Genomic DNA, 57,671 nt, shown 5'->3' with positions numbered 1-57,671 from the left:
GCTGCCGTCCCGGCGGCAGCTCGTCGAGCACCGACAAGTCGAGGTCGCCATAGAGCGTGAGGGCAAGGGTGCGGGGAATGGGGGTTGCAGTCATCACCAGCATATGGGGATGACGCTGTCCGGAGACCCCCTTGTGACGCAGGGCAGCACGCTGCGCGACCCCAAAGCGGTGCTGCTCGTCTATTACGCCGAGGAGCAGCCGCTTGAAGGTTACCTGCTCTTGGATGACGGCGTGGGTCCCGACGAGGAGCGCGACCTCGCCAGCAGCGACGTCGTCGAGGAGGCGCTGACGCTTCTTGCCCTGAACGGCGCCGGTCAGCACCTCGACCCGCGCCTGCGGGAGGAGGAGGGAAAAGAGCCGGCCAAGCGAGGCGCGATGCTGGTTGGCGAGGATCTCGGTCGGCGCGAGAAGGGCACCCTGTCCGCCGGCGGTGACTGCGGCGGCGAGCGCGATCGCGGCGACCACCGTCTTGCCGCTGCCGACATCGCCTTGGAGTAAGCGGGCCATCGGGCGGTCCCGGGCGAGGTCGGCCAAGATCTCCTGCAGGGCGCGGCGTTGGGCAGTCGTTAGCGTGAACGGCAGACGGTTCGTCCACTGATCGATCTGGGCAGGCGGGACAATGATGGGCTCGGCGTAGCCGGCCTGCTGCCATTCGGCTTTGGCGCGCTGCAGCCCAAGCTGGAGGATAAACAGTTCATCGAAGGCAAGGCGCCGCTTGGCGTCCGCGAGTTCGGTCGGCGTTTCGGGGTAATGCATCGCGCGGACGGCGGGGATGCGATCCATCAGCCGCGCTTGGCGGCGGATCTCCGCCGGGAGCGGTTCGGGGAGCAGAGCGGCGTAGCGCTCGACGACGCTTTTGACGAGCCGCCGCACTGTGCGCTGGGCGATCCCTTCGGTGAGGGGATAGACAGGAACGAGGCGGCCGGCGTGGGTGCGATCTCCCTCTTCATCGAACGGCTCGTAATCGTCGACGGTCAGCTCCAGCCGCCCCTTGAACGACTCGACGCGCCCGGACAACAGCCAGCGCGAGCCTGGCCGTACCGTGCGCGCCACCCACGGTTGGTTGAACCAACGCGCGCGCAGCGTCCCGCTCGCGTCGCTCACGGTCGCCTCGACGAGCTGGCGGCCCGGCCCGATCACGCGCTCGGCAAGCTCCCAGATCGTCACGAGGATGGTCGCATCGGTGCCGAGGCTGAGGTCGCGGATAGGCACAACAGCGCGCCGGTCGAGATGACGGTGGGGGAAGAAGAGCAGCACATCGCGCACCGTCTCCACCCCAAGGCGGCGGAATGCCGGGATGACCCGCCGGTCGAACCCCCGCAGGGCGCTGATCGGCGTCTCGAGCGTAATGCTGTCTGAGGGCGGCGGCATCGCGCGAGCCGCGCGGGCTGCTCGAGGACGAGGAGGAGGGGCGGCGCGCGGCTGCGCCGTTTCGCGCAGCCAGGCGGCCACCTCAGTGAGCCACTGCGGCCGCTCCGCCGGCGGGGTTTCCGCATAGGCGCGGAAGGGAAACTCGGCGATATCCTCCTGCGCGCGTGGGGGAAGCGACCGCGCGAGCCGAGGGAGCCAGACGGCGAGGTAGCGGTCGAGGCCGCCGAGCACGAGGCGATTGCGGCAGCCCTCGCGCCGCTCGCGCTCGAGGATCTCGAGGATCTGGCGGAGCACATCGGTTGGGGAAGCGATTGTCACGCTTTCTATTGTGCCCGGTCGCGGCGGACAACCCAAGAGGATGGGGTCGATGCGAGGCCAGATTTGCGAGCGCCGTTCATCGGGAGCGGCTCCTCCTCCGAAGCGACATACCCGAAGGGGCGCGCTGCTCTCGACGTCTTCGGCATTGCAGCGCTAGTCGAACCGCGGCCCCGTATAGACGGCGACCCCAACAACCCCGGGACCGGCGTGCGTTCCGACAACTGGCCCAAGCACGCCTTCATAGAGGGGGACGTCGGCGAAGTGGGCGCGCAGCCGGCCGGCCAAGGTCTTGGCGTCATCGAGCGGCGGCGAGGCGAGAACGCAGAGCGCGGACACCCCCGTTTTGGCAGCTGCCCACTCGTACAGCCGGTCGATCCCGCGCTGGCGCGTGCGTGCCCGTTCAACGGCGGTGACTTCGCCATCCTTCAGCCCGAGGATCGGCTTGATATTGAGAAGCGTGCCGAGAAAGGCGCGCGCCCCGCCGATGCGGCCGCCGCGCCTCAGGTATTCGAGCGTGTCAACGAGGAACAGGATTTCCGTCTTCGCTGAGGTCTCTTTGGCGATCGCGACACACTCCTCGAGGCTCGCGCCGCTCTGCGCCGCTTTGGCGGCACGGATCGCGACCAGCCCAAGCGCCATCGAGACGAGCAGCGAGTCAACGACCTCCACCCGGAGATCGGGCTCGACCATCCCCTTAGCCGTGATCGCTGAACTGTACGTGCCGCTCAGCTTGCTCGAGATCGTGATAACGCAGATCGGGTCGCCGGAAGCGCCGAGCCGGCGATACACCTCTTCAAACTCGCCCGGTGTCGGCTGGGAGGTCGTCGGATTCGTTTTCGACGCGACGAGCCGACGATAAAAGCTCTGCTCGTCGATGTCGATCCCGTCGCGCAGGGTTTCCTCACCGAACAGCACCTTCAGCGGCACGACTTCAATCCCGAGTGACTGCGCGAGATCTTTGGGGAGGTCTGAGGTGCTATCGGTCACAATGCGGACAACCATGCGCTCCTCCCTGCTGCGCGTCTTACTCGCGCGCAATGATATAGTGATAAAAAGGCTGGCCGCCTTCGACGACTTCAACCTGGAGGTGGGGATAGCGCTCCCGGATTTGAGCAGCGAGCTTCTCCCCTGCCTCGGTCGAAACCTCCGCGCCGGTGTAGAGCGTTACGACTTCGGCGCTTTCGAGCCGCATCTTCTCAAGCAGCGACCAGAACGCTTCCTCAAGGGTCTCTCCGACGGCGGCGACGCGGCCGTTGAGGAGCCCAATCGCTTGGCCGTTCCGAATGGTGATGGTGTCAAAGGTGGCGTCACGGATGGCGACGGTGATTTCCCCCGTGTCGATCGCCTCGGCGGCGGCCGTCATCGCCTCGAGGTTCGTCTCGAACTGTTCGCCGACGCGGATCGCGAGCATTGCGCCGACCCCTTGGGCGAGCGTCCGCGTCGGGACGATGCCGACTCGCCGCTGTGTCATCGATGCCGCCTGTTTTGCCGTCAAGAAGATGTTCTCGTTATTCGGCAGGATGATGACGTCGGTCGTGGGGGTCGCCTCGATCGCCTCGAGCAGGTCTTGGGCGCTCGGGTTCATGGTCTGACCGCCCGTGATCACTTGGGCGGCGCCGAGGCTGCGGAACAGTTCGCGAAACCCCTCGCCGGCGGCGACGGCGACCACCGACAGCCCCGCCACGGGCGCCGGCTTGAGGGCAGCGAGGTGGGTCTGCTTCCAATCTTCGTGCTGGAGCTGCATGTTCTCGACCGAAACTTGGCGGAGGATGCCAGCCCGAGTTCCGATCTGGAGAGCAGCGCCGGGGTCGAACGTGTGGAGATGAACCCGCACCACCGTCTCATCCCCTACCACGATCAGGGAGTCGCCGAGCGCTTCGAGCTCGCGCTGCAGCTGCGCCATATCGAGGTTCTGGCCTTGGATGAGAAACTGCGTGCAGTAGCCGTAGGCCTGCTCGCCGCTCAGCGCCTCCACTGTCACTGTGGCGAGATCGCCGCTCACTTCGGGGACCTGCTCGCCGCGGAGCGTGCGGAGCGCGCCGTCAAGGAGGACATAGACGCCTTGTCCTCCCGCGTCGACAACCCCCGCTTCTTTCAGGACCGCCAGCTGATTCGGCGTCTCTGCAACGGCGATGCGGGCGGCCTCGGTCGCAGCGGCGAGCACCTGCTCAACGTCGGAGGTGCGCTCGGCGGCGCTTTGTGCCTCCTCGGCCGCGCGGCGGATGACGGTTAGCATTGTCCCTTCAACCGGCTTGGCAATGCCGGCGTAGGCAGTGCGCGTGGCGCCGGCGAGCGCCTTGGCGAGGACGGCGCCGTCCAGCATCGGTTCGTCTTCGACCGCTTTGGCGAAGCCGCGGATGATCTGCGAAAGGATCACTCCGCTGTTGCCACGGGCCCCCATGAGCGCGCCGCGGGCCATTGCAGCGGCGATCTGGCCGACGTGGTGCTCCGGCGAATTTGCCACCGCCCCGAGCGTCGAGCGCATAGTCAGGCTCATGTTCGTCCCGGTGTCGCCGTCCGGCACCGGAAAGACGTTGAGCGCGTTGATCACCGCTGCCTGCCGTTCAAGCCACGCCGCGCCGCCAGCCAGTATCGCTTTCAGCCCTTGGCCGTCGATGGAATGAACTGACCGGTTTCCGATGCGCTCCGCCACGTCCGCCATTCTCGCCCGGGATACCACATTTTCCCTGATGCAAAGAGCTTAGTGGTCTGCTGGCCGCCCGTCAATGCAGAGAGCGTGACACCCCCTCGCGTGGCTGCTACGATCCCAGCGGGAGGGCCCGTGAACACGGTGACGTGCTACAAGTGTTCGAATCCTGCGGGCGCTCGCTGCCCAGATTGTCGCCGCCTGTTCTGCCGGTTCCACGGCGCGACACGCTGCCACGAATGCGAGCCTCCTCCGCCGCTGTGGAAGACTATTTTGGGATTGTTCCGGCGCTAACTCGGCACTGCTGCCTTGCGTAACGAAGCGAGTGTGAGCGGCAAGGCGGCTTCCCTTGGGCGGCCGCCTGCGGGCGTGCTCTTATCGTACCCGCGAACACCGCGTCTCGACGAAGCAGGAGCGGCAGGCCATCGGAGCGAAGAGGAGTGGACCGTTTTACGGCGGGGGTGGTGGCTGTCGTGCTCGGGCTTGTCGTCCTGAGCGTTGCGGTGGTCGCCCTTGGGGGCGGGCGCGGCGAACCGGGAGACGACACCACCCCGCGCGGCGTGGTTGTGCTCTATCTCCGGTCGCTCCGCGAAGGCGATCAAGACCGCGCCTACGAACTGCTTTCCTCCGACCTGCGCGCCCGGGTCTCCCGTGACGAGTTCATCCGACTGGCCTCGTTCCTCCAGAACGACCGGCGCCGCTACGAAGTAGGCCAAGCGGCTGTCGACGGAATGGTCGCCCGGGTGCCGGTGGTCTATCTCTCGGAGGGCGGGCTCTTCGGGCCGCGGCAGGCGACGACTGAGACGGCAGGCCTGCTTCTAGAAGGCGGGCGGTGGCGCATCTCCGCGCCCCCCGAGCCGTTTTTCCCCGATCGTCCCGGGAGGTAGTTCGTGCAGACCGTTCGGCGCGTCTATCTCTACCTCGTGAGTGCCGTCAGTCTCGCGATGCTGGCGTGGGGGGTGGCGACGCTCCTCCAGAGCCTGCTCTTCCTCGTCAGCCAGACGGCGGCCGCCGTCGTTCGCGAGCAGGTCGCGCGCGCTGTCGGCGTCACCCTTGTCGCGCTCATTGTCTGGACCGTCCATTGGACGCTCGCGACGCGCCTTGCCGCTCGCGACCCGAGCGAGCGGGCTGCTGCCCTGCGCCGCCTCTTTCTCTACGGGACGCTCGCGCTTGCGATGATCGCGCTGGCGTACAACGCCAGCCACCTTGTCAGGGCGCTTGCCGCCGCGCTCGCCTCGCTCCCGGTTCCGGGGGCACCGCACGTGTTCGAGCTGCTGCCGGCGCTTGGGGTGGCCGCGGTCATCTGGGGATATCACTGGACCATTGCCGCTCGCGACCGAGAGGCGGTGGGCGAGACGGCCGCGGCGGCGACCCTCCGGCGCTGGTATAGCTACGGGACAGCGTTTTGGGCGCTGCTGCTCCTCCTCACTGCCTCGGCGACCCTCGTGCGCTTCTTCTTTGCGCTCGTCGTCGGGTCGCCGGCCGTTGGCGGACAGGCCGACGTGATCGACGCCGTCGGCCCGGCGCTTGTCGGTCTCCTCATCTGGGCAGGGCAGTGGAGCTGGACTTCTGCCGGTCCAATCGGCGACGACGACCGCCGCTCGGTGCTGCGCACCGTGTATCTCCTTGCCGTGATCGGCGTCGCTGTGGTCATGACGCTCGTGCAGGCGGGTCAGGTGCTGTTTGTTCTGATCAGCCGCCTTCTCGGGGTGGCTGCCCCGGGAGGGCTGCCGGGGTCGCTGCCCCAGCTGCTTGCGGGGCCTTTCGCTGTCGCCCTCGTCTACGGCACGGCGTGGGTGTTCCACCTCCGCGCTCTCCGCCACACTGTTGCGGGCGCCGAGGACTCCCCGCGGCGGCGCGGCGTTCGGCGGCTGTATCGCTATCTGGTCGCCCTCGTTGCCTTGGGGCTGCTTGCCGTCGGCCTCGCCGGCATGCTTTGGACGATAGGCGATCTCCTGACGTCGGCAACGTTGCGCGAGTCGGGAACGTGGCGCGAGCAGCTCAGCTTCTTTGTCACCCTCGGTATCGTGGCGTTCCCCGTCTGGCTGGTCGTCTGGCGGCCGAGGGTTGATCCCAGCGAAGCGAGTTCGCTCTCGCGCCGGCTCTACCTCTATCTCGGGCTGATTGGCGCGGTCCTTGCTGCTCTCATCGCCGGCGCAGCCGCCGTCTATCAGTTCGCGGCGCTAGCACTCGCCGTCCGCCTCCCCGTTGAGACGCTGCCCGACCTCGTCCGGGCGCTGGCGGTGCTCAGCGTGAGCGCCGGCGTGGCGGGCTATCAGTGGCGGATCCTCCGCATTGACGCTGAGCGCGCTCCGCGCGCGCCGCAGCCGGTCGTGCAGCAAGCCCGGCTTTGCCTCATCGCCCCGGACGGACAGCCAGTTCGCGAACTGACAGGCGACCTTGCCACGCTCCGTCGTCTCTTCGATCGGGTTGCGGCGGAGACGGCGAGGAGCGGGTCTGCCCCGCCGGGCGAGCCCTCTCCCCTCGCTGACGCTTCGCCGTAACTCGGCTATCTCGCGTCAGGGGCGGGGACTTGACTGTCGTCGGAGCGCGTCAGCGGCGTCAGGCCCGCCTCATCCTGAACAACAGCGTGCCGATGCTGGCTCCAGACATAGGTGAGCGTTGCGCCGAAGAAGAAGATCTGAGCGGAGAACTGGATCCAGATGAGAAGCACGACCAGCGCTCCGGCTGCGCCATAGGCGGAGCCGGGGGCGAAGTAGGTGAGGTATTGGGCGAGGAGAAACTTGCCGACCGAGAAGAGAGAGGCGGTGGCAATGGCCCCGACGATGGTGTCGCGCCAGGGGATGAGCCGGTCCGGCGTCACGCGGTAGATGAGCATGAAGAGACAGGTAGCGAGGAGAAAGGTGAGCGCGGTTTCGGACAGCCGCACAAACCACCCCTCGAACAGCCGCTCGAAGCCGAGCCAGGCATGAATCTGGCTGACAGAGGCGGAGGCGACGATCATCACCAGAAAGAGGGCGCCAGCTGCGAAGACAAGGAGCATCGAGAGACCATAGCGGCGGAGGAAGGCGAGAACGGCGAGCCCCTGCGGCGGAGGGATCCCCCAGATGTCGTTGATGGCGTCGCGGATCTGGACGAACATGTTCGTTGCGCCCCAGAGCAGCGCGCCGAGCCCGACTGCGGTTGCGAGGATGTTGTTTGTCGGGCGGCGCGTCGGCTCGAGCAGCCGGAGGACGAGATCCGCAACCTCGGTGTTGGTCGCCTGAGCGACCTGCGCGTAGATTTGGGCCTGGGCGGTCTCGGCGCCGACAAAGAAGCCGGCGACGCCGACGGCGATCACCAGCAGCGGCGCGAGGGAGAAGATCGCCGAATAGGCGACCGCTGCCGCCATCCGCGCGCCTCGCGCCCGGTTATAGGCGTCTATGGTCGCTCGCACGAGGTAGACGAGGTGCCGAACTCGGTTCATGGTGCCTCGTTTTCAGCGTAGCACGAGGCGGCAGACAAGTTCGAGCCGGCCATCCCCTTGGCGGCGCAGAGGAAGGGGGTACTTCCGGGTCTCAGGCTGCTGAGGTGCCGCGGGAGACGAGCGGGGGGCGCTTTGCCTCTTCCGACCGGGCGCCACCGCCGAGGTTCAGGACGGCCGCACCGCCTGCGGCCGTCCTGCCGGATGCGCGCCGGGTGCAGGGGGAGGGGGACGCTACTGGCGCACGACCTCGACAGTGCGTGTCACGCAGGCGCTCGCGCCGCCATCACGAACGAAGGTGTACTGCCACGTGCCTGCGGGGACAATGACCGCGAATTTCCAGACCGTGCCCTTGCCTCCGGCCACGACTTCACGGAGGCGGATGCTGCCCGGTCCCAGCAGTCCGACGCCGAGGGTGTACTTCGCCGAAGAGACTTCGACCGAGAATTCTCGGTCGGCGATCGCGGGATTGGGAACGAACTCGACCGTCTCATCCCCGGTGCACGATCCGCCAAACACAGGGAAGGGGAACGGGCCGAAGGGCGCTGCCGGTCCGAGGGCCGGAGGCGCAGCCGGGATCACGCCCGCCGGCGGAACGAGGGCGCTGGGAGGCGGTGTGGCGGGTAGGCTGGGCGGGGGCGGCGGCGCGGGCGGAAGCGCACTCGGGGGTGTCGTGGGGGCATCGACGGCCGGCACTCCGCCGGGAGGTACCGGCGAGCCGGGGGGGAACCCATACAAGATCCGACAGTTGGGGCGGAATGGCTGCACGGGGGCATAGGGCGGGCAGAGAGCGTCCGGCGGCGGCGCCGGCGCGCGAACGCCGGTCCCGCGCGGCTGGGGCTGGATGATCGCGACGGGCGGGAAGCCGGCGAGCGCGAGCGCCGGACCCGGCAGGAGCGGCGCTGCGGCGCTCGCCGGGATGACGCCGGCCTCTTTCAGGATCTCGCCGCCATCGATGACAAACACTGTCCCCGCGCGTGCCCACGGAGTGTCAACCCGCCACTCTTGGAAAATCGCTCGCTGCATCCGAACGACAAACGTCTGCCCATTGTCGACGGCCGACTGCGGAAGCCCGTAGTAGGTCACCGGGTCGGCGCCGATCCCGAAATAGGCCTCGCGGATCCGTGGGCTCCGATCGAGCAGCGCGAAATGGCGCGCTTTCACTACCTCCCAGTTGAACAGAACGTCATCCCGCCAGTCGAGCGAGGGGGCCGCACCGTACGTCGCGGCCAGCCAGTTGTCAAACCCATGCTGGCCGAGCCAGTCGATGACGTTGACGATCTGGACAACGCCGACATCAGCGCGCCAATGCAGTACGCCGCCCTCAAACGCTTGCGCGGGGAAGCCATCCCACAGGAAGCGGTGCGAGATCGGATAGCCCAGCCGGGTGACCCCGCCCAGCTCGCGGAAGGCAGTCCACATCGGAATGCCGGCGAGGTCCACCACAGCGTAGCCGTAGCCAGCAGGCTGTCCTCCTCGCGTTTGGGTATAGAACCATCCTCCTTCCACGGGAAAATCCTCGCGGCTCTGCGCAGCGAGAGGGGCGGTCATCGACGCCGCAAGCAGCGCGACAACCAGCGCCGTCGAAAGCAATCGAGCCGCGGCTGGACCTCGGGAGGCGAGGAATAGCGCGAGATGCCGTTTTGATGCCACAGCGACTCCTTTCGGCCAGTGGCCAACAACGATGGGCGCCAGCAGCGAGCCGACTCGGCAGCTTCGTTCTGCACTATGACGCTTGCTTGCCCGCAAGTCAAGACGGTGAATTTCCTCGAGCGAAGAGGCGGTCACCGCTGCTCGCGGCTGGCTGGCGGCTCGTGCCCGGGCTGCGCTTGGGGGAGACGGCGGGCAGTCAGGCGAACGGGCCGACGCTGGGTGAGGATTGCCCAGACAAAGGCGATGAGCGCTAGCTGCCGCCGCCATCGCCACGGCTGCCGGACCAAGCGGACAAGCCATTCCAAGCCGAGCCGGATCGCCCAGCGCGGTGCCCGTTTCACCCGGCCGGACAGATAGTCGAAGGTGCCGCCGACGCCGATAGAGAGAGGAATGCCGAGCTGGGCCGCATTCCGCGCGATCCAGAGGTCCTGGGCGGGCGCGCCGTAGGCGACGAGCAGCAGGTCGACAGGGGCGGCCGCGCGCACGGCGGCAGTCGTCTCCGCGTCACCCTCGGGTCCGGCGCGGCCGGCGAAAACGCCCGCGATCTGAAGCCCGGGATAGCGCTGCTGGAGGACTGCTGCTGCCTCAGCGGCCACCCCCTCGGCCGCGCCGAGCAGGAAAAGGCGCCATCCTGCCGTTGCGCCAACGGCGGCCAGCTTTTCGACGAGCTCGACGCCGCGCACTAAGCTCCGAAGCGGCCGCCCGGCGTACCAGCATGCCCAAGCAATGCCCGTGCCGTCGGGCACCGCGAGGTCGGCGGCGTTCAGCACCGCCGCGAACGCCGGGTTGCGGCGCGCCTCCATGACGAACTCAGGGTTGACCGTGACGATGTGGCGGGGGCGGCGTTCGGCGATGAACTGCTGGGCCAAAGCGATGGTCTCGTCCGGGGTGACGTCGTCGACGCGCACCCCGAGCACTCGACGCCCCCGAATCACGCTGGGTTCGGTCGGCCGATGGCAAAAATGCGCCGGTCTCCTCTCCCCATGCTGCCGGTCGCGTTCATCGAGTCGACGATCAGCCGCGCCTCGCGGAGGACCCGATCAATGTCGAAAGCAGAATGGGCGGTGACGATCACGATGCAGTCAGGCGCCGAGAGGTCGAACGTTGCCAAGTCGACCGCTTGGAGTACTGTGCGCTCCGGCCGGATCGCGCTGCCGCCGACAGCGAAGCGGGGAACATGGGGGTCACTGTAAGTGATCCGGGCGCCTGCGTTCAGCAGCAGTTCGATGATCCGCTCGGCGGGCGAATTGCGCGCGTCGTCGACATCGCGCTTGAACGCGACCCCGAGCACATGGATCCAAGCGCCGTTCAGGGATCGCCCGCGGCTGGCAAGAGCGTTGGCGGTCTTCTCCACGGTGTGGTAGGGCATCATCTGGTTGATTTCAGCGGCGAGCTCGACGAAGCGGGCGGAAAAATCGTACTCGCGCGCTTTTGCAGAGAGATAGAACGGGTCGACGGGAATGCAGTGCCCTCCCACGCCAGGGCCGGGATAGAACGGCATAAAGCCGAACGGCTTGGTCGACGCCGCCTCAATCACTTCCCAGAAGTCGATGCGCATTCGCTCCGCAAGCAGCGCCATCTCATTGACGAGGGAGATGTTGACCGACCGGAAGATGTTCTCCAGCAGTTTCGACATTTCAGCGACGCGGGGCGAAGAGACGCGCATCACCCTCGCGCCGAACTGCTCCATCACTATCGCAGCCAGCTCCGTGCAGGTCGGCGTGTAGCCGCCCACCACCTTGGGCGTGTTGGCGATGGAGTAGTGCTTGTCGCCGGGGTTGATCCGCTCCGGCACAAAGGCCAGATGGAAGTCGGTGCCCGCCTTGAGCCCGCTCTCTTCGAGAAGGGGCAGCACCTCCTCCTCGGTCGTTCCCGGGTGGGTGGTGCTCTGGAGGATGATCAGCTGCCCGCGGCGAAGCCGAGAGGCGATCTCGCGGGCGGCCGCCGTGACATAGGACAAGTCCGGCGACTTGTTTGGCTTGATCGGGGTCGGGACGCAGATGAAGATGACATCGGTGTCGACGAGACGGGCGTAGTTCGTCGTGGCGCGCAGCTTGCCTTCGCGGACTGGCGGACCGAGTTCGTCGGCGCTAACATCGGCGAGGTAGGGCATGCCGGCGTTCACGCACGCAACGCGCTCGGCGTCGATATCGATGCCGAGTGTCGGGAAACCGAGCCGCGCAAGGGCGGTGGCGAGGGGGAGCCCCACATAGCCTAAGCCGACTACCGCCATCACCGCTTCGCGAGCGCGAACCCGATCGGCGAACTCCATCTCCCATCCTTCGCCAAAGTGGCTCGATTATAGCGTTGGGTCGCTTCCAATCAGCAGGCGCATTGCTCAGCGCAGCACGACAGGTCGTCCAGATACATCCCGCGCTGGCGGTAGAGCTCCAAGATGGATGTGTCGACGCCGAGCCGCCGCGCGATTGCGTTCGCGATCACGGCAAAACGCTGCCGGAACTTATAGATAAAGCAGAAGATGACATCTCCATGGCGAACCATCGGCCCAGCGACAAAGAGCCCGGGCGTCCGCGTCGACTCATCTTCTGCCGTCAACACGGCTGTGCCCGCCTCGCTCCATTCGAAGAGGTCGGCGATCAGCGTCAGGCTTCCCTCAAAGCCCGTGGCGAGGATCGGACGGGTAGGGGAGGTCCAGACCCTGCCGTCGGCAGCGGAGACGGTCCAGCTGCGCCCTTGGCGCTCGACTGCGGTCACTTCGGCTCCCGTGACGATCTCGAGACGGCCGGCCGCCTGCGCGCGCGCTAAGCGCTCGGCGGTGTAAGGCGACAGCGTGACGCTCGGGTCGCTCGAGTCGGGGTCGATGGAGGGCTTCCGTTCGAGGACGGTGACCCGCTTGTTCAGCCGGCTCAGCTGAATGGCGGCGTCGACCCCGCTTTCGTAGCCGCCGATGACGATGAAGCTGTCGCCGGGCAGCTGCGACCAAGAGGAGACGAGCGCGTTATGAAGGCAGTGCTCCGCTCCGGGGAAGGGGTGGCGCCGCGGGTACTGGAACTCTCCCGCTGCCCAGATCACAAACCCAGCGTGCAGCGGGCCGCGGCTGGTGACCAGTTCGAAGCCGCCGCCCGACAAGGGGAGAACAGTTTTCACCTCGACCGCGCTTCGCACTGGGAGTGCGAACCGCTCCGCAAACGCCTCAAGGAAGGCGGCGTAGAGCGGGCCGCTAGGATGCTCTCGGCGCAGGGAGTAGGCGGGCGAGGTGTTGAGCGCAATCGCATTGAGGTCGAGAAGGCCGAATTGGTTGCTGGTGAACGATGGCGTAATGAAGCGCATCCCTTCAGGCCAGCGCCGGAATGATGCGCCGACGCCGTAGCGGTCGACAACCAGATGTTCAATGCCAAGGTCTGCCAGCACCTTCGCGCAGCCAAGCCCGGCCGCGCCCGCTCCTACGATGATGACGTCGTGCGTTTCGGGCATTGCTTCCCCCGATTTTGAGCACGAATGATACTCAGTATCAATCTCGCCCGTCATCCGCGAGCCTGGAAGAGGCGCGTCCCCGCGGCTCGGCAAGGATTGTCCCCGCCTTATCTCCGGGTCGATGGCGCGCCTCGCCCGAGGCTGGCCCTCAGCACCGTTCCGCGTTCTGCGCTCCCAGAGCTGCCCGCTCCGCCGGCCGGCCGAGTGTCGGGGCGCCGGCGCGGCAGGCGCCGAGCGGCCCTGCGCTGGGCTTCGACCTCGTCTTTCCCGCGGGAGGCGGCAGCAGCGCGCCGACAATCTCGGGCGCTGCGCTGACGCCGAGCGCGCAGCGGACCGGAGCGCAGCCGGCGCCTGTCTGGCTCCCCAATGCTCCCGCGTCGCGAGAGCGGTGCGATCCCTCTCTCACCCTCATCACGATCGACAATAGTCCGCCATCGGATAGTGCACCAGCCAACCCTTTCGGCGCCACGGGGCGGACGTCGCTCCTCGCGGTGCCGATGCCGCCCGCCGCAGTCGCGTTGGGAGAGCGATGTCTGGGGAGGACGCGGGTGCCCGCAGCCTCTGCCGGACCTCGAGGAGACGGGGCGCGTCCAGCAGCGGAGGAGAGAGCGCGCCGAAAGCTGGAACGTGAAGATCAGGCCGACGGCGGAAGGGGGGTCGGAAGGCAGCAGCGCTAGGCGAGGGCGGGTCTTGCGAACTCGCGGCGCGAGAGAGCGTCCACTAGCGCCAACGGAGGGAGGAGCCCTACGATCGGCCAAGGGAGAAGAGCACTCAATGTTCCGCTTCGGCATCGAGCATGAAGTCGCCTTGCTGCGCGCGGACGGCCGGTTCGTCGATTGGACGACGACCTCCTTCGAGGAGTTGGACGCCATCGTCCGCCAATTGCCGCGCTATGAAAGCGACTACCCGATGCTGCGGATCGGCGACCTCGGCATCAAAGAGAAGCGCTGGTATATCGAAGGCTACGAGCGCTACGACGACTGCGGACGGTATCTGGAGACAGTTCCCAAGGGGATTGAGATCCGGACGACTATCGGCTCGAGCATTGGGGCAACGATCGACGAGCTGTCGCAGAGCTTTGCGGCGCTGCGCGACCGTGCCGTTGCCGCCGGCTTTGAGCCGGTCTGGATCGCCCTCAACCCGGTGCAGGAACGGTTTGTGCCGAACCCGCCGCTGCGGCCGTGGGAAGAGGCGCGGCGCGCGAGCTCGCCTGAGAAGCGGACTGCCGAAATCCCGATGCTCACCTACGGGCCTGACCTGAATCTCTCCATCGACGGCATGAGCCCCGAGGCCAGCATCGATGCGGCGATGAAGCTGACCTACTACAGCCCCTATCTCATTCCGTTCAGCTTTTCCTCGCCGTTCTTCGGAGGCGAACGTTGGCGAGGCTACTCGAAGCGGACCGAGCTGCGGACAGGCATCCGGCCGGCGGCGCTCGTCTTCCTCGCCGACCGGAGCAAGCTGATCGCCAGTTCCCCTTCGCTGACCAAACCGGCGCGCCTTCCGGCAGAGGATGGCCGCATCGAGTTCAAGGCGTTTGACAGTCTTGCCGACTTTGCCCTCTACGGGAGTTTGCTGGCGCTGCTGAAGGGTCTCCTCCTCGACGATACCCTCGCTGGACGCGCACTGGTGCCTGACCGCGCCCTCCATCAGCGTGCGGCGCGCTATGGATTCGACGATGACGACATCTTTTTCGGCGCTCTGGCGGTGCTCACCGCAGCCGAGCGTGCGCTCGCGTTCGATCCCGACCAGCCGCGGCTCAACCGCCTCTTTGCGCTCATCGAACAGCGCCGAACCCCAGCGCATTGGCTGATCGACCTCTTTGAGCGCGCGGGCGCCCTCGAGCCGGTGCTGCGCGGCTCTTACCAGCGCTTTGGAGCGCTCGTCGAACCTCCAGTCTGAGGCGAATCCGTCATAATCTGGCGATGTCGTCTTGCGCGCTCGCCCGTCCGCTCCGGCCCGGCCGTCCGCTCGCTGTGGTACTGAGCGGGCTGCCGGGCAGCGGCAAGTCGACATGGGCGCGTCGCTTCGCCGCGCGCTTCGATGCTGACCATGTCGAAACCGACCGCATTCGCCGCGCCCTTTTCCCGGTTCGCACCTATAGTCCGGCGGAGCATGCTGCCGTCTACCGCGCAGCGGTTGCGGCGATCGCCGACGCCCTCCGGCGGGGACGGACCGTCGTCTTCGACGCGACGAATTTGACCGAGGAGAGCCGGGCGCCGGTCCGTCGTCTCTGCGACCATCTCGACGCCGGTCTCGCCATCGTTCGATTCGCCATCGATGAAGCAGAGGTCCGCCGCCGGCTTGCTGCCCGCGAGCGCGGCCAGGACCCAGCCGATTACTCGGAAGCGGGGCTTGCTGTCTACGAGAAGATGCGCGGAGAGGCGCGCCCCGTTGTCGGTCCCCACTGGCTCGTTCGTACCGAGGCAGAAGCCGACGCCGCGCTCGAAGCGATAGGAGCATGGGTCGTCCGGGCGAGAACGTGCGGGTCGTCGTGATCGTCAACCCCGCCTCTGGGTCGGCGCGGGGAGTTGATCTCCCGGCGGCGATGCGCGTGTTCGCCGCCGCCGGGTGGACCGTTGAGATGAGCTACACTGCCGCGCCAGGAGACGCGACCCAAGCGGCTGCGGCGGCGGCGACCGCCGGGGCGGATCTCGTCATTGTCAGCGGCGGAGACGGAACGGTGAACGAGGCGCTCCAGCCGCTTGTCGGGACAGGAACGGCGCTCGGCGTGCTGCCAGCCGGGACTGCCAACCTCCTAGCGCGCGAGCTGCGTCTTCCGCTGCGAGCGACTGAGGCAGCACAGGCGCTGGTCCACGGCAGTCGACGGGTTGTCGATGTCGGGCGGGCCGGCGGGCAGCGCTACTTTCTTCTCTTCGCTGGGGTCGGGTTTGATGCCGAGGTCGTCCATGCGGTCGATGTGGCGCTCAAGCGCGCGCTCGGCGCGCTCTCCTTCGTCGCCGCCGCCGCCCAAGTGATGCCGCGCTACCGCGGCGCGCCGGCTGACATTCTGCTCGACGGGCGCCGCCTCCGCCGCCATGCCTTGATGGTCGTGGTGGCGAACACGCGGCTCTTCGCCCTCTTCCCCCTCACTCCAGAGGCGCGAGCGCACGATGGTCGCTTGGACGTGGTCGTTTTCCACGGTGTCGGGTGGTGGGCCAAGGTTCGGCATCTGCTCAGCGTGGTCTTCCTGCGGACGGCGGCGGCGCCGAACGTTGACCGGGCGCGGGTGCGGTCGGTGGAGATCCGCAGCAGCGTGCCCCTGCCGGTTGAACTCGACGGCGAACCCTGGGGAGAGACGCCGATGCGGTTCGAGGTGGTTCCGGCAGCGGTCGCGATTTGGGCACCGCCGACTGCGCCGGAGGAGCTGTTCGGCCGCGCTGAACGCGCCGGCGCGCCTGCTGACTGACGTCGCCAGTCGCCTAGGGGAGATCGTCAAGCTGCGGATGGTAGCGCGGGGGCAGTTCGCGAAGTGCGCCGTGCTGCGGATGCCGGGCCCCGCGCACAGCGCCGCTTTCGTCTCGGGGGAGGGCTGTCACTCGGGCGCGAACGTGGGCGGTCACGCCGCGAGCGGGGTCCAGCAGAGATATTTCGGCGGTCTGCACCTCGGCGAACGACCGGCCGAGCCCGTTTTCCGCTCGCCGGGAGAGCCGAGCGGAACAACAGTGCGCGGGACGCTGGAGGCCTCGTGCGGGACAATCGACCGCGACGAGCCCCCGGTTTCATTGCATCCCGATCTCGGTAGCCGATCGACGCCCCTCGTAGGCATGCTCCGCCGCCAGCCGCAGGAGCACCGGGTCGCTTCGTTCGCGGCCGAGCCGTCATTCGAATGTGGGTCGACACTTAGGTAACGGATGCCCCCTAGTACGAGACGCCGGTGCTCTTCGCGCGCGCCGAGCTCGGGCTGCTGCCCCTGCGCGGAACGGTCAGCCGGAGCCCTGATGGGTCTGAACGCCGGCGAAGGCGCGGTTGCCTCGGTCCCGAAACCACCCCACGACCTCCGCGATGCTCAGGTCGAGGCGACGGTGCTCGCGCCGCCGCCGTTCGGCAAACGCCTCGCGGGCGCCCGGTGCGCGTTCGGGGATCAGCTCGACCGTCCCCTCGTCGGTGAAGACGAGAACTCCGCCTGCCTCTTCCTCGAGCGCGCGCCAGCCCCGTTCGTACGCCTCCTGCTCGGGTGTCAGCCGGTAAAGAACAAAGGTGCGGACGTCCGTGTTGTCGTCTTCGTGATAGAAGTCGTAATAGAGGGTCTCCCCGTTGACGACGGCCATGCCGGAGAGCGTACCGTCGTACCAGTCGTCCGACCAGAGGACGCGCACGGCCGCGCTGTCGATTTCGGGATAGCGCGTGAGATCGATTTGGCGCGTGAACTGGTAGTCGCCCATCCCAACCCCCGACGTTGCAACTGTGCTCAACCGAGAGTGGCCACCAACGGACGGTCTGCATTTTCGCAAGTAATCTATTGTCTGCGCTTGCGGCGCCAACGTCCAACTGCTTGGGCTCTTGTGTTGCGGAGGCCGACGGCGCGCTCCTGCGCTCTGCCGAGGGAGAAGAGAGCGGCTCGGAGCGGTCTCAGCGGCGGAGCGCGAGGCTGTTCAGGTCGGCGAGGGCATCTTCAACGGCTTGGACCATGCCGTGGTCGGTGTAGCCGGTCGCAACGCCGTAGAGCTGGAGCACGTGCTCGTTGAATGCCGACCACCCGGCCCGCCAAGCGGCAAGATGACGGAACGCCGCCTGGCGGTCGTTCTCGTGGACACGGCCGAGGTCGACCCAGCGGAAGTAGTAGAACATGCCGCTCACATAGTTAGTCATTGCGGTGAGCAGGGTGTCGCCGTAGCGCACCGTATTGATCGCTTCGTCGGCAAGTTCCGGGTCAGAGGAGAGGTCGGCGGCCCGCTCCATTTCAGCGACCATCTCCCGGAGGAGCCGACGAGCGATCTCTTTCTCGCGCAGCGCCTCCTCGAACGCAGCCGGCGTTTTCGCCTGCTGATAGAGCGCGCCCACGCGGTCGGCGCCGAAGATCACGTCATCGCGGGTCCAGGCGACGTTCGGCGCCCACGGCCCTTGCCAGCGGGCGAAGGGGGCGACGTAGAACGTGCGGAGCACGACCTCTTCGGACAGTTCGAGCACGCGCGCAACGTGCGGAGCGGCTTTCGGGCCGAACCGGAGGGTGGCCCACTGGAGCGCGAGCGTCTTCGGCGAGAGCGAAGGGTCCCACACGAGCTTGGCGAGCGCGTAGTTGTTCGCCTCGAGCCAGATATGGCTCCGCAGGTAGGGGCCGTTCCATCCTCCGCCCCGCGCCCAGACCCAGACTGCTGTCACTCCTTGGTCGACCAGCGCGCGCAGCCCTCCCTGTCGGCCGCTCTCCGGCGCGCCTCCGGCGACGATCCCGCCGAGGTAGTTTGGAAAGGCGCCCTTGCCCTCATACTCTCGCGCCGCTTGGTATTCCACCATGCGCGCTGCGGGAAAGCGATTAATGTTCGGATTGGCCGGGTTGTGCCGCCAGAAGTCGGTCTGCGTATGCTTGAACGAAACGAGCAAGCCCGGCTTTGCGCCTACACCCTCGAGGATGCGGCCGGCAACAGCGGGGTCGGCGTGAAAGCCGTCTGCGCCGATATCCCACGCGCGCTGGATATACCGGCGGCGTCCGATCTCGACGATCTCCTGATACGAGATCTCCATCACCAGCCGGAGCATCGTCGGCATGTCGGCGGCGCCGCATTCCTTCATGGCGGGCGGGTTTCCGCTGACCGGACCCGCAGGGTAATTCTCCCCCGTGCGGATCATGACGATGTCGATCTCGGGAAAGGTGCGCAGGAGCTCTCGCAGCCCTGCGCGGTACAGCTGCTGCGTCCTTGGGCGGTTCAGGCAGTAAATTGGCCGCTCCCCTCGGACGCCGACCTGCTCGCCGTACAGTTCGGCGACGCGGGCGGGGAAAGAAATGACATCGCCCGAGGTGAGCACATCGAGGTGAAGCGCTTTCGCGCGCGCGATCTCGGCGCGGGCGCGGGCGCGCTGCTGCTCCACCCAGGCACGATCCTCCGGCGCGGCATAGATCGCGGGGTCGACGCTGTCGAAGGTGAGCAGCCACGGCCATTGGGTGATGGCGACCGTGTTATATCCCCAGCGGAGCGCGTCCTCCGGCGAGGGGTAGTTCTCTCCCGTTGGGCTGGAGACGAGCCGCAGCGCGATCGCCGGTTCCACTTTGAGGTTGAGGGGCCGCGTGTAGCTGTCCGGGTTCAGCCGGATCATCTCGACGAACCGGAACGCGCCGTACGCCGTTCCGCGGATTGAGCCGCCGATAATCGCGATCATCGGCGTGCCGCGATAGTTCATGCGCAGCAGCCGATAGCCGTCCTTGCTCAGGGGGAGAGGCGAAAGCTGGCCCGCTGAGACCAGCTGCTCGTAGAAGGGGACCCCCGGCGCGAGCAAAAGGAGGCTGAAGGGGAGCGGCGAAGGCATATCGTCGGCGCGGAGGCGCGCAGGGAGCCCGAACACCTCAGCAAGCGCGCTGCGGAGGTCGGTGACGGCCAGTTCAATGGCCGCATCGTTCGCCCACGCCGTGGGGATAATGACGTCCGCGATCGCTGTGGGAGGGTGAGCGCGGACCGGCGTGGGGCGGCCCGAGGGGGGCCCAGCGGGGGCAAAGGCGGTGAACGCCACCATCCCGAGAGCCAGTCCGAGCAGGGGAAGACGCGCCAGCCGGCCAAACATTCGCATTCTGGGCCTCAATGGTGGCAGCCAGCTCATGACTGGACCGCGATCGGCCAGCGCCACAGGAAGGACCTGGCCATGCGGAGGAGCATTATACCACGCGGGCAGTCAGCCGCTCGCTCAGTCCCGCGCCGGCGGCGAGCGCAAATTCCGCCGCGGTCAAGACGAGCCGATGGCCGACAGCGAGCACCGCCGGGTCGCCAGCGCTCAGCCCAGCGGCAATCAGGCCGACAAGGGTCACTTCGCGGATGCCGAGCCCGCTCGGGGTGAAGAAGGAGAGGAAGCCGACTGCCCACGCGAACCCAAAAGCGCCGATCGCGCCAATCGGGTTTGGACCGCCCGGCCACCCGAGCGCGGCGAGCGCCAGCCCTGCCGGAATGTTGGGGAGCATATAAAGCGCGAGCAAGCGAACGAGGCGACGAACCGGGAGAGCGGGCGGCGGCGGCTGTCCGAGCAGCCGCGCTGCGCGGTGCACGACTGCGCGCTGCGCCGCTGGATGAAGCGCTGCCGCGCCGAGCGGCGCGGCGAGCGCGCCTGCCAAGTAGAGAGGGCTGCCGCCGGCGAGCGGCAGGAGGAGGCCGGCGGCGAGAAAGGCGCCGCCGAGCGTCAGCATCTGCTCATAAGCGCTCGCCGTCACCGTCACCATGGCGCTCTCGCCCGCTTCCTTCGCGAGCGCCGCGCGGCCCGCGATGTGCCAGAGATTGCCGGGCACGTAGCGTGCCACTGTCGAGAGCGTCCAGATCCGCACTGCCGGCCAGAACTCGAGCGTCCCCCCAAGCGCGCTCTGCACCTGCCACCACGCTGCGGCGAGCGCGAGCCAATAGAGCGCGCCGAAGGCGAGAGCGGCCGCGAGGGCCGGGGGCGAGAGGGCGGTCGCAGCGTGCAGAAACGCGTCGCGATGCTGGGCGAAGTAGAGCGCGGCGAAGAGAACGACAACTGCTGCCGCGCAGAGGCGGACCAGACGGCGCAGCGGGAAGGACATCGGAGAAGGATCATACTCGCCGCGGCCGCAAGCGCCGGTGCGGGAGATCGTCGGCCGTCGCGGCTCCCTCGCTCGCGGTATCAGGCTGGGGGGCGCCGCCATTGGGTGACGGCGGCAACAATGCCGACGGCCAAGACCAATCCTCCCGCGAAAAGGAACGGCGCGATTGGGCCTGCAAGGTCGGCCAGCACGCCCGCGATGCCGGGGGCGATGCCAGCGACTGCGGTCGCGATGCCGAAGACGAGGGCGACAGTGGTGGCTTGGACGCTCCCCTGAACGAGGTCGATTGCGGACGCCAGAAAGATCGCCATGAGGGAATACATGAAGGCACCCATCAGCGCGATGACGAGAAGGAAGGAGACGCCGGGAGAGACAACGGCAAGCGCGCTGTAGGCCGCGCCCAGAACCATGAGCGCGGGGACGAGCACGACCTTGCGACCCCATCGGTCGGAGAACCAGCCCATCAGCGGCTGGGAGCCGATCCCGACGACTTGGGCAAGCGCAAGGTACACCCCGATGGTCGCAGGCGAGACCCCGACGCTTTCGCGCAGGTAGACCGGAAGAAAGGTCTGGACGACGCTCTGCCCGCCCGCAAAGCCGCCCGCGAAAAGCAAGACCAGCATCAGCCGCCGATCAGCCACCAGCTGCCCGACGCCGGCAAGGTAGCGCCGGAGACCGAAAGGCGAGACTGCCGTTCCCGGCGCTGTTCGGAGCAGGAGCCAGATCAGGAGCCCGAACAGCGCTGCGGGAAGAAGACTGGCTTGGAGGAGCACCGCCCAGGAGAAGGCAGCAAGGAGCAGGCCGGTGATGAGGGGACCGAGTGCCTCGCCGATGCTTCCTCCCGTGCCGTGGAGGGCGATGGCGAGGCCGCGCTGCCGCGCGAACAGCGAGGAGATCGCGCCAATCGCGGCAGGATGCCAGAACGAGATCGCAGCGGCGAGGAACGCTGCGTTCGCGACCGCGGCGAGGTAGGTGTCGCTGCGGCCGAGCAGAAAAGCGAAAACGCCGATCGCGGCGAGGGAGACGCCGAGGGTTTCGGCGCGGCGCTCAGGCCAGCGGTCGGCAATGAACCCGGCTGGGAGATTAGCTAGCCCGCCAGCCAAGTTGCGGGCGGTCGACAGCGCTCCGACCTGCGCGTTCGAGAGGTCAAGCCCGGCTTTCAGTTCAGGGATGATGACGAACAGCCCGGCGGCGAAGAAGTGTTTGATCGCGTGGCCGAGCACTGTCGTGCTGAGAACCAGCCACCGCCGCGGTGCCGCCGTTTCGGAAGGCGCGAGGGTCGGCGAGAGCGAACGAGGAAGCGACATCAGTGGACGATCCTTCCGTGGATAACCGTCAGTCTAGCAGAGCGGGAAATAGCGCGGCCGAAGCGCGACGGGAGAGGGAATGGCTGGGCGCTCCGTCGCCGCGTAAGCCGAACGTCGCGCACGATCGTCCGGACGCGCCTACACTACCGACAATGGCGCAGGAAGTTCCTCGCCCTCGGCCGCCACGGCGCCCGGGGGATGTCTTCGTCCGCCGCGTTGTTCATCGCCCTGAGCGGGTGGTGGTCGCGCCGCTCCGTCGCCGCCGCCGGCCGCCCCCTCCCGCCGCGCTGCTCGCCGCCACCTTTCTTGCCGCCATCATCGTCGGGACGCTGCTGCTCAGCCTGCCGATCGCGTCGGCGGCAGGAGAGTGGTCGTCGCCGCTGATCGCCCTGTTCACTGCAACCTCAGCGGTCTGTCTGACTGGCCTCGTGCTTGTCGACACCGCCACCGCGTGGAGCCCCTTTGGGCAGGCGGTGATCTTGCTGCTCATCCAGCTGGGGGGGCTCGGCTTTATGACAGGCGCCTCTCTTGCCTTCCTCCTCCTCGGCCGGCGGCTGACTTTGCAGGAACGGCTGGTGGTGCGCGAGGCTGTCGGTGCCGTTGGCCTCGGCGAAGCCACTCAGCTGGCAAGAAATATCGCGGTGACCATGCTGCTGATCGAGGCGGCAGGCGCAGCTGTCCTTCTCGCCAGCTTTGCTGCCGAGCGGCCGCTTGGCGAAGCGATCTGGCTAGCGGTGTTTCACGCCGTCTCGGCGTTTAACAATGCCGGCTTTGACCTCATGGGAGATTTTCGGAGTTTTACCTCGTATTCCACCAATCCGGCCGTTCTGCTTCCGCTCGCCCTGCTGATCATGCTGGGCGGGATCAGCTATACCACCCTCGAGGAGATGGCGACGCGACGGCGCTTTCGTCGTCTCAGTGTCGACAGCAAAATCGTGCTGGTGACCGCAGTTCTTCTCTGGCTTGTTGGGACAGTGACGTTCCTGTTTGCCGAATGGCGCAACCCGGCGACGCTCGCACCGCTCGCTTGGCCGGAGAAGCTCCTGAACGCGTTCTTCCAGTCGGTGACGGTGCGCAGCGCCGGGTTTAGCGCGCTGGATACCGCCGCGCTCACGGCCGACTCCCAATTCTTCTCAGTTGCGCTGATGTTCATTGGCGGGGCGTCAGCGTCGACGGCCGGAGGGATCCGGATCAATACCTTCAGCCTCGTTTTCCTCGCCATCCTTGCTGCTGCGCGCGGGGCAACGGAGGTCATTGCCTTTGAACGGACCGTGCCGACCGTGTTGGTGTTTCGGGCGCTCTCGATCGCGCTGTTGAGCGTCGCCTTCGTCTTTACGGCGACGTTCGCTCTGGCCTTAGTGGAGGGCGCTGCCTTTCTCGCGGTACTCTTCGAGACGGTCTCGGCGTTTGGCAGCGTCGGCCAGACGATTGGCATCACGCCCTCGCTCTCGACGCCGGGAACGCTTATCGTGATCGGGACGATGTTGGTCGGCCGCCTCGGTCCCTTGACCCTTGCAGTGCTGCTGGCCGGGCGCGTCCGGCCGATGCGGGTCCGGCCAGCAGAAGAGCTGATCCGGGTCGGGTAGGGGAAGCGTGAAAAAACAGGTGCTTGTCGTCGGCTTGGGGCGCTTTGGTTCGGCGGTAGCGCGGACGCTCTACCGGATGGGGGACGAGGTCTTGGCAGTCGATATCGACCCGCATCTTGTGCAAAATGTGGCGGATGAAGTGAGCCACGCCGTCACCGCCGACGCAACGGACCCGGATGTGCTGCGGCAGCTGGGCGTGACCGACTTTGACACCGCCGTCGTCGCGATCGGCTCGAACCTCCAGGCGAGCATCCTCACCACGCTCAATCTGCGCGAGTGCGGCTGCCGCTACATCATCGCGAAAGCCGTCACGGCCCAGCACGCTAAGATCCTCGAGCGGGTGGGCGCCGATCGAGTGGTGTTTCCCGAAGTCGAAACCGGGGTTCGGGTGGCCCACACCCTGATGGCGCGCACCGTCCTCGACTATCTCGACCTCGGGCCCGGCTATGGGATCGCAGTTCTGCGCCTTCCCCCGTCTCTGACTGGCAGGACCGTGGACGAACTCGCGCTCAGCGAGCGCTATAAGCTGACGCTTATCGCCCTGGTTCGCGGCAATGAGGTCCAACTGCATCCGCGGCGAGACGTTCGCCTCGCTGCCGACACCATTCTCGTGGTGGCCGGCCGCGACGCCGATCTGGAAGCGTTTCGCGACTAACCGGACGCTACCAGTATTCGCCGCGCAGGCGCACCAGCCAGAGCCGCTCGCCGTCGCTGAGATCTTGGCGGCCGCCGGAGTGCAGCCGAACGGGAAGCCGCGCGCCGGGGCGGTTGTGTTCGAGCGGCTCGTGCAGGCTGAGGTAGACATCGACCCACGGCTGGCGCGCCAGGGCGACACGCGGGACCTCCACCATCACGATCTCGTCGCCCCAGCGGGTCATGGGATACCACAAGGTAGCGGGCCACCAATATCCCGCGCTCACTTGATGCTCGTTGGCGAACGCCGTCACCCCGACGAGGTAGTCGCGCGGGATCCGGCCGGTCGGGCGGAAGAACAGCTGCAGCCGCGCTCCCCCATCCCGCTGGTGAAGCACCTCCCCGGGGGAGAGGGAAAAGCCGAGGAACTGGACGACGTCGCCGAACGTGGCGAGAAACGGCCGCTCAATGCGGGGCGCTCTCTCCGGCCGCGCAAAGGTGAAGAACTCCGGCGGAAGCGGCCGGTTCGGCTCGCCGCGTTTGATGACGAGGTAGCCGTCGCGGGCCTCGATCCACCCCCATTCCCCGCCGTTCAGCAGCCCGGTCACGCGCCAGTGAAACGCCGCGTAGTCCAAGGGGTGCGGAGAGGCGGTAACGTCGACGACTACATAGTCGGCGTCGGCAACATCGGGGAAGAGGTAGAGGCGCCGCCGCTGGCTGAGATGGGGATTGAGCGTTGTGCTCGCCGAGACGGCAGCGTCTGGCGGAATGAGCTCCTTGATGCGGTTGAAGAGGCGGTGGTGGTCGGTCACTTGGGGAAAGTTGTCCGTCAGCGGCAGCACGACGGTGTGATAGTAGGCGAACACTGAGAGCACGAGCACCGACCCCGAGACGGTGTAGATGAACGGCTGAACCATGAGCACCGAGAGGCGAGCGAGCAGGCGAGCGAACAAGGCCAGTCCGTCGATGCTCGCGATGATGATGAACGGGACGATGACCGCCGAGTAATGCGAGCCGCCGCTATACATCGGCTCAAAGGAGCTCAGGAGATTAATAGCGAGATCAGGAAGCGCGGGCATGAGCGTCAAAGGAGAGAACCACGCGAGGAAGGCGACGGGCGCGAACAGCTGGCGAATGTACAGCAGTTTGTCCGGCAGCGACTCGGCCGGAAAAGCGCGGCCAGGGTCCGTGATCAGCGTCGCGATCACTTCGATCGGACTGGACCCTAGCTGGTCGTAGCGGCTGAGATACGGCGAGACCCGTTGCGGATTGTTCGCCGGGAGGATGACAAAGAAGGCGAGGAGGAACCAGAGCGCCGCGAAGCCGACCACCGGCCAGCCGACCCACGGCCGACGCTTGACAACGACGATGTACAGTCCCAGCAGGGCAACGCTGATCGGGACTTGCTCCTTGGTCATCATCGCGAGCGTGGCAAAGGTGAGAAAGAGGAGGTAGCGCTCACGGTGGAGGAACCAGAAGGCGAACAGGAGAAACGAGCTGGCAAGAGCAACGGGGTGGAAGTCGCTCAGATTGGCGGCTTCGAGCTCGGGAGCAAGGAGGTAGGCCGAGGCGAAGCTGATCGCGGCGAAGTCGTTGCGCAGCTTGTCGCGTGCCAGCCAGAAAGCGGGCAGTGCGCCCAGCGAGATGACGATCGCTTGGAGGACGAGCAGCGTCTCTGGCCCGCTGAAGAGCCGGTACAGCTGAGCGATGGGGATCAGGATCGGCTCGACATGGGCCGCGAGCCGTGTCCGACCGCCTTCCCAGTTTGTGAATTCAAAGGGGCGGCCGTTCGCCGTATTCCAGACCGCCTGGTCCATGTTGCCGAGGTCGAACGCGTGGGTGTTGTGGCTTTGGTGCTGCAGCACCGACAGGTGAGCGAAGGTAAAGGCGTAGATGGCGATCAGGAGGTACGTCAGCCGCTGAACGAGGCGGGTGTGCGAGAGGGCGAACAGCGCGCGGGGCACTGCCCGCGGGCCCGGACGGCGCGCGAGACCGCGGCTGCGGCGCCAGCCGAGCTGTCCGATCGCTTCAGGCATGGCGCGCCAAGACGATCGTCCACGGAAAGCGCAGGACCACCCGCTCGACCTGCAGGTAGGCGTCCACGAGCCGGGCAAAGGCGCCCGCGGTCCACCAGTGAAGATGCTCGGGGTCGTCGCCCCATGTGCGGAGGTTTTTCAGTCGGGCGAGATTTGCACCCGCGAAGAAGGGCTGGTTCGGCGTGCTGACGATGACCGGGCCGCGGCTGACACGCCGCAGTTCGCAAAGGGCCCATTCCGGCGAGGGCAGGTGCTCGAGAACCTCGAGCGCGATGACGAGGTCGACAGATCGGTCGGCGACGGGAAGCGCGGCCGCATCTCCCTGCAGGAAGCGTCGGAGCTGCGTTTGGTCGTTCGCGTAGCGCAGGGCGGCGGCGCTGGCATCGAGCCCCACAAGCCACAGCTGCTCCAAGCGCGCAGTGAGGTAGGCGGCGACGAACCCTTCCCCGCAGCCGACGTCGAGGACGGAGCCGCCCTGCGGAAGGGCTTCCGCGATAAGGTCAGCGACGGCGGCGTGGAATCTGCGGAGCAGCCACTGCTGGAGCGGGTTGCCGCTTGTGTGCTTCCGCAGATTGCGGCGAGAAGCACGCGCAGGAGAGGCGTTCACGTTCGCGGCACTGCTCGATGGGCGCGGGGTGGCGCGGCGCCGACGCGCCGGCGTGGGCGCGCCGGCCAAACAACTTCGTACCGGTGATCGTGAACCGGTCCCGGGCGGTCGCGGTTCGCGAGGTCCGCGAGGAGGCCGATGCCGAAGAATTGCAGCCCCATCACCATCAGCAGCACGCCAAGCAGAAGCAGGGGGCGCTCTCCGATCGACTGGCCTGCGAGCAGCTTGAGGCCGGTGAGATAGCCGTTGATGGCGAGGCCGCAGGCGAAGCCGATGAGGCCGATCGAGCCGAAAAGGTGCATCGGCTTCCGATTGAAGCGAGTGAGGAACAGGACGGTGATCAAATCGAGCAGGCCGGAGAGGAAGCGGCGCGCCCCAAACTTGGAGCGGCCATACTGCCGCGGGCGGTGGTTCACCGGCAGCTCGCCGATACGGAAGCCTTTCCAGTAAGCGAGGGCAGGGATGAAGCGGTGCAGCTCGCCGTAGAGGTCGAGCCGGGCGACCAGTTCGCGCCGGTAGGCTTTGAACCCGCAGTTGAAGTCGTGGGGCCGCGGCTGCACCCCTGTCGCCAGCACTGCGATGGCGTTGAACACCCGCGAGGGCAGCGTTTTGGTGATCGGGTCGCGGCGGACAACCTTCCAGCCGGAGACGAGGTCGCATCCCCGCTCGATAGCGGCGATAAACTCGGGGATATGCCGTGGGTCGTCCTGAAGGTCGGCGTCGAGGGTGATGACGATATCGCCCCGGCTTTCATGAAACCCCGCGGCGAGCGCGGCGGACTTGCCGAAGTTGCGTCCAAAGCGGACAAGGCGGACAGTTGGGTCGGTCTCGGCGAGCTGGAGAAGGACGCGCCAGCTGCCGTCGGTGCTGCCGTCGTCCACGAAGATGATCTCGTGCGGGTAGCCGGCGACAGCCTCAGCAACCTCCCGGTGCAGGATCGCGAGGCTCTCCTCTTCGTTGTACACCGGGATGACGATCGAGACGCGGGGATGTCGCTGGGTCATAGCCTGCTCTGCCGCAGGATGATAGGAGCGGCGGCGGCAGCCGTCAACGGGAACTCCCGTTGCGCTCCCACGGGGCAGCGCATGCGCCGCCGAGCGCCCGCGCCTCACCGGAGACGCGCTCCGCTGACCGCGGGCGCCTCGAGAGCGGCGCGGCGAAGGACCCCTCAGGCGGGAGCGGACCGCCTCAAGCCCGCTCCGCGCCCGCCCGCAGCGGCAGGGCGTTGCCGCGCATCTGCGCTCCGACTCCGGCATGTTGGCGCGCTGCAAGAGCGGCGGGGCACACTGCTCTCCGCGCGCGGTTGTCTCCGGACGCCAAGCTTCATTGCTGGCCGCAGGAAGCGCTCAAATCCCCCTGCTCTCGCTGACTGGGCAGGGAGGGGGACGCTGTCTGCGAAGGCGGCTGGTGTCCCGGCGAGCTTCTGGGGGCAAGAGCGCGGCGGAACGCGGTCGCCCCCTCTCTTCGGCGGGAGAGGACATCACGCGAGAAGCGCCGCGACGTCGCGGATGGAAGGCACCGTGAAGTCGGGAGCGATCTCCTCAGGCCGCGGGGCGGTCTGGGCGTGCCTGCCATAGGCAACGTGAATCGTCAGAAGGCGCGGACCTACCTCCCGCTTATACGCGCTCAGGATGTGGCGCTTATCGTCGACCATCCAGTAGCGCGAGGCGGGGAAGGCGGCGACGACCTCAGCGATGTGGGCCTCTTTCTGCCGGTAGATGCGCACCCGTCCGCCCACCGCCGCCGCGAGCCCTGACCGTTCGATCTTGAGGCGCTGAAACACTGGGTCGCCGTCGCTCACGATGACGGGCAGACCGATCGCGGCCGCCGCCGCCAGCGCCGCTGCCGCGCCGGGCAGCACATAGTCCTCGAAGCGAATAGTCGCGATGGCAGCAGTGACGGCGCTCTCGGCGCTGGGCAGTTCCTCAGCGAGGCGAGAGAGCGCTGCCTGAAGATCTGCCGCTCCGACGTCGGCGCGCACTTCCTCATAGGCGCGCCAGAATGCGGCGGCACCGGCGGGACCGACCGTGTCGACAATCGCCGCCGTGAGCGCGGAGCGGAACTGCTCGGTATCGAAGAGCGTATTATCGACATCGAAGAGGACGACCCGTGTCATCTCCCGGCTGCCCGAGTGACGACGGGGGCGACCACCGCGCGATAGACCGCAGCAATCTGCTCCGCGATGGCTGACCAGCGAAACCGCTCCACGCTGCGGCGCGCCGCCTCGCCAAAGTGGCGGCGCAGTGTTTCGTTGCCGAGGAGCAGTTCCATTCGCTCCAGGAACGCTTCCGGGCACCGCCACGGGATCAGATAGCCGGTCTCTCCATCTCGCACGGTTGATGTCAGCCCGCCCACCCGCGAGGCGATGACCGGGGTGCCGCACGCCATTGACTCGACGGCGACGAGCCCGAAGCTCTCGTAGTAGGACGGGACGACCGTGATATCTGCTGCGTTGTACCAGAGAACGAGACGGTCTTGCGGCTGCGGTCCGATGAAGCGGACCTGGTCGCCGATGCCGCACTCGGCGGCGAGAGCGCGAAGGCGACGAAGTTCGTCGCGGTGTCCATCGGACCCGCCGCCGGCGATGATCACCTCAACATCGTCGCGCTCTTCCAGCTCCGCTGCGGCACGAATGAGGATGTCGATCCCCTTGAGCGGCTCGATCCGGCCAACGAACAGCACGACGTATCTGCCTCGAGCGCCGACTGCAGCCCGCGCGCTCTCCTTAGGGAGTGGGCGGAAATGATCAAGGTCGACCCCGCAGGGGACGACCGAAATCTGTTCCTCAACGGCTTCGTAGAAGCGCAGCAGCTGCAGACGCTCATGCGCGCTCGCGACGATGATCTGATCGACGTCGCTGATCAGCAGCCGCTCCGAGCTGATCCGCTCGTCCGGCTCGCGCTCGCCGATCCGCGCTCGGTTCTTCACCTCCGCAAGCGTGTGAAACATCGTCACGTGCGGCACGTTCCAGCGCGAACGGAGCGCGCGGCCAACACGGCCTGAGAGCCAGTAGTGGCTGTGAATCAGATCGTACGACTGCCCTTCCGCTTCAGCGAAGCGGAGGACCTCGCGCGCGAACGAGCACAGATATAACGGCAGCTCGCTTTTTGCGACTGGCGCGAGAGGCCCCGCAATCAGGTTGATGACCCGGAACCCCGGCCGATCGACGACAACGGCCGGCTCAGTCGGGTCGCTCTTGCGGGTGAAAACATCCACCTGATGCCCCTGCGCCGCAAGCGCCCGCGACAACTCGCGAACGTACACCTGCATGCCGCCAGTCGAGGGAACGCCAGGGGGAGCAAGCGGGCTGCCGTGATAGCTGATCGTGGCAATGCGCATCCTGCCCCATTGTAACCGACAGCAGCAACTGAGAGCCTCGCAGGCATCGCCTACACTTAGAGGAGACGTTGATGAAGGCGAAGCTCCGTCGGCCCGACGGCCGCAAGCGGCATGATGCGCTGTTCCAGTCTGAGTGCTAATGCGCCTCCACGAGGTCGCGCCGCCGCGCTCGCTGGCGACTGCTCCCCGCGGTCAGTCGCCAGCCCCCTCGTTTCGCCTTCCTGACCTCTCGCTCTTCGGCGCGCTCTTTGTCGCCGCTGCGCTTCGTCTCGTCGCCCTTGGCAGCGCGCCGCTTGCTCCTGCGGAAGCGGCGACGTGGGCGGCGGCGAGCGAGGGGATCCCTGCCCTCGCGTCCGGCTCGTCGTTGAGCGTCTTCGCAGCCGCTGGTTTTGCTGCCGTCGCGGGCCTGAGCGAACTGTCGCTCCGCTGGCTCTCAGCGGCGGCAGGAGTTGTCGTCGTCGCCCTCTGTGCGCCGGTAGCCCGTCGGCTTGGCGGGCCAGCGCTCGCCCGCTGGGCGGTCTGGCTCGCCGCCACGTCGCCCTACCTCATCTTCTACGACCGGACGGCGACGCCTCTCGCCCTCACGACGCTCCTCGCGATGCTGGCAATCTGGTTCTACCTCTTTCTGCCCACAGGCCGGGCCCGCTACGTGGTCGGCTTTACCGGCGCGATGCTCCTGCTCAGCTGGACGAGTTGGGCCTTCGCCGTGGTGGCGCTGGCGCAAGGAGCGTTTCTCTGGGTGCGGCGCCCAAGCCGCCGCGCGTGGCGCCTGTGGCTCGGCGGCGCGGCACTCGCAGCGCTTGGCGCCGTGCTCTGGTGGCGTGCTCCTGCCTTCGTCCTCGCTCCGGATCAGTCGAGCGACCTCGCCGCGGAAGCCGCCGCGCTCGCATATAAGCTGATCGCGCCGATGGCGGCGTTCGCCCTCGGCGAAACATTGGCTGCCGGACAGCCGGTCGGGCTTGCGGGGCTTGTGCTGGTCAGCTGGCTGGCGGTCGTCGGCCTGCGGCGGCTTTCCAAGTCGGGCCGTCAGTTCGTCCTCATCTTCTGGCTGTTGCCCGTGCTTTGGACGGCGGCAGTGACCGCCCTCGTGCTCCCGCGAGCAGAAGCGCCAAGTATCAGCGCAGTCGTCGGCTATGCATGGCCGCCCTTCGGGCTCACCCTCGCTGCCGGCATGGTCGCGCTGTCGGCGAGCGTGCGGCGGCTGGCCTATACCGGCCTCGTCGCGATCGCGGCCTTCAGTCTGGGAAGTTATTTCCACGCCCGCACTATCGCCCAGCCCGACTTCTTTCTCCCGCTCGACCCCGCGCTCCGCTTCATCGAGGCGCGGGCCGAGGAAGGGGATGTCATTCTGGCGGAGCCGGAGACGATGATGGCCCGCCACGCTGCTCGGCTGACCGCTCCCCTTGCGGTGATCGACTGCGCCGATGAGGCGGCGCGCGAAGCACTGTTCGCCGAGCGTCCCCCGCCCCGGCTCTGGCATGTCGACGCGCCCACCGGCGGAGGCAGACCCTGGCAGGCGCGCCTCGACGCGTGGCTGGCCGCCCAGTATTGGGCCGTAGAAACCCGCCGCTATGCGGAGCCGGACCCGGTGATGGCGGCGCTGAAAACCCGCCTCCTCGGCCTCTCGCCTGAGGCGGGGCTCGTCCTTACGCTTTACCAGCGGCGCTAGGCAGCCCCGCCCTGGAGCGCGGGGACGAAAAAGACTTCGCTTTCGGGCGTGACTGGCTCGAGCAGGCCGAGGGTGCTGACGGCGCCATCGACAGAGACTGCAAGGTCAGGTGCGAGAGCGCCGCCCGGGGCGAGCCGCTCCTGGACTCCAGGACACTCGCGCTCAAGCGCTGCCAGAACCTCGCCGACAGTGCGGCCCGCCGCCGCAATCTGGCGGCGGCCGCCGCACAGCTCAAGAAGGTGGGCCGGGATCCAGACGATCGCCACGAGGCGCCTTACGGATAGAGGGTTTCCACAATCCGGCGCGGGGAGATCGGCAGGTCCGCGAAGCGGTGGCCAAGCGCGTGGCTGACAGCGTTGGCGACCGCGGCCAAGGGCGGGACGATCGGCGCCTCACCTACCCCGCGCACGCCGAAAGGATGCGGCGGGTGCGGCTCCTCGATCAGGATCGTCTCGATCAAGGGAAGGTCGAGCGCGGTCGGCATCCGGTAATCGAGGAGGCTGGCGTTCGCGAGCCGCCCTTCTTGGTCGTAGTAATACTCCTCATTGAGCGCCCAGCCGATCCCCTGTGCGACGCCGCCTTGGATCTGCCCTTCGACATACGAGGGATGGACTGCCTTGCCGACATCTTGCGCTGCCGTGTAGCGCAGGATATCGACCTTACCCGTTTCGATGTCGACGGCGACGTCGACGACATGGCAGGCGAAGGCAAAGCCGACGTGCTTGGGCGAGACGGAAGCCCGGCCGACGACGGGGCCGCCGGTCTTGAAGATCTGCGCTGCCAGCTGGTCGAAGGTGAAGCGCTGGCCCTCGTTTGGCCCCCGAATGATGCCGTCTTCATAGACGACCTCGTCCTCCGGCGAAAGCTGCCAGAGGAGACGCGCCCGCTCGATTAGCTGCCGCTTGATGTCTTGCCCCAGTTCATAGACGGCGATCCCGCCGGTGAACGTGGTGCGGCTGCCGCCGGTTGCGTCGTTGTAGCCGACGGTGTCGGTATCTGCGACTTGTGGGATCACTTTCTCGTAGGGAATGCCCAGCGTCTCAGCGAGCTGCATCGCGAGCGAGGCGCGCGTTCCGCCGATGTCGGGATTGCCCTCGACCAGCGTCACGCTCCCATCCGGGTTGACGGTCGCAAAGCAACTGGATTTGAGCGGCGCGTTCGGCCAGAAGCCCATCGCAAGGCCGCGCCCGACTTTGCGCGTTTCGCTCGACGGAGGGAGAGGAGCGCGCCAGTGATCGCTGTCGCGGATCGCCTCAAGGAGCTTGACAATCCCAACCGGATACTGGAAGGGGATGCCGTTTGCCATCCGCGTGCCGACCTTGGCGGCGTTTTTCAGCCGCAGTTCGATCGGGTCCATGCCCAGCTTTTCTGCCAGCTCGTCAAGCGCGGACTCTCCCGCGAACATCGCGGCCGGCGAGCCGGGCGCGCGATAGGCGGCAACCTTCGGTTTGTTGACGACGACGTCGTAGCAATCGAGCTGGATGTTCGGGATGTCGTAGGGCGCGAACATGCAGAGCGCGCCGAAGCGGACGCTTGAGCCGGGGAACGCCCCCGCTTCGTAGGCGAGGGTTGCCTCGGCGGCGACAATCGTCCCATCGCGCTTGGCGCCGATCTTGACGTGCGTTCGCGAGCCGCTCGTCGGACCGCTCGCTTGAAGCTCTTCCGCGCGGCTCATCGTCATCTTCACGGGTGCCCCGCTCTTCCGGGAAAGCACAGCGGCGACCGGCTCCAGATAGGGCGGAAGCTTGCCGCCGAACCCGCCGCCGATTTCAGTCGGGATGACCCGGATCCGCGAGACCGGGACCCCTAGCAGGACGGCGACATTGTCGCGAATGGCGAAGGGAGCCTGCGTGGTCGTCCAGATTGTGAGCTTCCCGTCGGCGTTCCAGTGAGCGACCGTCGCGTGCGGCTCGATATAGCCCTGATGCACCATCGTCGTGGTGTACGTTCGCTCGACGATCACCTCGGCCTCCGCGAAGCCGGCTGCCGGGTCGCCCTTCAGGAAGCGGGCATGGGAAGCAATGTTACTCGGCTTGTCGGAGAGGGTGCCGAGGTCGTTCGTCCGCAGGTGTTCATGGAGGAGGGGAGCATCCTCCCGCATCGCCTCTGCTAACGACAGAACCGGCGGAAGCGGCTCGTAGTCCACCTTGATCAGCGCAAGCGCCTGCTCGGCGATCGCGGCGCTCGTGGCGGCGACTGCGGCGACGGCGTGGCCGTGATAGAGCGCTTTCTCGCGCGCCATCACGTTGCGGGTCAGGTCGTGGAAGCTGGCGGTCGCCTCGCCGACATCGGCCATCCCCTTCTCAGGGTCCGGAAGGTCGGCGGCGGTCATCACGGCGCGAACGCCCGGCAGCTGCTCTGCGGCAGAGGTATCGATCTTCCGAATGCGGGCGTGCGCATAGGGGCTGCGCAGGATCTTGCCGACCAGCATCCCCGGAAGCGAGATGTCGGCGCCGTAGAGGGCTCGCCCGGTCACTTTGTCGACCCCATCGGGGCGGACCGGGCGGGTCCCGATCACTTTATGGGGCTTCACGGCAGGCGGCTGAGACGTGACAACCATTAGATACGCGCCTCCATCTGCCGCGCCGCAGCCTGAACGGCGCGGATGATTTTGTCGTAGCCGGTACAGCGGCAGAGGTTGCCTGCCAGCCAGAACCGGATCTCCTCCTCACTCGGGTCGGGAGTGCGGTCGAGCAGGGCTTTCGCTGCAACGATCAGTCCCGGCGTGCAGATCCCGCACTGGAGAGCAGCCTGTTCGAGGAACTGCTGCTGGAGCGGGTGCAGCCGCTCCCCTTCAGCGATCCCCTCGATCGTGACGACGTCGTGGCCGTCGATCTCCGGCGCGAGGACAAGGCACGCGTCGACGATCCGTCCATCAAGTATCACTGTGCATGCGCCGCAGTTGCCGTTATTGCACCCCTCCTTGGCGCCTGTGAGGCGGAGCTCATCGCGCAGCACCTCGAGGAGGCTCTGGCCAGGCTCGCAGAGAAAATCAACCTCCTGGCCGTTAATGCGCGCTTGGATATGAACGCGTTTGGTCATCGCTGATCCTCTCGCGCGCGCTCGACCGCGCGCTCGATTGCTCGCCGGGTCATGACGCCGATGAGGTGACGGCGCTGGTGCGCAGACCCGCGCATATCGGTAATCGGCGAGGCGGCTGCGCGCGCTTCGGCTGCGGCTGCTTCGAAGGTCTCTCGGGTTGCGGGGCGGCCGATCAGCGCTCGGCTTGCGGCGTCGACAAGCAGCGGTGTCGGGGCGACGGCGCCGATCCCGACGCGTGCGTCGACGATTGTCTCGCCTTCTACGCGGAGCCAGACGCCAGCACCCACCACGGCGATATCCATCTCGTTCCGCGGGATGAAGCGGAGGTAGGCCGAGCCGGCGCCCGGCAGCGGCGGGGGCAGTTCGAGAGCGATGAGAAGGTCGCTCTCGCCGAGGATGTTGCGCCGTGGGCCGACGAAGAAACGGTCGAGCGGCACGCGGCGCTCGCCGTCCGGCCCGGCAATGACGCACGTCGCGCCGAGCGCGAGCAGGATGGGGGCCGAGTCAGCCGCGGGCGAGGAGGTGCACAGGTTTCCGCCCAAGGTGGCGCGGTTCTGGATCTGGATGCCGCCGATCAGGGAGGCGGCGTCAATCAGCCCCGGATAGGCGCGCCGCAGCATCGCGTCTTCGGAGAGGCGGAAGCATGGCACCGCCGCCCCAATGCGCAGCCCCCGCGCCGGGTCGAAGTCGACCATCGTCAGTTCGGGGATCGCCTTCACGTCGACCAGGACATCGACGACGCGGCGTCCTTCGCGCACATCGACGATGATATCTGTGCCCCCCGCCAACGGTCGCCCGAGGCCGTTCGCCTCTTTCAGCGCCTGCACCGCCTCGGCGATCGTCGCCGGTCGGAGATACCTCTTCGCTTGTCCCACGATCATCCCTCGCGCCGCATGACCATGCTCTTCTATGGCCGGCGCCGCAAACTATAGATGATTTTGGCACACCTTCGGCGTGGAGCGCTGCGGCGCTGGGTGGGCGAGGCGAGCGGCTCACGGACGGGCGGTCCATCGGGCTCGATGACGCCTTCGCGTTGCCCCGCCGCAGAGCGGCCCACGGACGGGCAGTCCCTCGCGTGCGGCGAGTGAGGCGCCCTCTGCCGCCGGCCGCTCGGCCGGTCCGCGCGATCAGCGCTCGCGATAGAAGGCAGCGGTCGCCCCCGTGATATCCATGATGACGCCCTTGACTTCGGTGTAGGCGAGAATGCCTTCTTCGCCGACGCCGCTCCGCTTGTACGCTCCTGTCGGGATACCGCCGCCGGCCGCATAGGTGTTCACCCAGATCAGCCCGGTTCGGAGCGCGCGGATGACCCGGTGGGCGCGGTTCAGGTCGCGGGTCCAGAGCCCGCCGGCGAGGCCGTAGTCGCTATCGTTGGCGATACGGATGGCCTCCTCTTCATCCTCGAACGGGATTGTGCAGAGCACGGGGCCGAAGATCTCCTCGCGCGCCACCTTCATGTCATTGCGGACGTTTGCGAGAACGGTCGGCTCGTAAAAGTTCCCTTCTTCGAGCCCTTCTGGCTGGCGTCCCCCGGTGACAATCTCCGCGCCGTCTGCAAGAGCACTCTCGACATAGCTCTGGACGCGCCGAAGCTGGTCGCGCGAGATAAGCGATCCGAGCTGGGTGCGCTCGTCGAAGGGGTCGCCGATGCGCAGCCGCTTCGCGCGCGCTGCCACTTCCGCGACGACATAGTCGTAGATCGTCTTCTGCACCAGCAAGCGCGAGCCCGAGAAGCACCGCTGGCCGCAGTTGCGGAAGATGCCGGTCAGGGCGCCGTCGATCGCCAGATCAAGGTCGGCATCGTCGAAGATGATGTTGGCCGATTTCCCGCCGAGCTCGAACAGCGTCTTCTTGATGCCGTTCGCGGCAAGGCGCATCATGTTTTCGCCCGCGGCGACAGAGCCGACCAGGGTGATCATGTCGACATCGCGATGCCCGGCAAGGGCGACAGCGGTGGCGGTGCCACCGGTGACCGTCGACAGCACGCCGGGGGGCAACCCCGCCTCGATCCCAAGCTCGGCGAGCCGGAGCGAGATCAGCGACGAATAGGGCGACGGCTTGAGGACAATCGTATTTCCCGCTGCCAACGCTGGGGCCGCTTTCCCCGCGGCGAACACCATCGGCGCGTTGAAGGCGATCACCCCCGCGACGACCCCGACCGGCTCCCGGAGGGAGAAGCGGACGAGGTTCGGATCGTACGGGGCAGTCTCGCCGCGAAGCTCCTGCTCCGCAGCGTAGGCCATCGTTCGGAAGAGGTTCGCTCCCATCGCGATGTCGATCTCGCTCTCGCGGAGCGTCTTGCCGTTGTCCAGGGTGTTCAGGCGCACTAGTTCGTCTTTGTGCTGCTCGATCAAGTCTGCGAGCCGAAGGAGCACCTTTGCCCGGTCGGCGGTCGAGAGCCGGGGCCAAACCCCTTCGTCAAACTCGCGGCGGGCAGCCTTGATCGCACGCTCGACATCCTCGGGTGCCGCTTCGAACACCTCAGCAAGGACCTCGTTTGTGGGGGGATAGACTGTCGGAAACGTCTTTCCGGCCACCGACTCGACGTACTGCCCGTCGATGAACAAGCGCGAGTCGAAGGCGGGCTTGTCGGGGATCTCGGCGAGGCGGCGGACACGCGCAGTCGAAACCATGGAACTCCTCTCACTGCCGGGTGCTACTGCAAGGATAGATCGTCTGCGCGACCGGCGGGGTGCTGCCGCGGGCACGCCGCCGCTCGGCGGTTCGGGGCGCTTCAGAACCGCGCCGGCAAGACCGATATGGAAAACAAGGAGGCAACAGGTGGTGGTCGAGCAGCGAAGCGCTTCCGTCACGTCTCTTGCATCATCCGACCAACGCGCTGCTCTTGTGCGCGCCCGCTGGCAAGACCCAGCGAGCGGTCGCGAGCTGAGCGCCGAGACGGCGCTTCAAGACATCGTCCACGAAGGGCTGATCCTTGTCCGGCAGTGGGGGGCGCACCTCCCCGACCCCTGCCACGTTGTTCGGCTGATCTTTCCCACCGACCAGGGGCCGTTTGTCGTCCACGCGAAGGTGGTTCGCCTGATCGGTCCTCATGCAGCGCTCGTCCGGCCGATGACCGACGCGCGCCTGCATGAGCGGCGCCGCTGGCCGCGGGTGACTCTCCCCCCTGTTCAGCTGCGGATTTATCGTCAAGATGGGGCGGCGGGCGCCGGGCGGGTGCTCGATCTCAGTGTCCGGGGGATCCGGTTTGAAACCGAGCTAGCGCTGGTCTCCGGCGATCGCTGCCGCCTCGAACTGACCTGGGAGGACCGCCGCATCCCGGTGGCGGCGGTCGTGATTGCGGCCGTCGATGCGGGTACCGCCGCCGCGATCTACCGCTGTCGGTTTGAGGAGATCTCCCCCGAAGCGGAGGATGAACTGGCGTTGCTGGTGAACGAATTGCTCCCCAGCCGGCCGCAGCGGGTGGCCCGCCTCCACCTGAACCAGATCCCCGCAACCGCTTCGATCCTGCTGCTTGGCGAATGGGTGGAAGGGGAGCCGTTTGAGATCCGGCTGCTTGAGCTCGGGGTCTCGATGGTTCGCTTCACCAGCGGACGCCGGCTGCCGCCCGGCACTCTCCTCCGGATTGACTTGGTTGTCGATGGGGCGCCGCCGTTTGTTGTCGATGCTGAAGTGAACGCTGCGGAAGAGGCGTCGCCGGAGTGGCACTACGAGGCGAAGTTGCGCACCCTCTCTGATGTCGCGCGCCGCGCGATCCTCGCGAATGTTGTGCGCTCTCTCCTCACCAAGCGCTCGCGCGAACTGTGCGCCGACGCCGCTTTGCGCTCGGCGGACGGTTCGCTCGCTGCAGGATAGCGAAGAGCGCGCTCTGTTCCGGGCGAAGACAGGAGCGCGGCCGTCGCGGCCGGTTCGTACGCAGCGCTCCGTTCCCCTGTGCCTCAGCCCCGCTCAAGCGAAGGGTTGCACGCTGTCTCGCATGGAGCGGGGAGCGGAGGCCCACTGCATCGGCGTCCGCTCGGCGCGCCGCCGTGTTTGCGACCGAGAGCGCTCCCCTTGCCGACCGCCGCCTCCGCTGGCCCCCTCTCCCGGACTGCGATGGTCTCCATCCCGACGAGGCGGTCTTGGAGATCCGCCGGAACAACAACCGCCGGTTCGGCATGCGTGCGGTAGGCACTGCTGCGCGGCCGCAGTAGGACGACCCCTGCAGCGCATCGGCTGGCAACGTTCCTCACGGTGCCCCGACTGCTGCTTACCGTTTGGCTGATGCCGCGGGGCGGCCGCCCCGCGGCCTGCGGTTCGAGCCCGCCGACCAGCCCGACGCGCACGCTGGTCGCCGCCGTCCGCCCCCAGAACGCGCATTTCGCCGCCGTGCATGTCGCCTTTTCTTCGATGGCGACCCGAAGGGCGGCGGCATCCACGGTGGGGCGAGCGTGAGCCCGCTCATGTGGGAAGGACGAACGGCGGGGGCGCGGTCGGTTGGCTCGCGGCCCGCAAGTGGGGAAGACGCGACCTAGACGCGCGCGTGCGGCGGTTCTCGCCCGACCACGGCAGCGGCGAGGACAACGTTCTCAAGCTGACCGCCCCCTGCCACCTGGCCGTTCGCCTCCACCCTTCCGGCTGTGCCTGTCCGGCGCCCGGGCGGCGCGGCCGGCGCTCTTGCCTGCTGCCGTGCTCCGCGCCGGCTGGAGGTCGGGCCCTTTCCGCCTGAGGGATGACCGATGCGGGGCGCGCTACGCGGCGAGCTGCGCGCTGATGTCGCTCCAGACACGATCGAACGGAAGCGGCGGCGCGGCAATGCCGAGTAGCGCAGCCTGCCACTCGGCGGTATCCAGTCCCCAGCGAAGCGCGCCCGCGAGGGTGCGCCGCTGCGCCGCCCGCGCCGGCACGCCATTGATCATGACGAGACAGCGATAGCCGGTCGAAAAGACGCGAATTTCAAGCGTAATCTGCCCGCCGGGAAAGTCGAGATAGGGATAGCGAACCTGCCCAAGGGTGCGGGCCATCGGCGCTCCGTTGTGCGTGATCGCTGTCACCCTAGCGCCGCCGGCGGCAGCTTTCCACTAGTTCCGCTCCCAGCAGGGCGCACTACTCGCTATACTCCGGGCGTGGAAACCGCGGCGGTTGCTCCTCCTGCGCCTCAGGAAACCACCGAGCCCCTCGTCAGCGTCGTCTTGCCGGCGTACAACGAGGAAGAGTCGATCGGGCTCGAGATCGAGCGTATCCAGCGCGGGCTCGTCGAGGCCGGGATTCCCTTTGAACTGATTGTCGTCGACGACGGCTCCTCAGACCGCACTGCCGAGATCGCGGCGCACTATCCCGGGGTTCGGCTGCTTCGGCATCGTACGAACCGCGGCGCAGGAGCAGCGCGGAAGACCGGAACCCTCGCCGCGCGCGGGGAGATCGTAGTCTGGACCGATTCTGATCTCACCTATCCGAACGACCGGATCGCCGACTTCGTGAGGAAGCTCGGCGACGCGGACCAGATCGTTGGCGCGCGCACCAGCGAGCAGGGGTCGCACAAATTCCTCCGCGCGCCGGCAAAGTGGTTCATCCGTAAGCTCGCCAGCTACCTCGCCGAGACCGATATCCCCGACCTGAATTCTGGGTTCCGCGCATTTCGACGTGCGGTTGGGCTGCGGTATGTCGACCTGCTCCCTCGCGGCTTCTCCTGTGTCAGCACGCTTACCCTCGCCTTTCTTTGCGATGGCTACGAGGTGCGCTACGAACCGATCGAATACCGGCCGCGGGTCGGGCGCTCGAAGTTCCATCCGGTCCGAGACGCCTATCTCTACCTGATCCAAGTGCTTCGGATGATCACCTACTTCAATCCGTTGCGCGTCTTTCTTCCGATCGCCTTGGTTCTAGGGGCAATAGGATTGGCGAAACTCGGACTAGATCTCTACCGATACAATTGGCGGGTGACCCCAGGGACGCTGATGATTGTGTTGACGGCGCTCCAGATTTTCGCGCTTGGCCTCGTTGCCGATCTCGTCGTTCGTCGGGTGCGCTAGCGCAGCCCATTCATGCGTATCGCCGTTCTGACCAGTTCGTACCCGCGCTTCCCCGGGGATGGGGCGGCGCCGTTTGTCCAGTCGCTCGCGCGCGCGCTGGCCCGGCAAGGCCACGCTGTCGCGGTGGTCGCGCCGTATGACGCGGCGGTCCGTCCTCTTCCGCCGGAGCCGAACCTCGTGGTCCATCGGTTCCGCTATGTTTGGCCGGCGCGGCTCCATATCATGGGACACGCGCGCGCCCTCGAGAACGACGAGCGCCTCCGTCCGCTCGCGCTCCTCCTGCTTCCGCAGTTCCTGCTCATGGCCGCGCTCTGCCTGCTCCGGACGGTACGGCGATGGCGCGCTGAGGTGATCCATGCGCATTGGGTGCTGCCGAATGGCGCGGCCGCCGCAGCCGTTTCGCTGCTGACGGGGGTTCCCTACGTTGTCAGTCTCCACGGTTCCGATATCTATCTCGCCCGGCGGTTTCGTCCCTTCGGCGCGGTGGCAGGCTGGGTGCTGCGCCGCGCGCAAGCGGTGACGGCGTGCAGCGACGAACTGCGCGAGGCAGCGCTTGCGCTTGGCGCGCGAACGGTTCGGCTCTTGCCCTGGGGGGCGGACCCGGAGCTGTTTGCGCCGCGCCCTCGGCGCGATGGGCCGCCGGTGGTGGCCGCTCTCGGGCGGCTTGTTTCGAAGAAAGGGTTCGACATTCTGCTCGAAGCGTGGCCGTCGGTTGCGGCGGAAGTGCCGGCGGCGCGGCTGCGTATCGGCGGAGACGGCCCGCTCCGGCCGCTGCTCGCGCGGCAGGCCGTCGCCGGCGTTGAACTGCTCGGGCCGCTGCGCTGGGACGAAGTCCCCCGCTTTCTCGCCGAGGCAGATATTTTCGTTTTGCCGTCGCGGCGCAACTCGAAAGGAAATGTCGACGGGCTGCCGACGGTCTTGCTCGAAGCAATGAGCTGCGGAGCGGCGGTCGTCGCGAGCGATATCGGGGGGGTGGGGTTGGTGGTCCGCCATGAACAGACGGGACTGCTCACCCCGCCCGGCGACCCCGCCGCGCTCGCGGCGGCGCTCCGCGCCCTCTTGGCGGACCCTGAGCGGCGAGCCGCCTTCAGCGCGGCGGCGCGGCGCGCGGTAGAGGAGCGGCTCAATTGGGATGCGGTGGCAGCTGAATTCGCCCGTCTCTTTGACGCCGCGCGACGGAGTGACCGGTGAAGAAGCGCGCCGCAATTCCCCCGCGCGCCTACGACCGCGCCTACTATCTCGTCCACATGGAGGGTGCGGCCGATTTCGTGCGCAGCGGCGGCGCGGTGCTCTCTCCCCGCCTCGTCTATGCGCTTGAGCTTGTCGAACATGGGCCGGGCCAACGGATCCTCGACCTCGGCTGCGGTCGCGGCGAGGTCGCTTGGCATCTTGCCCGCAGCGGAGCCGACGTGCACGCCGTCGACTTCTCCCTTGACGCGCTCGCGATCGTTCGCCAGCTCGACCGGAACGGCGACGTTCGCCTCGAGGCGGCAAGCGCAACCGCCCTGCCGTTCCGCGACGAGACCATCGACAGCGTGCTCATGCTCGACCTGGTCGAGCATCTCTATCCCGACCAATTGCGCGCGTCGTTCCGCGAGGTCCTGCGAGTGCTTCGGCCGGGCGGGCGGCTGGTCATTCACACCATGCCGAACGCAGACTATTACCGCTTCGGCTATCCGCTCTATCGCGCCCTCGCGCGGCTTGCCGGCCGCACGCTGCCGCGCGACCCGCGGCGCCGCTGGTACCGCGGCGAAACGCACGTCAACATTCAGACGCCGCGTCGTCTGCGCCGCGCCTTAGCGGAGGCAGGTTTTCCCGTGGTCGATGTCTGGCTCCACCCGTTGACCGGCGGCCGCCTCGCAAAAGCGCTGGGCACCCTGCCGGGGCTGAAAGCCGTGCTCTGTAATGACATCTTGGCGATCGCGGAGAAGCGCTGATGGCCCGGATCTTGATCGACGCGCTCGGCATCGATCAGCCCGGCGGGGCGCGAACGGCTGTCCTCGAACCCCTAACGCGGCTTGTGGCGCAGCGGCCGGAGTGGCAGTTCATCGTCGCGCTCTCTGCCCGCGAGCCGCGGCTGGAGGGCTGCCCCAACGTGCGCCAGCTCGTCCTGCCAGCCCGGAAGGGAGTTCGGGCGCGGCTGCTCGCCCAGACCGTTTTGCCGATCGTGGTGAGGCGCTTTCAGATCGACCTCGCCCACTTCGCGAAGTCTCAGGCCGCCGTCGTTCCTTCGGCAACGGTGATGACGATCTTTGACACCACGACGCTCAGCCGCCCCGAGCTCCATAGCAAACTGGCGGTCTGGTATTGGCGAACGGTCCAGCCGCGGATGGCCCGCCGCGCGCGCGCAGTCACGACCCTCTCGCACCATGCGGCGGCGGAGATCGAGCGTTGGCTGGGCGTCCCCGCGGCGCAGATCGAGGTCATCCCCTGCGCCAGCCGATTCACGCGGCCGCCCGACCCGCTGCTCCTCGCTCAGGTCCGGCGGCGGCACGACTTGCCGGCACGCTATCTCCTCGCCGTCGGCATTCTCGCGCGCTGGAAAAACTTTGAGACGCTGATCGAAGCGCTGGCGCTGCTGCGCGCGGAAGGTCGGCCGGTTCCCCCGCTCGTCCTCGTGGGGCCGCGGTATCCGCAGAGCGACGGCAGCGCGCTCTTCAGCCGCATTGCCGGCCGGGGGCTGGCCGATTCGGTCCGCTACCTTGGCCCAGTGCCTGATGAGGAGCTTCCGGCGCTCTTCGCCGGCTGTGAACTGTATCTTGCGCCGTCGCTCAATGAGGGGTTCGGGATCACGTGTCTCGAAGCGATGAGCTGCGGCGCGCCCGTGATTGCGGCGCGGGTTTCCGCAACGCCGGAGGTGGTCGGCGAAGCAGGGCTTCTTGTTGATGACCCGCGGTCCCCGCGCGCTTGGGCCGCCGCGATCGCGCAGCTGCTCGGGGATGAGGGCGAGCGCGGGCGTCTCCGCGCCGCCGGCATTGCGCGCGCCGCGAGCTTCCGCTGGGAGGATGCCGCTGCGCGCTACCTGGCCATTTACGAGCGCCTGCTGGGCGCCCCTGCTCTCCTGAAGGCGCAATGAGCGAGCGGTTCACCGGCGCTCGACTTGTGCCGACCGACCCGATCCTGCGCCCAATGCGCGTTGAGGCTCTGGCGCGCTACCGCTTCTTTGCTGACCGCGTTCAGAGCGGCACCGTGCTCGATCTCGGCTGCGGGGCGGGCGAGGGCGCGCAGTCGCTCGCCGAGGGACGCCGGGTCATCGCGGTAGATGAAGACGGCGCGACGTTGCGCGCGGCGCGGCGCCGCTACCCGGGGCCGGACTTCATCCGGATGGATGCCGAGCAGCTTGCGTTTGCGGACGGGAGCTTTGACGGCGTCATTTCCGTCGAGGTGATTGAGCACGTAGCGCATCCGGAGCGCTATCTCGCGGAAATTCGCCGCGTCCTCAAGCCGGGCGGCGTTGTGGTGCTGACGACGCCGAACCGGCTGCGCAGTTCGCCGACCCCCGGGTCGCGCTGGCCGGAGCATCGCCGTGAGTATCGGCCGGAGGAGCTGCGCTCTCTGCTGCGGGCGCAGTTTCGGGAGGTCGAGTTGTGGGGCCAGTCGGTCCCGCTCTACGAGCGTCATCCCGCCCGCCGGCTGGTCCGGCTTCTGGCTCCCTTCGTCAAGCCGGTGCTGCCGCGGGCGCTGCGAGTGCGCGCTCTGCCTACCCTGCAGTACGCGATCCGCGCCGACCTCACCCTCGAAGAGATCGAGATCAGCCGCGATCAGATCGACGATCGCCCGACGCTGGTCGCCGTTTGCCAGGGGTAGGCAGTGGAGCGCGCGGTTCTCCGTGTGCGGCTGCGTCCCTGGCTGCGCCGACTTCCCGGCGCGTTCGCCGTCGCGATCATCGCCGCCATGGCGGCGATCGCGATCCGCCGCTGGGAGGATGTCCGCGCTCAGGAGTGGCAGGTCGCGCCGGCGTTGCTCGCCCTCTCGGTGGCGATTGTCGTGGCCGTCGTGCTTCTCGGCACTCTTGCTTGGGCGGTCGTCGTCCGCCATCTTGGCGCGGCAAGGGCATCAGTGCGGGAGATCGCGAGTATCTACCTCTACAGCAACCTCGCGCGCTATCTGCCCGGCGCAGTCTGGAATCTCGCTGCGCGGGCGTATCTCGGTCATCGGCAGGGGCTCGGGCAGCGGCAGATTTGGATCGCGACCGCGATCGACCTCACCGTTGCAGTCGCGACGGGACTGCTCCTCTACAGCGTCACGGTCGCCGCGGGAGGAGCGGCGGTCGTTCCCCCGCTGCTCGCCGCCGGCGGCGCGCTGGCGCTCTTCGCGGCGGTCTCGCCGCCCAGCCTGCGGCGCCTCAGCCGGCTGCTCGGAAGGGGGGCGGGCCCGACTGAGGTGCTCCAGTGGCGGGTATATATCGCCTACCTCGGCGCCTCATGCGCTGCGTGGGGCGGGATGGGCGTGGCCTTCTTTTTCTTCGTCGCCGGGCTCTATCCGGTCACGGGCTCCTTTGCGCTTTCTGCGATTGGGCTCTGGTCGCTCTCGGCGGTTGCGGGGTTGGCCGCGGTCGGCGTTCCGCAAGGCGTGGGCGTGAAGGAGGGGGTGCTCGTTCTCGGGCTCAGTTCCGCCCTGCCGGCGCCGGCGGCGCTGGCAATTGCGCTCGCCTCGCGGCTCTGGCTCATGCTTTGCGACGTGATCGCAGCAGGCGTCTGGTGGGGCGCTGCCGCGCTCGCGGCCCGCAGCCGATGCCCGCGCCGCCGCTAGAGGAGAACATTGATAAAAATTATAAATCTGCTATCCTTTTGCGTGAACGCGACGGAGACGCCGGCAGTTCGCTGGCGGCTTCAGAACCGGAAAAGAAAGGCCGATGCTTGAATCAGCACGCTCCACTCTCTATACTGCCTGCCTGGAGCGTCAGTTTTGCATCCGAGTAGAGGCTCCGGCCCGGAAGGGAGGAAAGGGTGAATCGGAACGTTAGGCTGGCTATGGCAGCGGCGGTGCTGCTCCCCGCGCTCGTCGCTGTCCGGAACGCCGATGTCCGAGTTGCAGAGGCGCAAGGCTCGGGGCCGCCTCTGTGCAGCGGTATTCAGCTCCAGAACACCAATGCAAGCCAAAGCGCAAGCGTCCAAATGACTTTCTACCGCGTCGGCGGGAACGACGGCGTCCCGGACGCGACGCTCACAGATACGCTCGGTCCGAACGGGTCGAAGTCGTACTACCTGCCCAACGTTCTCCCCTCGGGCACGCCGGATGGCCAGTACTCAGTCGTGACGAATGCCGACCAAGCGCTGAATGCCCTCGTGCAGCAGGTCACCTGCGCCGGCTTCAGCCCGAATGTCGCTGCCGCGTTCAGCGGCGTCGGCAGCGCTGATACGGGCACGCAGGTCGTCTTGCCATTCGTTCTCTCCCGCGCCTTCCCGACCTCGGGCAACTTCTCCTCGTTCATCGCGATCCAGAATGCGGGCACAGCGACGGCGACAAACGTCCAGATCCAGTTCTTCCCCGCCGGCTCGGGAACGTCGATCGAGACGTTCACCAACAATAACCTTGCGGTCGGAGAGACGTGGTATCTGAACCTCCGCAGCGGGCCCTTCGCCAATGCCAACCTGAATGGGTTCAATGGCTCGGCGCGGATCATCTCTGACCAGCCTGTCGCCGCTGTCGTGAACTATTCCCCCGGCGACAACCGCGCGCTCTTGAGCTACAACGGTGTCCGCTCGACGGGAACGACCCTCTATGCGCCGCAAGCGACGAAGGCGTATTTCGGCTTCACGAGCGGCTTTACGGTCGTCAACCAATCGGCCGTCGCCACCACGATCCGCTACCGCTTCATCGGTGCCGCAGGCGGAACGCCGGTCGATGTGTCTGTCGACCGGCCGCTCCCCGCGAACGCAACGGATGTCTTGTATCTCGGCAATGTGCCCGCCGTGCCGAATAACTTCAACGGGACGGCAATCATCTCGATTGCGCCGGGCTCGCCGACGGCGCAGCTGATTGGGATCGCCAACCTCGCGATTGCTGACCCGTCTATCGGGACGGCTGCTGGCGCGATGAACATGATCCCGTCCGGGCAAGGCGCAACCCGCCTCTACTTCCCGCAGATGTCGAAGGCGTTCTTCGGCTACACGAGCGGGTGGCAGATAGTGGACATGACCGGCAGCGGCGCGAGCGGCATCGCGCGCTACTTCCGCGTCAACCCTGACGGTTCTGTCACCCTAGTCGTCTCGGACCCGTTCACGGTTCCGCCGAACGGCTCGTACACGCGCTACCTTGGGAATGTCCCCGGGCTGCCGGATGGCTTCAATGGCGGTCTCGTCGTCGAGGTGACGAGCGGCCAAGTGGGTGGCCAAGGCAACTTCAACGGCACCGGCGTGGGCGACCTGCTGACGGTCTACAACGGCTTCCCCGGGTAAGAGGAGCCGTCCCCTCACTTTTTGCCCGCGAGACGGAGCGGTCAAGAGCCGCTCCGTTCTTTGTTGTGCTGGAGCCTACTCGAAAGAGGAGGCTGCCAGAGACGCCGACACGCGACGGCCTCGGCGGCAGAGCGCGCGGCACTGCCCCGACGTGGGCGATGCGGCGCTGAGAATGGCGCGTCGCGGCGCGGGCGGGTCTCCAGTTGAGCACCAGCGTGACGCGAACGGAGAAGAGTGCTGCCGCGGGGGAGCGGCGCGCGGGCGAGACAGCGAGCGTGTACTCCTCCGCGCGGGGCGTTCTCTTAGTGCCGTGCGCCTGCGAGCGCCGACGACCCGGTGAGGTCAAGAGGAGGCGCGAAACGGCATGCGCTGACGGCTACCAGCCCGCTTGCGATGAGGATGGCGCCTCCCGCCCGAGAGGGGGAAGGCGCCGACCCCGTTTCACCACGCCAGCGCGGATCACCCTTCACCTGGCGAGGGGCGGCCGCTCACCCGCCGGTCGCCACGACCCGGGCGAGCGAGATCGCCCACCACGGCCGCCACCGGCCGTCGTCATCGTAGCGAAGCGACACCGTGACCGGCCCGGCGGGGTCGGGGAAGCGCGCCTCATACCAGCGGTAGCGGTAGTCTTGGTCTATCGTCAGCAGCGCCGATCCGACGAGGGCGTCATCTTCTTGGCGGCGCACTTCGACCGTCAACGCCGGAGCGTGTCCTTCTGCGGGGATGCCGTACGCGAGAACGCGGATCGCAAACGGCCCAGTCGGGGCGAGCGGCTGATAGCGAGCTTCCCCTGCTGCTCGAAAGGCGCGCGACCGGAAGCGCCGGGCGAAATCGGCTCCGAATGGCGCGGCATTGGCATCGTTGACGGCGAAGGGGCACAGGAGAGCGGTCTGACCCGGCCGCAATGGAAGCGGGGGGGGCGCAGCGAGGAGCGGGCGCGAGACGATTGCGGGAGGGCCGAGCGGCGGCGCAAACCGCGCGAGCGGCTCTCCCACCGCCTCGCTCGCAATGAGGTAGGCGACACCAGGGCCCGGCGACAGTGCCCAGCAAGGGTCGTTCTGCGGATCAGCGACGACGACATCCACGTGCACCGGGGTGCCGATGTCGATCGTCGCCGGCGTTCCGGGCAGCGGCTCCGCGATCAGGGCGACAGTGCGTTCGCTGCTCTGCCCACCAATCCACTGCAGCGCATCGGCAACAGCGGCGACGGCGGGCGCCAGCCGCGCGGCGCGGGCGACGAGGCTGTCCGCCTCGGCGAAGCCCGCCCACGTGTTGCGCTCGGCGACCCCAATCGCGATACCAAAGAGGACAGTCCAGAGGGTGAGGGCGCCCGCCGCTGCCGCTGTCGCGGCGCGCCAGCGCGAGACTGAGGCGACGATTTGGAGCGGCACCGCCGCTGCGAGCAGGGCGAGGGGGAGGAAGTCAAGGTAGTAGCGCCAATAGAGCGCCCGATAGAGCAGGATCGGCGCCGCAGCAGCGATGGCCGCGACGGCTAGGCCAGCGGCGAGGAGAAGCCGTCGGTCCCGCCGCGCGGCGGCGACTGCGGCAGCGGCCAGCCCGAGCCCGAGGATCGGCGCGCACCAGATGAGCCCCGTCATTCCCCACGGCTCGATGTACCAGCTTTGCAGCAGGATCCATTCGTCTGCCGTGATGCGGCCGGGGAAGAGAAAGGGGGGTGCCCAGCTGAGCAGAGGCGGCCTCCAGCCATACCACGGCACGGTTACCGCAAGATTGCTGAGCGCAAACAGGTCGGGCATTAAGGCGCGATGCGGCAGGGTGGTGAGCGCATACTGGAGCCCTGTCTCAAACGGTGAGCCGAAGCGCGCCGCGTTGTACCAGCCGAGGAGCAGCAGCGCGGCAGCAAGCGGCAGAAGAACAGTTCCGGCTGCGCGCCACCGCTGGGGCTGGAGGGCGGCGAGAAGCAGCGCAACTACGATCAGCGCAGGAACGAGCGACAGCCGCGTCGCGGCCGCCAACCCGAGACTGAGACCGGCCGCGAGGAGCAGCCAGCGCGCGCGCAGAGAAGCAGCAAGCAGGCCGAGCACCAGCCCGAGCAGCAGCAGCGCTTGCCCGCCGGCAATTGCCGTCTCATAGACCCGCAGCCGGGCAAGCGCGAACAGCACCGGCGCTGACAGCCCGAAGGAGAGGAGCAGCAGTCGATCGAGCGCCCACGATCCCGTCGCCACGACGCGCTGCCGGAGAAGCGCCGCGGCGGCAGCGAAGAGCGCTACCATCGCCAAGTCGAATGCTAGTCCCAGCACGCCGTCGGCAACCGTGAGGCCGACCATCATCCCCAAGGCGAGCAGAATGGCGGGAAACGGCCCGAAGTAGAGATAGAAGCGGTCGCCGAAGAGCGAGAGGTCCTGCGTTGTCATCACGCGGAGCCATGCCCGGCCATCGTAGGGGTCGGGCAGCGCGAGGAGTTCGGGAGGGGGGCGATCGAGGAGCGCGAGCTGGCCGGCAAGGAAGGCCGCCGCCTGCTTGCCGTAGTGGCTGCCGCTCGGGTTGCTCTCAAAGCTCCAACGCCCTCCCGATACAATCCAGAGATGCACGATTGCGATCGCGACAAGCGTTGCGGCAAGCGTCAGCCGTCGGAGCCACCGCCGCTGCGGAGGAGCGACAGCCGTCGAGGGGAGGGGGGGAGCGGCTGCCGAGGGAGGGGGAGCGGGCAGCGAGTGTCGGGGGCGCGGGACCATGAGTGCGCTGCGGCCGAGACGGGGAAAGCGCCAGCTCGTCATGGCCGGCCGAGTATAGTGGCCGCGCCGCTCCCTATCCATTGAGGGGGGCCAGCTCACGCGGGCGCCGTCCGATATCATTGCGCAGGATGTTCCGTGCGAGGATGAGGATGAAACGACCGCGCACTCTGCTTCTCGGCGCTGTGCTGGCGCTCCTGCTCTCGGCATGCGCATCGGCACCGGGGCCGAACACTGCTCCCACCCCGGCGGCGCTCTTCGTTGAGCCGACGCCGCAGGTGACGGTAGCGCCGCCTTCGGGGCTTCGCGGACGGATCGTCTACCATGCTCGCGTCGGCACGGACAACCAGATCTTCCTCCTCGACCTCGCTACGAGCCGGACGATCCAGCTGACCACCACCGGGAACAATCTCGAGCCCGCTTGGTCGCCCGATGGACGGCAGATTGTCTATGCCTGCAGCGACGGCGAGTTCCTTCAGCTGTGCACGATGAATGCCGATGGGTCGAACCGTACCCAGCTGACCAATCGGCGCTCGAATAATTTTGGGCCGGATTGGTCGCCCGACGGCAAGCGCATCGTCTTTGTCTCGAACGAGCACCGGCCCTACGCGATGTATATCCTCGAGCTCGAGACAGGAGAGGTGCGCCGAGTGCTCCCCGCACAAGGCAATGAGTCTGCGCCGAAATGGTCGCCGGACGGCAGCCGGATCCTCTATGCCGCCAACCGGCGGATGGCCTTCGGCCAGTCGTTCATCTACACCGTCAGGCCTGATGGAACAGATGAGCGCCAGCTCACAACGTTCGGGCGCGACGATCGTCCCGCTTGGTCGCCTGATGGGAAGCGGATTGTCTTCCGGCGCGAGGTCGTCCAGTCCTCGCTCTTCAGCGGGATTGAACTGATCGTGCAGGATGTGGACGGCCGTGAGGTCGTCCAGCTGACGTCGAACCGCGCCACCGACGACTGGCCCGAGTTCTCGCCGGACGGCAACTGGATCGTCTACGCCACCGAAGTGGGCAACGAGAGCGAACTGATGATCATCCCCGCTAAGGGAGGCAACCCGGCTCCGATCCTCCCGACTGGCGTGCGCGGCCGCGCGCCGCGCTGGCGCCCCTAGCGCCCGTAGACTACGCTGATCCCCCATCCGTTGACGGCGATGCCCGTCCCAATCAGCAGCGCTGTCAGCGGGCCGATGCGTCGGCCGACGGCAAGAGCGAGGAGCACGAGCGCGGGCACCATGAAGTCGAGACTGAATCGGTAGCCAAACTGCTTATATCCTGTGTTGTAGTAGGTGAGGAGCGGCAGGAGGAGCAGCAGGATCGCGAGCCACGCGCTGAGGACGAGCGGTGCCGGCCGCCGGGCACGCGGCAGAAGTGCGAGCGCCGGCGTCGTCAAGAGGAGGCTCATGCCGTTCCAGTCGGGCAGCAGGCGCCCCTCTTCCCATTTTGGGAGCAGCAGCAGCATGGCCGTCAGGTTCTCCGGAACGTAGCGCAGGTTGAACCATCCGTATGACGCCAGCTTGGCAGCGTGGATGTCGTAGAGCAGCTGGCGGGTATATCCGAAGTCGAATGGCGAGCCGAAGCGGGCGACGTTGTACGCCAGCAAGGCGGCGGCTGCGATCGCGAGCGGTATCACCGCTGCGCCGGTCCAGCGGAGAAGGAAGGCCAAGCCGGCGCGGCTGCGCAGGGCAACGCCTCGATCGGCCTCCCGCTGAGCAGCGAACCCCACAAGCAGCGGGAGCCCAAGCCCGAGGTGAGGACGAGCGAGCATTGCCAGCGCGAGCGCTCCTCCGGCAAGCCACGGCGGGCTCCCGCGCGCGCTGAGCAGTGCCGCGAGCGCCGCGAAGAAGACGCCCGTCTCTTGGCTCACATGCCAGACCGCCCCCGAAAGGGCGACAACCCACTGAACGCTGCCGACCGCAAACACCAGCGTCAGGACCGCATTGTCGAGTCGGTCGAGCGCGCTCCATCCCTGCCGGGCCATCACTTCGAGGAGGAGGAAGAGGAACATCGCCGCCCCGGAGGCGAGCAAGGTCGAGAACAGCACGGTGTCGACCCCGTCTCGGCCCGCGGCGGATACCCACGGGATGAGAAGAAGGGCAGGGAGGGGCGAGAACGGAACGTACCAGCGTCCATCGTGGAGCGTCAGGTCCATCCTCCATGGCGGCGGCTCGATCCAGAGCCGGCCAGCGAGGAAGGCCTCGGCCAGTTGGGGGAAGTAAGCGTACGGGTGGCCTCCCGTTCTCTCGAGCAGCTGCGCCGTCCCCCAGTAGACCGCCCAGACGGTGAGAAAGAGGAGTGCGGCGCTCAGCGCGAGCGGCCACCGCCTCGCGCTCAGCCGCGCAGTGAAGGGGCGTGACACGTCCATGGCGCGGAGTATAGACGGATGAGCCCGCCGTGTCCGAAGCGGAACAGCCAGCGCTCGGAGGACGGGTTCGTGCCGGCAGCAGGCGCGTGCGTCCGCTGGGCTCCGTATACTCTCGCCGTCGTGGCCAGCACGGGTGTCGAGGGCGTGAACTGCGCCGCACGGAAGCGAGAACAGCGGGCGGACCCAGCTGCCGCTGCGATCCTCTGCCTGCTGCTTCTTGGTCGGACGGCGGCGGCGGCGCTGCTCTATCGTTCCGGCTATGAGTCGATCAGCGGCGACGGCTATCTGCGAACGCTGCTCGCCGCGGATTGGGCGGCGCAGCCGTATATCGCTGCGAGCGGCGTCTGGCTTCCCGGCCACATGATCGCGCTCGGGTCGGTGCTGCTGCTGGTCAACGACCTGATCCTCATTCCCCGCCTCTTCTCAGTGGCGCTCGGACTGGTTGCGATTGTGCTGGTCGCAGCGATCGGCGCCGCCCTCTTCCGCGACTGGCGGGCAGGAGTGCTTGCGGCGCTTGCGCTCGCGGCCAGCCCGGCGCATCTGTGGGTGAGCGCAACTCCCCTCAGCGAGAACCTCACGCTTGCTCTTCTCCTCGCCGGGCTGCTGGCGGTGGTTCGCTTCGACCGGGGCGGCGCTCGCGGCTGGGTGGCGGTCGCCGGCGGGGCGTTTGCGCTCGCGAATGCGGTGCGCTACGAAGCGTGGCTGGTCTCCGCGGTGTTCGGCGCTCTCGTGCTCTGGTGGGTCGCCGGTGGGCGTCTTCCTCCTGTTGCCGCGCTCGCTCCCGGGGCTGCGGGGCTCGTTCCGCTCGCCGTTATCCTCGCGAACGGCGTGACGTTCGGTGACCCCTTCTTCTGGCCGAACGCCTTTCGGGCGTACAATTTGCGAACCTATGGACCTGGCCCAGATATCGTCGGGGTGGCAGAAGCGCTGTGGACTGCGGAGGGGCCGCTCCTGATCGTCATTCTTGCTGCAGCCCTTTGGGCGGCGCGCCACACCCCTCCCGTCCGCCACTATCTGCTGCTTGCCGGCTTTCCGAGCCTTACGCTCATCGTCGGCCTTGCGGCGAGCCGCGAGCCGTTCAATAACCATCTGCGCTATCTTGTGCCCGCTCTCGTCGTGTTCCTGCCGCTGGTCGGCGGCTGTGCGGCCGCGTTCTGGGAGAGGACGCGGCATCGCGTGGGGCTCGCCGTTGCTGCCCTCGTCGTGGGTGCGGGGCTGCTTGGAGGTCGGCTGGCAGCTGCCGGCGCGCCGCCCGCCGAGCCGAGCAATGCCGGCTTTGCGGTTGGCAGGCAGATCGCTGCCCTTCGCCAGAGCGGTCAGTTGCCGGCCGGCCCGCTCATCGTCGAGTCGTCCACCTTGGCGGTCTATGCGATGATGGTCGGCGCAAACGATATCGAGGGGATCCTGCTTGACCGCTCTCCCGACCCGACGCGCTCTTTGCCCCCGATCGTGGGGCTGGGTCATGCTGAGCTGGCCGCGTGCGTTGGGCAAGCGGGGGCGGTCGGCATCGTTGCCTCCTCGGTCGACCCTCGGCAGCTTCCGGGCGCGCACCCGGTTGCGGTTGTTAACGGGTACTGGATTGCGCGGGTCGAGCCTGCGCGCGGCCAGTGCCCGGGCGACCCAGCACGCTGGCCCGACTTTGCGCGGGAGGCAACGGGGCGGCTGTTCGCGGCGCTCGCCTACCGCAGGAATGAATGAGGTCGCAGATGACAGGACTTCTCGCTGGCAAAATCGCGCTCATCCTCGGGGTCGCTAACCGCTTCAGCATCGCGTGGCCGATCGCGCAGGCGTTTCATCGGGAGGGAGCGCGCATCATCATGTCGTATCAAGGGGAGCGTGTCGAGCGCGCTGTCCGCCAACTGGCCGACAGCCTCGATGGCGCGCTCGCCGTGCCGTGCGATGTCAATGACGACCAGCAGATCGACGCGCTTTTCGCAGCGATCGACCGGGAGGTAGGCGGACTGGACGCGGTCGTCCATTCAATCGCGTATGCGCCGACCGAGGCACTCGACGGCCCCTATCTCGCCACCAGTCGGGACGCGTTTCGGCTCGCGCTCGAAGTGAGCGTCTATTCCCTCACCGCGATCGCTCAGCGGGCGGCGCCGCGGCTTGAAGCGCGGGGCGGCGGAAGCCTCCTCACCCTCACCTATCTCGGGGGAGAGCGTGTCGTCCCCCACTACAACGTGATGGGGGTCGCCAAAGCCGCGCTCGACATGAGCGTGCGTTACCTCGCTGCCGACCTCGGCCCCAAAGGGATCCGGGTCAACGCGATCTCAGCGGGACCGATCAGCACCGCCTCGTCGCGCGCCATCAAAGGCTTTCTCCAGATGGCCCACCGCGTCGCCGAAGCGGCGCCGCTGCGGCGGACGACCAGCGCGGAGGAGGTGGCCGACACCGCGGTCTACCTTGCAAGTCATCTCGGCCGCGGCGTCACGGGCGAGGTGATCCATGTCGACTCGGGATATCACGTTCTCGGAGCAGTCTGAAATCAGCGGGACGGCTCTCCCCCCTGCGTCTACGCTGCCCAAGGGATTTGCGCGCACGGTCGGGGGCGCCCCCGGAGCGGCGGCCGCCGCTTCGGCGAGGGCAAGAACTGTCCTTCGCCTCGAGAACGATGCGCCGGCCGATCTCGGCCGCTTTCCAGCGGCGCTCTGGTGACGGGAGGATCGCTCGGACCGGTATGGGCGCGCCATCGAGCGGGACAAGCCCGCGCGCGGCGCCGTACCGCGATGAGGCGAACCAGTCGAAGGCCTTCGCTATGAGCCCGGCGCGGCGGGGCGTGCGCCGAACTAGCAGTTGCCGCGAAGCGGCAGGAGACCGGCCTCGCCCGGCGAGCAGGTCGGCTGCGCGGCAGCGCTCTCCCAGCTGCTGCCGGATCGCGGCGCGGCTGTTCGATACGGAAAAGACGCGTGTCGCGCCCCGCGCGGGCGTTCACGATACAATCCCCTTGCTGAGGAGGACGAATGCACTTCGGTTGGTATATCAACCCTGAGACGACCGGGCCGGAGCACGACGGCCGTCACATTGATGAGGTGCTCGCGCAGGCGGTGCGGGCGGAGCAACTTGGCTTCAAGGCGATCTGGATCACTGAGCACCATTTCACGCCGTACAACACCTACTCCGACTGCATGCTGTTGGCGGCGCATCTTGCGGCGTTGACCCCCTCGGTGTGGCTCGGCTTCTCGCTTGCCGTTTTGCCGCTGCACAATCCTATTCGCTTTGCGGAGCAGGCGAACCTGCTTGACCAGCTGACAAAAGGCAAGATCATCATCGGCGTCGGCTCGGGCTATGGTCCGACCGAGATGGCCGGCTTCGGGATCGACGCGAAAGAGCGTCACAAAGTCTTCGATGAAGTGATCGATGTCGTTTTCAAAGCGTGGGCCCATGAAGACGGCGTCTTTGAGTATGAGACCAGCCACTACCGCGGCCGGGTAGTTGGCCGCATCATTCCCCGTTCCCATCGTCGTCCTCATCCCTATATTGCCCGCGGAACGGTTCACCCAGAATTCGCCGAGGCGTGGGGAGAGCGGGGACAGCCTGTTCTGCTTGCGCCATTCGGCGCAGATCATCTTCGAACGATGATTGCGGCGCACCGGCGCGGGCTCGAGCGCGCTCCCGTGAGCGAGGAGCAGAAGCGCGATGCCCGGGAGTGGAGCCCGGTTGTCTACACCATCCATGTCGCCGAGACCGACGACGAGGCCTGGCGCGACTTCCGGCCTTACCTGAACCAGCACCTCGTCTCGTATCAAGAGGCGAACACCGGCGTCAAGATGACGTGGGAAGAGGTGATGGACAAGAAGGCCGACTTCGTCACCCGATTCGCGACCAATCAGACCATCGTCGGGTCGCCAGAGACAGTTGCGGCTCGGCTGCGGGAAGTCGGCGAGCTCGGCATCACTCATGTCATGTGCTGGATGAACACCGGCGGCACTCCCCACGAACTCGTGCTCCGCTCTCAGGAGCTGTTTGCCACCCGAGTGATGCCGCAGCTCGCGGATGTCGGGGCGAGCGTCTCCGTGTAGGGCGCCCGCAAGGCGAGAACAGGCGCCGATGAACTTTCAGCAGTTCGCGTCCCTCCTCCGGGAGATCGAGGCGACGTCGAGCCGCCGAGAGACCGTCTCCCTGCTCGCGCAGGCGTTCCGCGATCTGCCGCCCGACGAAGCGCCCAAAGCGGCGCTTCTTTTGACGGGCGCGGTCGCGCCGCCCTTCACCGGCATCGAGCTCGGAATGGCGGAAACCGAGGCGGCGAAAGCCCTCGCGGCGGCGGCCGGGCTGCCCGACGAGGAGATACGCGCTCGCCTTGCATCCATCGGCGACCTCGGCACCGTAGCGGCTTCCCTGCTTCCTCCCTCCCCGCCGCTGCTCCGCCTACGCGACGTGTATGACCAGCTGCTCGCGATCGCGCAGGATTCCGGAACCGGCTCGCAGCAGCGGAAGCGGAGCACGCTCGCCGCTCTCCTCCGTCGCGCCGGTCCGGACGAGGCGCGCGCGATCCTGCGCATTGTCACGGGCAAGCTTCGCCTCGGCGCCGGTGAGGCGACCATTCTCGATGCGATCGCCACCGCCTATCTCGGCGGGAGCGCGCTCACGCCGCTCATCGAGCGCGCGTATGCCCTTACCTCTGACCTTGCCGAGACGACAGCGCGCGCGCTCGCCGGCGAAGAGGCCCTGCGCTCTCTCCGTCTTGCGGTCGGAAAGCCAGTGCGGATGATGCTCGCCGACCGCCTGCCGAGTGCAGAAGCGATCATCCGGCAGTTGGGCCCACACGCTGCCGAGTACAAATATGACGGCGAGCGCGTTCAGGTGCACTTCGATGGCGCGGAGTACACTGCCTACTCCCGTCGCGTAGAGAACATCACTCATCAGATCCCTGACGTCCTCGACGCGCTTCGCCCTCTCGGGCAGACACCGTTCATCCTCGAAGCCGAGGCCGTGGTGGTCGACCCGGCGACGGGGGCGCTCCGTCCGTTTCAGCAGGTGCTCAATCGCCGCGTCAAGCGCCTGACAGAACACCTCATCGCCCAGTATCCCCTGAAGGCGTTCGTTTTCGATCTCCTTCATCTCGGCGGGGAGGACCTGATCGATCTTCCGTACCGCGAGCGCCGGGCGCGCCTGGAGTCCTTCATCCGACCGGGACCGCGGCTTGCGCTGTCGACGGCGGTGCGAATTGCCGATGCCTCCGCCCTCGACGCGCTCTTTCAGGAGGCGATCCGCGCGGGGACGGAAGGACTTGTCTGCAAGGCGCTGGACGGGCGCTATCTCCCCGGCGAGCGCGGACCGGCATGGATTAAGTACAAGGGGCCGGCAGGCGGCTCGCTGACCGACACCCTCGACCTCGTTGTCGTTGGGGCGTGGTGGGGGCGGGGCCGGCGCGCCGGAACGTACGGCAGTCTCCTTCTCGCTACCTACAACGCTGCCGCGGACCGCTTTGAGACAATCACCCGTCTCGGCGCGGGCTTGACCGACACCGACCTGC

Annotated in this window: 47 protein-coding genes (2 of these 47 running past the window's edge); 22 read left to right on the top strand and 25 right to left on the bottom strand. The window is 67.4% G+C overall.

The window, feature by feature from the left end; all coding sequences use genetic code 11:
• The 3 genes from recG to NZ773_02265 form a co-directional block, all read right to left on the bottom strand.
• Positions 1–1,690, bottom strand: partial view of an ATP-dependent DNA helicase RecG gene (gene recG, locus NZ773_02275; GenBank protein ID MCS6800753.1) — the 5' portion only. The gene continues 719 nt to the left of window position 1, outside the view; the window shows 1,690 of its 2,409 coding nt (coding positions 1–1,690); it begins with the start codon at positions 1,688–1,690; the stop codon falls past the left edge of the window.
• 153 nt (positions 1,691–1,843) lie between these two features.
• Positions 1,844–2,692, bottom strand: a complete 849-nt coding sequence (locus NZ773_02270; protein MCS6800752.1) for a DegV family protein — start codon at positions 2,690–2,692, stop codon at positions 1,844–1,846.
• A gap of 22 nt (positions 2,693–2,714) precedes the next feature.
• The gene (locus tag NZ773_02265) at positions 2,715–4,343 is read right to left on the bottom strand and encodes a DAK2 domain-containing protein (protein ID MCS6800751.1); all 1,629 of its coding nucleotides are present in this window, start codon (positions 4,341–4,343) and stop codon (positions 2,715–2,717) included.
• Between the two features lie 434 nt (positions 4,344–4,777).
• Between NZ773_02265 and NZ773_02260 the strand changes: the two genes are divergently transcribed.
• Positions 4,778–5,224, top strand: coding sequence for a hypothetical protein (locus tag NZ773_02260; GenBank protein ID MCS6800750.1), 447 nt, complete (start codon positions 4,778–4,780; stop codon positions 5,222–5,224).
• Between the two features lie 3 nt (positions 5,225–5,227).
• A complete protein-coding gene (locus tag NZ773_02255; GenBank protein MCS6800749.1) occupies positions 5,228–6,841 on the top strand; it encodes a DUF5671 domain-containing protein in 1,614 nt (537 codons plus the stop codon).
• Positions 6,842–6,846: 5 nt separating this feature from the next.
• Here the strand turns inward: NZ773_02255 and NZ773_02250 are convergent, their stop codons facing one another.
• The 5 genes from NZ773_02250 to NZ773_02230 all read right to left on the bottom strand — a co-directional run bounded on the left by NZ773_02250 (position 6,847) and on the right by NZ773_02230 (position 12,849).
• Positions 6,847–7,764 (bottom strand): YihY/virulence factor BrkB family protein, encoded by a 918-nt coding sequence (locus NZ773_02250; GenBank protein ID MCS6800748.1) that lies wholly within the window; start codon positions 7,762–7,764, stop codon positions 6,847–6,849.
• A gap of 231 nt (positions 7,765–7,995) precedes the next feature.
• Positions 7,996–9,414, bottom strand: a complete 1,419-nt coding sequence (locus NZ773_02245; protein ID MCS6800747.1) for a hypothetical protein — start codon at positions 9,412–9,414, stop codon at positions 7,996–7,998.
• Positions 9,415–9,545: 131 nt separating this feature from the next.
• Positions 9,546–10,349: a WecB/TagA/CpsF family glycosyltransferase gene (locus NZ773_02240; GenBank protein MCS6800746.1), complete on the bottom strand. Its 804-nt coding sequence runs from the start codon at positions 10,347–10,349 to the stop codon at positions 9,546–9,548.
• Positions 10,346–11,686, bottom strand: a complete 1,341-nt coding sequence (locus NZ773_02235; GenBank protein ID MCS6800745.1) for a nucleotide sugar dehydrogenase — start codon at positions 11,684–11,686, stop codon at positions 10,346–10,348. Before NZ773_02235 ends, NZ773_02240 begins: the two co-directional genes overlap by 4 nt.
• A 50-nt stretch (positions 11,687–11,736) precedes the next feature.
• A complete protein-coding gene (locus NZ773_02230; GenBank protein ID MCS6800744.1) occupies positions 11,737–12,849 on the bottom strand; it encodes an NAD(P)-binding domain-containing protein in 1,113 nt (370 codons plus the stop codon).
• A gap of 774 nt (positions 12,850–13,623) precedes the next feature.
• On the opposite strand from NZ773_02230, the gene NZ773_02225 reads away from it, so the two are divergent.
• The 3 genes from NZ773_02225 to NZ773_02215 are packed head-to-tail and all read left to right on the top strand — an operon-like array spanning position 13,624 to position 16,258.
• The gene (locus NZ773_02225; protein MCS6800743.1) at positions 13,624–14,751 is read left to right on the top strand and encodes a glutamate-cysteine ligase family protein; all 1,128 of its coding nucleotides are present in this window, start codon (positions 13,624–13,626) and stop codon (positions 14,749–14,751) included.
• A gap of 23 nt (positions 14,752–14,774) precedes the next feature.
• The gene (locus NZ773_02220; protein MCS6800742.1) at positions 14,775–15,347 is read left to right on the top strand and encodes an ATP-binding protein; all 573 of its coding nucleotides are present in this window, start codon (positions 14,775–14,777) and stop codon (positions 15,345–15,347) included.
• On the top strand, positions 15,311–16,258 hold the full coding sequence (locus NZ773_02215; protein ID MCS6800741.1) for a diacylglycerol kinase family lipid kinase: 948 nt from the start codon (positions 15,311–15,313) through the stop codon (positions 16,256–16,258). Before NZ773_02220 ends, NZ773_02215 begins: the two co-directional genes overlap by 37 nt.
• A gap of 517 nt (positions 16,259–16,775) precedes the next feature.
• Here NZ773_02215 and NZ773_02210 read toward each other — a convergent pair.
• From NZ773_02210 to NZ773_02195, 4 genes are all read right to left on the bottom strand, one after another.
• Entirely contained in the window at positions 16,776–17,264 is a 489-nt protein-coding gene (locus tag NZ773_02210; protein MCS6800740.1) for a hypothetical protein, read from the bottom strand.
• 157 nt (positions 17,265–17,421) lie between these two features.
• Positions 17,422–19,569 carry a hypothetical protein gene (locus NZ773_02205; protein MCS6800739.1) on the bottom strand — a complete coding sequence of 716 codons (2,148 nt, stop codon included), beginning with the start codon at positions 19,567–19,569 and terminating at the stop codon, positions 17,422–17,424.
• 85 nt (positions 19,570–19,654) lie between these two features.
• The gene (locus NZ773_02200) at positions 19,655–20,545 is read right to left on the bottom strand and encodes a hypothetical protein (GenBank protein MCS6800738.1); all 891 of its coding nucleotides are present in this window, start codon (positions 20,543–20,545) and stop codon (positions 19,655–19,657) included.
• 80 nt (positions 20,546–20,625) lie between these two features.
• Positions 20,626–21,852 carry an MFS transporter gene (locus tag NZ773_02195; GenBank protein MCS6800737.1) on the bottom strand — a complete coding sequence of 409 codons (1,227 nt, stop codon included), beginning with the start codon at positions 21,850–21,852 and terminating at the stop codon, positions 20,626–20,628.
• A 152-nt stretch (positions 21,853–22,004) separates the two neighbouring features.
• Here NZ773_02195 and NZ773_02190 point away from each other — a divergent pair, with 152 nt between their 5' ends.
• Both NZ773_02190 and NZ773_02185 read left to right on the top strand, forming a co-directional pair.
• On the top strand, positions 22,005–23,438 hold the full coding sequence (locus tag NZ773_02190; GenBank protein ID MCS6800736.1) for a Trk family potassium uptake protein: 1,434 nt from the start codon (positions 22,005–22,007) through the stop codon (positions 23,436–23,438).
• Between the two features lie 7 nt (positions 23,439–23,445).
• Positions 23,446–24,093, top strand: a complete 648-nt coding sequence (locus NZ773_02185) for a TrkA family potassium uptake protein (protein MCS6800735.1) — start codon at positions 23,446–23,448, stop codon at positions 24,091–24,093.
• A gap of 7 nt (positions 24,094–24,100) precedes the next feature.
• Here the strand turns inward: NZ773_02185 and NZ773_02180 are convergent, their stop codons facing one another.
• From NZ773_02180 to NZ773_02160, 5 genes are all read right to left on the bottom strand, one after another.
• On the bottom strand, positions 24,101–26,107 hold the full coding sequence (locus NZ773_02180) for a DUF2079 domain-containing protein (protein ID MCS6800734.1): 2,007 nt from the start codon (positions 26,105–26,107) through the stop codon (positions 24,101–24,103).
• Positions 26,100–26,714, bottom strand: a complete 615-nt coding sequence (locus NZ773_02175) for a methyltransferase domain-containing protein (GenBank protein ID MCS6800733.1) — start codon at positions 26,712–26,714, stop codon at positions 26,100–26,102. Before NZ773_02175 ends, NZ773_02180 begins: the two co-directional genes overlap by 8 nt.
• Positions 26,711–27,718 (bottom strand): glycosyltransferase family 2 protein, encoded by a 1,008-nt coding sequence (locus NZ773_02170; GenBank protein ID MCS6800732.1) that lies wholly within the window; start codon positions 27,716–27,718, stop codon positions 26,711–26,713. Before NZ773_02170 ends, NZ773_02175 begins: the two co-directional genes overlap by 4 nt.
• Before the next feature lie 476 nt (positions 27,719–28,194).
• On the bottom strand, positions 28,195–28,830 hold the full coding sequence (locus NZ773_02165; protein MCS6800731.1) for a haloacid dehalogenase-like hydrolase: 636 nt from the start codon (positions 28,828–28,830) through the stop codon (positions 28,195–28,197).
• Positions 28,827–30,053: a glycosyltransferase gene (locus NZ773_02160; GenBank protein ID MCS6800730.1), complete on the bottom strand. Its 1,227-nt coding sequence runs from the start codon at positions 30,051–30,053 to the stop codon at positions 28,827–28,829. The genes NZ773_02165 and NZ773_02160 overlap by 4 nt, the downstream gene beginning before the upstream one ends.
• A 139-nt stretch (positions 30,054–30,192) precedes the next feature.
• On the opposite strand from NZ773_02160, the gene NZ773_02155 reads away from it, so the two are divergent.
• A complete protein-coding gene (locus tag NZ773_02155) occupies positions 30,193–31,722 on the top strand; it encodes a glycosyltransferase family 39 protein (GenBank protein MCS6800729.1) in 1,530 nt (509 codons plus the stop codon).
• Here the strand turns inward: NZ773_02155 and NZ773_02150 are convergent.
• The 5 genes from NZ773_02150 to NZ773_02130 form a co-directional block, all read right to left on the bottom strand.
• Positions 31,719–31,988, bottom strand: a complete 270-nt coding sequence (locus NZ773_02150; protein ID MCS6800728.1) for a MoaD/ThiS family protein — start codon at positions 31,986–31,988, stop codon at positions 31,719–31,721. The two genes, NZ773_02155 and NZ773_02150, sit on opposite strands and share 4 nt — an antisense overlap.
• Before the next feature lie 8 nt (positions 31,989–31,996).
• Positions 31,997–34,282 carry a xanthine dehydrogenase family protein molybdopterin-binding subunit gene (locus NZ773_02145; GenBank protein MCS6800727.1) on the bottom strand — a complete coding sequence of 762 codons (2,286 nt, stop codon included), beginning with the start codon at positions 34,280–34,282 and terminating at the stop codon, positions 31,997–31,999.
• Positions 34,282–34,764, bottom strand: coding sequence for a (2Fe-2S)-binding protein (locus NZ773_02140; GenBank protein MCS6800726.1), 483 nt, complete (start codon positions 34,762–34,764; stop codon positions 34,282–34,284). Before NZ773_02140 ends, NZ773_02145 begins: the two co-directional genes overlap by 1 nt.
• Positions 34,761–35,645 carry a xanthine dehydrogenase family protein subunit M gene (locus tag NZ773_02135; protein ID MCS6800725.1) on the bottom strand — a complete coding sequence of 295 codons (885 nt, stop codon included), beginning with the start codon at positions 35,643–35,645 and terminating at the stop codon, positions 34,761–34,763. Before NZ773_02135 ends, NZ773_02140 begins: the two co-directional genes overlap by 4 nt.
• A gap of 246 nt (positions 35,646–35,891) precedes the next feature.
• Positions 35,892–37,397, bottom strand: a complete 1,506-nt coding sequence (locus NZ773_02130; protein ID MCS6800724.1) for an aldehyde dehydrogenase family protein — start codon at positions 37,395–37,397, stop codon at positions 35,892–35,894.
• A 148-nt stretch (positions 37,398–37,545) separates the two neighbouring features.
• Here NZ773_02130 and NZ773_02125 point away from each other — a divergent pair, with 148 nt between their 5' ends.
• Together NZ773_02125 and NZ773_02120 are read left to right on the top strand one after the other, a co-directional pair.
• Positions 37,546–38,580, top strand: coding sequence for a PilZ domain-containing protein (locus tag NZ773_02125; GenBank protein MCS6800723.1), 1,035 nt, complete (start codon positions 37,546–37,548; stop codon positions 38,578–38,580).
• A gap of 173 nt (positions 38,581–38,753) precedes the next feature.
• Positions 38,754–38,918, top strand: coding sequence for a hypothetical protein (locus NZ773_02120; GenBank protein MCS6800722.1), 165 nt, complete (start codon positions 38,754–38,756; stop codon positions 38,916–38,918).
• 537 nt (positions 38,919–39,455) lie between these two features.
• Here NZ773_02120 and NZ773_02115 read toward each other — a convergent pair.
• Positions 39,456–39,728, bottom strand: coding sequence for a hypothetical protein (locus NZ773_02115; protein MCS6800721.1), 273 nt, complete (start codon positions 39,726–39,728; stop codon positions 39,456–39,458).
• A gap of 102 nt (positions 39,729–39,830) precedes the next feature.
• Between NZ773_02115 and NZ773_02110 the strand changes: the two genes are divergently transcribed.
• From NZ773_02110 to NZ773_02080, 7 genes are all read left to right on the top strand, one after another.
• Positions 39,831–40,736 (top strand): glycosyltransferase family 2 protein, encoded by a 906-nt coding sequence (locus NZ773_02110; protein ID MCS6800720.1) that lies wholly within the window; start codon positions 39,831–39,833, stop codon positions 40,734–40,736.
• A 12-nt stretch (positions 40,737–40,748) separates the two neighbouring features.
• A complete protein-coding gene (locus NZ773_02105; GenBank protein MCS6800719.1) occupies positions 40,749–41,927 on the top strand; it encodes a glycosyltransferase in 1,179 nt (392 codons plus the stop codon).
• A complete protein-coding gene (locus tag NZ773_02100) occupies positions 41,924–42,673 on the top strand; it encodes a class I SAM-dependent methyltransferase (protein ID MCS6800718.1) in 750 nt (249 codons plus the stop codon). Before NZ773_02105 ends, NZ773_02100 begins: the two co-directional genes overlap by 4 nt.
• Positions 42,673–43,812 (top strand): glycosyltransferase family 4 protein, encoded by a 1,140-nt coding sequence (locus NZ773_02095; GenBank protein MCS6800717.1) that lies wholly within the window; start codon positions 42,673–42,675, stop codon positions 43,810–43,812. The genes NZ773_02100 and NZ773_02095 overlap by 1 nt, the downstream gene beginning before the upstream one ends.
• On the top strand, positions 43,809–44,543 hold the full coding sequence (locus tag NZ773_02090) for a methyltransferase domain-containing protein (protein MCS6800716.1): 735 nt from the start codon (positions 43,809–43,811) through the stop codon (positions 44,541–44,543). Before NZ773_02095 ends, NZ773_02090 begins: the two co-directional genes overlap by 4 nt.
• A 3-nt stretch (positions 44,544–44,546) precedes the next feature.
• Entirely contained in the window at positions 44,547–45,488 is a 942-nt protein-coding gene (locus NZ773_02085) for a hypothetical protein (protein ID MCS6800715.1), read from the top strand.
• A gap of 197 nt (positions 45,489–45,685) precedes the next feature.
• A complete protein-coding gene (locus NZ773_02080) occupies positions 45,686–47,137 on the top strand; it encodes a hypothetical protein (protein MCS6800714.1) in 1,452 nt (483 codons plus the stop codon).
• 488 nt (positions 47,138–47,625) lie between these two features.
• Here the strand turns inward: NZ773_02080 and NZ773_02075 are convergent, their stop codons facing one another.
• Positions 47,626–49,875, bottom strand: a complete 2,250-nt coding sequence (locus tag NZ773_02075) for a hypothetical protein (protein ID MCS6800713.1) — start codon at positions 49,873–49,875, stop codon at positions 47,626–47,628.
• 107 nt (positions 49,876–49,982) lie between these two features.
• Between NZ773_02075 and NZ773_02070 the strand changes: the two genes are divergently transcribed.
• A complete protein-coding gene (locus tag NZ773_02070) occupies positions 49,983–50,945 on the top strand; it encodes a hypothetical protein (protein ID MCS6800712.1) in 963 nt (320 codons plus the stop codon).
• On the opposite strand, the gene NZ773_02065 is transcribed toward NZ773_02070, so the two are convergent.
• Positions 50,942–52,195, bottom strand: a complete 1,254-nt coding sequence (locus NZ773_02065) for a hypothetical protein (GenBank protein MCS6800711.1) — start codon at positions 52,193–52,195, stop codon at positions 50,942–50,944. The two genes, NZ773_02070 and NZ773_02065, sit on opposite strands and share 4 nt — an antisense overlap.
• Before the next feature lie 120 nt (positions 52,196–52,315).
• Here NZ773_02065 and NZ773_02060 point away from each other — a divergent pair, with 120 nt between their 5' ends.
• The 4 genes from NZ773_02060 to NZ773_02045 all read left to right on the top strand — a co-directional run.
• Positions 52,316–53,893 (top strand): hypothetical protein, encoded by a 1,578-nt coding sequence (locus NZ773_02060; protein ID MCS6800710.1) that lies wholly within the window; start codon positions 52,316–52,318, stop codon positions 53,891–53,893.
• Positions 53,894–53,901: 8 nt separating this feature from the next.
• Positions 53,902–54,681 (top strand): enoyl-ACP reductase, encoded by a 780-nt coding sequence (locus NZ773_02055; GenBank protein ID MCS6800709.1) that lies wholly within the window; start codon positions 53,902–53,904, stop codon positions 54,679–54,681.
• A 477-nt stretch (positions 54,682–55,158) separates the two neighbouring features.
• Positions 55,159–56,217 (top strand): LLM class flavin-dependent oxidoreductase, encoded by a 1,059-nt coding sequence (locus tag NZ773_02050; GenBank protein MCS6800708.1) that lies wholly within the window; start codon positions 55,159–55,161, stop codon positions 56,215–56,217.
• A 28-nt stretch (positions 56,218–56,245) separates the two neighbouring features.
• Positions 56,246–57,671, top strand: partial view of an ATP-dependent DNA ligase gene (locus NZ773_02045; protein MCS6800707.1) — the 5' portion only. 296 nt of this gene lie beyond the right edge of the window; 1,426 of the gene's 1,722 nt are visible here — the first part of the coding sequence; it begins with the start codon at positions 56,246–56,248; its stop codon lies off the right edge, out of view.

Source organism: Dehalococcoidia bacterium, assembly GCA_025054935.1.
GTDB lineage: Bacteria > Chloroflexota > Dehalococcoidia > SpSt-223 > SpSt-223 > JANWZD01.
The sequence above is the reverse complement of the archived record's forward strand: the minus strand, read 5'-3'. Positions and strand labels throughout refer to the sequence as shown.

Bases quoted from the DNA above. Each gene is read 5' to 3' on its own strand.
- NZ773_02270 (MCS6800752.1), bottom strand. From the start codon at position 2,692: ATGGTTGTCCGCATTGTGACCGATAGCACCTCAGACCTCCCCAAAGAT.
- NZ773_02250 (MCS6800748.1), bottom strand. From the start codon at position 7,764: ATGAACCGAGTTCGGCACCTCGTCTACCTCGTGCGAGCGACCATAGAC.
- NZ773_02235 (MCS6800745.1), bottom strand. From the start codon at position 11,686: ATGGAGTTCGCCGATCGGGTTCGCGCTCGCGAAGCGGTGATGGCGGTA.
- NZ773_02230 (MCS6800744.1), bottom strand. From the start codon at position 12,849: ATGCCCGAAACGCACGACGTCATCATCGTAGGAGCGGGCGCGGCCGGG.
- NZ773_02225 (MCS6800743.1), top strand. From the start codon at position 13,624: ATGTTCCGCTTCGGCATCGAGCATGAAGTCGCCTTGCTGCGCGCGGAC.
- NZ773_02220 (MCS6800742.1), top strand. From the start codon at position 14,775: ATGTCGTCTTGCGCGCTCGCCCGTCCGCTCCGGCCCGGCCGTCCGCTC.
- NZ773_02215 (MCS6800741.1), top strand. From the start codon at position 15,311: ATGGGTCGTCCGGGCGAGAACGTGCGGGTCGTCGTGATCGTCAACCCC.
- NZ773_02205 (MCS6800739.1), bottom strand. From the start codon at position 19,569: ATGCGAATGTTTGGCCGGCTGGCGCGTCTTCCCCTGCTCGGACTGGCT.
- NZ773_02200 (MCS6800738.1), bottom strand. From the start codon at position 20,545: ATGTCCTTCCCGCTGCGCCGTCTGGTCCGCCTCTGCGCGGCAGCAGTT.
- NZ773_02195 (MCS6800737.1), bottom strand. From the start codon at position 21,852: ATGTCGCTTCCTCGTTCGCTCTCGCCGACCCTCGCGCCTTCCGAAACG.
- NZ773_02190 (MCS6800736.1), top strand. From the start codon at position 22,005: ATGGCGCAGGAAGTTCCTCGCCCTCGGCCGCCACGGCGCCCGGGGGAT.
- NZ773_02180 (MCS6800734.1), bottom strand. From the start codon at position 26,107: ATGCCTGAAGCGATCGGACAGCTCGGCTGGCGCCGCAGCCGCGGTCTC.
- NZ773_02170 (MCS6800732.1), bottom strand. From the start codon at position 27,718: ATGACCCAGCGACATCCCCGCGTCTCGATCGTCATCCCGGTGTACAAC.
- NZ773_02165 (MCS6800731.1), bottom strand. From the start codon at position 28,830: ATGACACGGGTCGTCCTCTTCGATGTCGATAATACGCTCTTCGATACC.
- NZ773_02160 (MCS6800730.1), bottom strand. From the start codon at position 30,053: ATGCGCATTGCCACGATCAGCTATCACGGCAGCCCGCTTGCTCCCCCT.
- NZ773_02155 (MCS6800729.1), top strand. From the start codon at position 30,193: ATGCGCCTCCACGAGGTCGCGCCGCCGCGCTCGCTGGCGACTGCTCCC.
- NZ773_02145 (MCS6800727.1), bottom strand. From the start codon at position 34,282: ATGGTTGTCACGTCTCAGCCGCCTGCCGTGAAGCCCCATAAAGTGATC.
- NZ773_02140 (MCS6800726.1), bottom strand. From the start codon at position 34,764: ATGACCAAACGCGTTCATATCCAAGCGCGCATTAACGGCCAGGAGGTT.
- NZ773_02135 (MCS6800725.1), bottom strand. From the start codon at position 35,645: ATGATCGTGGGACAAGCGAAGAGGTATCTCCGACCGGCGACGATCGCC.
- NZ773_02130 (MCS6800724.1), bottom strand. From the start codon at position 37,397: ATGGTTTCGACTGCGCGTGTCCGCCGCCTCGCCGAGATCCCCGACAAG.
- NZ773_02115 (MCS6800721.1), bottom strand. From the start codon at position 39,728: ATGGCCCGCACCCTTGGGCAGGTTCGCTATCCCTATCTCGACTTTCCC.
- NZ773_02105 (MCS6800719.1), top strand. From the start codon at position 40,749: ATGCGTATCGCCGTTCTGACCAGTTCGTACCCGCGCTTCCCCGGGGAT.
- NZ773_02095 (MCS6800717.1), top strand. From the start codon at position 42,673: ATGGCCCGGATCTTGATCGACGCGCTCGGCATCGATCAGCCCGGCGGG.
- NZ773_02090 (MCS6800716.1), top strand. From the start codon at position 43,809: ATGAGCGAGCGGTTCACCGGCGCTCGACTTGTGCCGACCGACCCGATC.
- NZ773_02075 (MCS6800713.1), bottom strand. From the start codon at position 49,875: ATGACGAGCTGGCGCTTTCCCCGTCTCGGCCGCAGCGCACTCATGGTC.
- NZ773_02070 (MCS6800712.1), top strand. From the start codon at position 49,983: ATGAAACGACCGCGCACTCTGCTTCTCGGCGCTGTGCTGGCGCTCCTG.
- NZ773_02065 (MCS6800711.1), bottom strand. From the start codon at position 52,195: ATGGACGTGTCACGCCCCTTCACTGCGCGGCTGAGCGCGAGGCGGTGG.
- NZ773_02055 (MCS6800709.1), top strand. From the start codon at position 53,902: ATGACAGGACTTCTCGCTGGCAAAATCGCGCTCATCCTCGGGGTCGCT.
- NZ773_02050 (MCS6800708.1), top strand. From the start codon at position 55,159: ATGCACTTCGGTTGGTATATCAACCCTGAGACGACCGGGCCGGAGCAC.